56 protein-coding genes and 1 riboswitch (2 of these 57 running past the window's edge) are annotated in these 57671 nt (G+C 45.1%); of the genes, 22 read left to right on the top strand and 34 right to left on the bottom strand.

Going from position 1 to position 57671, the window contains the following annotated elements; translation table 11 throughout:
• A protein-coding gene (gap, locus tag ACZIX4_RS12835) for a type I glyceraldehyde-3-phosphate dehydrogenase (protein WP_463336040.1) crosses the window boundary here: on the top strand, window positions 1-445 show its end. Its footprint begins 551 nt before the window's first position; the window shows 445 of its 996 coding nt (coding positions 552-996); the start codon falls outside the window, past its left edge; its stop codon occupies window positions 443-445.
• 173 nt (window positions 446-618) lie between these two features.
• On the opposite strand, the gene ACZIX4_RS12830 is transcribed toward gap, so the two are convergent.
• Entirely contained in the window at window positions 619-1584 is a 966-nt protein-coding gene (locus tag ACZIX4_RS12830; RefSeq protein WP_463336039.1) for a GlxA family transcriptional regulator, read from the bottom strand.
• Between the two features lie 166 nt (window positions 1585-1750).
• Here ACZIX4_RS12830 and ACZIX4_RS12825 point away from each other — a divergent pair, with 166 nt between their 5' ends.
• From ACZIX4_RS12825 to ACZIX4_RS12805, 5 genes are all read left to right on the top strand, one after another.
• The gene (locus ACZIX4_RS12825; protein WP_463336038.1) at window positions 1751-2173 is read left to right on the top strand and encodes a DoxX family protein; all 423 of its coding nucleotides are present in this window, start codon (window positions 1751-1753) and stop codon (window positions 2171-2173) included.
• A 42-nt stretch (window positions 2174-2215) separates the two neighbouring features.
• Entirely contained in the window at window positions 2216-2749 is a 534-nt protein-coding gene (locus tag ACZIX4_RS12820; RefSeq protein WP_463336037.1) for an SRPBCC family protein, read from the top strand.
• Between the two features lies 1 nt (window position 2750).
• The gene (locus ACZIX4_RS12815) at window positions 2751-3215 is read left to right on the top strand and encodes an SRPBCC domain-containing protein (protein WP_463336036.1); all 465 of its coding nucleotides are present in this window, start codon (window positions 2751-2753) and stop codon (window positions 3213-3215) included.
• Window positions 3216-3241: 26 nt separating this feature from the next.
• Entirely contained in the window at window positions 3242-3700 is a 459-nt protein-coding gene (locus tag ACZIX4_RS12810) for a VOC family protein (RefSeq protein ID WP_463336035.1), read from the top strand.
• A 256-nt stretch (window positions 3701-3956) separates the two neighbouring features.
• A complete protein-coding gene (locus tag ACZIX4_RS12805) occupies window positions 3957-4457 on the top strand; it encodes a DinB family protein (protein ID WP_463336034.1) in 501 nt (166 codons plus the stop codon).
• A gap of 3 nt (window positions 4458-4460) precedes the next feature.
• Here the strand turns inward: ACZIX4_RS12805 and ACZIX4_RS12800 are convergent, their stop codons facing one another.
• The 3 genes from ACZIX4_RS12800 to ACZIX4_RS12790 all read right to left on the bottom strand — a co-directional run bounded on the left by ACZIX4_RS12800 (window position 4461) and on the right by ACZIX4_RS12790 (window position 7021).
• Window positions 4461-5291 carry a zinc-dependent peptidase gene (locus ACZIX4_RS12800; protein WP_463336033.1) on the bottom strand — a complete coding sequence of 277 codons (831 nt, stop codon included), beginning with the start codon at window positions 5289-5291 and terminating at the stop codon, window positions 4461-4463.
• A gap of 91 nt (window positions 5292-5382) precedes the next feature.
• The gene (locus ACZIX4_RS12795) at window positions 5383-6183 is read right to left on the bottom strand and encodes a zinc-dependent peptidase (RefSeq protein ID WP_463336032.1); all 801 of its coding nucleotides are present in this window, start codon (window positions 6181-6183) and stop codon (window positions 5383-5385) included.
• A gap of 1 nt (window position 6184) precedes the next feature.
• Entirely contained in the window at window positions 6185-7021 is an 837-nt protein-coding gene (locus tag ACZIX4_RS12790) for a zinc-dependent peptidase (protein WP_463336031.1), read from the bottom strand.
• 128 nt (window positions 7022-7149) lie between these two features.
• Between ACZIX4_RS12790 and ACZIX4_RS12785 the strand changes: the two genes are divergently transcribed.
• The gene (locus ACZIX4_RS12785) at window positions 7150-7878 is read left to right on the top strand and encodes a hypothetical protein (RefSeq protein ID WP_463336030.1); all 729 of its coding nucleotides are present in this window, start codon (window positions 7150-7152) and stop codon (window positions 7876-7878) included.
• Window positions 7879-7939: 61 nt separating this feature from the next.
• On the opposite strand, the gene kynU is transcribed toward ACZIX4_RS12785, so the two are convergent.
• The 10 genes from kynU to rsgA form a co-directional block, all read right to left on the bottom strand.
• Entirely contained in the window at window positions 7940-9223 is a 1284-nt protein-coding gene (kynU, locus tag ACZIX4_RS12780) for a kynureninase (protein ID WP_463336029.1), read from the bottom strand.
• Between the two features lie 149 nt (window positions 9224-9372).
• Entirely contained in the window at window positions 9373-12768 is a 3396-nt protein-coding gene (locus ACZIX4_RS12775; protein ID WP_463336028.1) for a T9SS sorting signal type C domain-containing protein, read from the bottom strand.
• Between the two features lie 274 nt (window positions 12769-13042).
• Entirely contained in the window at window positions 13043-14092 is a 1050-nt protein-coding gene (queA, locus tag ACZIX4_RS12770) for a tRNA preQ1(34) S-adenosylmethionine ribosyltransferase-isomerase QueA (protein WP_463336027.1), read from the bottom strand.
• Between the two features lie 118 nt (window positions 14093-14210).
• A complete protein-coding gene (locus ACZIX4_RS12765) occupies window positions 14211-14543 on the bottom strand; it encodes a hypothetical protein (protein WP_463336026.1) in 333 nt (110 codons plus the stop codon).
• Window positions 14544-14723: 180 nt separating this feature from the next.
• A complete protein-coding gene (locus tag ACZIX4_RS12760; RefSeq protein ID WP_463336025.1) occupies window positions 14724-16040 on the bottom strand; it encodes a 3-phosphoshikimate 1-carboxyvinyltransferase in 1317 nt (438 codons plus the stop codon).
• Window positions 16041-16045: 5 nt separating this feature from the next.
• Complete coding sequence (locus ACZIX4_RS12755) at window positions 16046-16255, bottom strand: hypothetical protein (protein ID WP_463336024.1); 210 nt, start codon at window positions 16253-16255, stop codon at window positions 16046-16048.
• Window positions 16255-16581, bottom strand: coding sequence for a nucleotide pyrophosphohydrolase (locus ACZIX4_RS12750; RefSeq protein WP_322622906.1), 327 nt, complete (start codon window positions 16579-16581; stop codon window positions 16255-16257). The genes ACZIX4_RS12755 and ACZIX4_RS12750 overlap by 1 nt, the downstream gene beginning before the upstream one ends.
• A 96-nt stretch (window positions 16582-16677) precedes the next feature.
• Window positions 16678-17160, bottom strand: coding sequence for a hypothetical protein (locus ACZIX4_RS12745; protein WP_463336023.1), 483 nt, complete (start codon window positions 17158-17160; stop codon window positions 16678-16680).
• A gap of 109 nt (window positions 17161-17269) precedes the next feature.
• Window positions 17270-17722, bottom strand: a complete 453-nt coding sequence (gene dtd / locus ACZIX4_RS12740; RefSeq protein WP_463336022.1) for a D-aminoacyl-tRNA deacylase — start codon at window positions 17720-17722, stop codon at window positions 17270-17272.
• Window positions 17722-18696 carry a ribosome small subunit-dependent GTPase A gene (gene rsgA / locus ACZIX4_RS12735; protein WP_463336021.1) on the bottom strand — a complete coding sequence of 325 codons (975 nt, stop codon included), beginning with the start codon at window positions 18694-18696 and terminating at the stop codon, window positions 17722-17724. Before rsgA ends, dtd begins: the two co-directional genes overlap by 1 nt.
• 264 nt (window positions 18697-18960) lie before the next feature.
• Here rsgA and ACZIX4_RS12730 point away from each other — a divergent pair, with 264 nt between their 5' ends.
• Window positions 18961-20283, top strand: a complete 1323-nt coding sequence (locus ACZIX4_RS12730; protein ID WP_463336020.1) for a phophatidylserine decarboxylase associated domain-containing protein — start codon at window positions 18961-18963, stop codon at window positions 20281-20283.
• A 186-nt stretch (window positions 20284-20469) separates the two neighbouring features.
• Here the strand turns inward: ACZIX4_RS12730 and ACZIX4_RS12725 are convergent, their stop codons facing one another.
• From ACZIX4_RS12725 to ACZIX4_RS12710, 4 genes are all read right to left on the bottom strand, one after another.
• A complete protein-coding gene (locus ACZIX4_RS12725; protein ID WP_463336019.1) occupies window positions 20470-21552 on the bottom strand; it encodes a chorismate mutase in 1083 nt (360 codons plus the stop codon).
• Window positions 21553-21722: 170 nt separating this feature from the next.
• Window positions 21723-22571, bottom strand: coding sequence for a prephenate dehydrogenase (locus tag ACZIX4_RS12720; RefSeq protein ID WP_463336018.1), 849 nt, complete (start codon window positions 22569-22571; stop codon window positions 21723-21725).
• A gap of 74 nt (window positions 22572-22645) precedes the next feature.
• Window positions 22646-23791 carry a pyridoxal phosphate-dependent aminotransferase gene (locus ACZIX4_RS12715; protein WP_463336017.1) on the bottom strand — a complete coding sequence of 382 codons (1146 nt, stop codon included), beginning with the start codon at window positions 23789-23791 and terminating at the stop codon, window positions 22646-22648.
• The gene (locus ACZIX4_RS12710) at window positions 23788-24648 is read right to left on the bottom strand and encodes a prephenate dehydratase (RefSeq protein ID WP_463336016.1); all 861 of its coding nucleotides are present in this window, start codon (window positions 24646-24648) and stop codon (window positions 23788-23790) included. Before ACZIX4_RS12710 ends, ACZIX4_RS12715 begins: the two co-directional genes overlap by 4 nt.
• A gap of 349 nt (window positions 24649-24997) precedes the next feature.
• Between ACZIX4_RS12710 and purU the strand changes: the two genes are divergently transcribed.
• The gene (gene purU, locus ACZIX4_RS12705) at window positions 24998-25825 is read left to right on the top strand and encodes a formyltetrahydrofolate deformylase (RefSeq protein ID WP_463336015.1); all 828 of its coding nucleotides are present in this window, start codon (window positions 24998-25000) and stop codon (window positions 25823-25825) included.
• Here purU and ACZIX4_RS12700 read toward each other — a convergent pair whose 3' ends face one another.
• The 8 genes from ACZIX4_RS12700 to metK form a co-directional block, all read right to left on the bottom strand.
• On the bottom strand, window positions 25826-26851 hold the full coding sequence (locus ACZIX4_RS12700; protein ID WP_463336014.1) for a hypothetical protein: 1026 nt from the start codon (window positions 26849-26851) through the stop codon (window positions 25826-25828). It abuts the gene before it with no gap.
• A complete protein-coding gene (locus ACZIX4_RS12695; RefSeq protein WP_463336013.1) occupies window positions 26829-28445 on the bottom strand; it encodes an FAD-dependent oxidoreductase in 1617 nt (538 codons plus the stop codon). Before ACZIX4_RS12695 ends, ACZIX4_RS12700 begins: the two co-directional genes overlap by 23 nt.
• Complete coding sequence (locus ACZIX4_RS12690) at window positions 28423-29943, bottom strand: polyamine aminopropyltransferase (protein WP_463336012.1); 1521 nt, start codon at window positions 29941-29943, stop codon at window positions 28423-28425. The genes ACZIX4_RS12695 and ACZIX4_RS12690 overlap by 23 nt, the downstream gene beginning before the upstream one ends.
• Window positions 29936-30148, bottom strand: coding sequence for a DUF350 domain-containing protein (locus ACZIX4_RS12685; RefSeq protein ID WP_463336011.1), 213 nt, complete (start codon window positions 30146-30148; stop codon window positions 29936-29938). The genes ACZIX4_RS12690 and ACZIX4_RS12685 overlap by 8 nt, the downstream gene beginning before the upstream one ends.
• Before the next feature lie 31 nt (window positions 30149-30179).
• Window positions 30180-30377: a hypothetical protein gene (locus ACZIX4_RS12680; RefSeq protein ID WP_463336010.1), complete on the bottom strand. Its 198-nt coding sequence runs from the start codon at window positions 30375-30377 to the stop codon at window positions 30180-30182.
• 3 nt (window positions 30378-30380) lie between these two features.
• On the bottom strand, window positions 30381-31613 hold the full coding sequence (locus tag ACZIX4_RS12675) for a DUF4178 domain-containing protein (RefSeq protein ID WP_463336009.1): 1233 nt from the start codon (window positions 31611-31613) through the stop codon (window positions 30381-30383).
• 3 nt (window positions 31614-31616) lie between these two features.
• Window positions 31617-31976, bottom strand: coding sequence for an S-adenosylmethionine decarboxylase family protein (locus ACZIX4_RS12670; RefSeq protein WP_463336008.1), 360 nt, complete (start codon window positions 31974-31976; stop codon window positions 31617-31619).
• Between the two features lie 138 nt (window positions 31977-32114).
• Window positions 32115-33365, bottom strand: a complete 1251-nt coding sequence (gene metK / locus ACZIX4_RS12665; RefSeq protein ID WP_463336007.1) for a methionine adenosyltransferase — start codon at window positions 33363-33365, stop codon at window positions 32115-32117.
• An 807-nt stretch (window positions 33366-34172) separates the two neighbouring features.
• On the opposite strand from metK, the gene ACZIX4_RS12660 reads away from it, so the two are divergent.
• From ACZIX4_RS12660 to ACZIX4_RS12640, 5 genes are all read left to right on the top strand, one after another.
• Window positions 34173-35465, top strand: a complete 1293-nt coding sequence (locus tag ACZIX4_RS12660; protein ID WP_463336006.1) for an O-acetylhomoserine aminocarboxypropyltransferase/cysteine synthase family protein — start codon at window positions 34173-34175, stop codon at window positions 35463-35465.
• Window positions 35466-35932: 467 nt separating this feature from the next.
• A complete protein-coding gene (locus ACZIX4_RS12655) occupies window positions 35933-36913 on the top strand; it encodes an alpha/beta fold hydrolase (RefSeq protein WP_463336005.1) in 981 nt (326 codons plus the stop codon).
• A gap of 600 nt (window positions 36914-37513) precedes the next feature.
• The gene (locus ACZIX4_RS12650; RefSeq protein WP_463336004.1) at window positions 37514-37948 is read left to right on the top strand and encodes an OsmC family protein; all 435 of its coding nucleotides are present in this window, start codon (window positions 37514-37516) and stop codon (window positions 37946-37948) included.
• A gap of 383 nt (window positions 37949-38331) precedes the next feature.
• Window positions 38332-38856 carry a hypothetical protein gene (locus tag ACZIX4_RS12645; RefSeq protein WP_463336003.1) on the top strand — a complete coding sequence of 175 codons (525 nt, stop codon included), beginning with the start codon at window positions 38332-38334 and terminating at the stop codon, window positions 38854-38856.
• A 47-nt stretch (window positions 38857-38903) separates the two neighbouring features.
• Window positions 38904-39323: a hypothetical protein gene (locus tag ACZIX4_RS12640; protein ID WP_463336002.1), complete on the top strand. Its 420-nt coding sequence runs from the start codon at window positions 38904-38906 to the stop codon at window positions 39321-39323.
• Between the two features lie 155 nt (window positions 39324-39478).
• Here the strand turns inward: ACZIX4_RS12640 and ACZIX4_RS12635 are convergent, their stop codons facing one another.
• On the bottom strand, window positions 39479-40444 hold the full coding sequence (locus ACZIX4_RS12635; RefSeq protein WP_463336001.1) for a DUF6602 domain-containing protein: 966 nt from the start codon (window positions 40442-40444) through the stop codon (window positions 39479-39481).
• A 203-nt stretch (window positions 40445-40647) separates the two neighbouring features.
• A riboswitch (SAM riboswitch) is annotated at window positions 40648-40753 on the top strand.
• Between the two features lie 99 nt (window positions 40754-40852).
• Here ACZIX4_RS12635 and ACZIX4_RS12630 point away from each other — a divergent pair.
• The 4 genes from ACZIX4_RS12630 to metF all read left to right on the top strand — a co-directional run bounded on the left by ACZIX4_RS12630 (window position 40853) and on the right by metF (window position 45969).
• Window positions 40853-41854 carry a homocysteine S-methyltransferase family protein gene (locus ACZIX4_RS12630; RefSeq protein ID WP_463336000.1) on the top strand — a complete coding sequence of 334 codons (1002 nt, stop codon included), beginning with the start codon at window positions 40853-40855 and terminating at the stop codon, window positions 41852-41854.
• Window positions 41855-41881: 27 nt separating this feature from the next.
• On the top strand, window positions 41882-42241 hold the full coding sequence (locus tag ACZIX4_RS12625) for a four helix bundle protein (RefSeq protein WP_463335999.1): 360 nt from the start codon (window positions 41882-41884) through the stop codon (window positions 42239-42241).
• Window positions 42238-44925 (top strand): methionine synthase, encoded by a 2688-nt coding sequence (gene metH, locus ACZIX4_RS12620; RefSeq protein WP_463335998.1) that lies wholly within the window; start codon window positions 42238-42240, stop codon window positions 44923-44925. Before ACZIX4_RS12625 ends, metH begins: the two co-directional genes overlap by 4 nt.
• An 87-nt stretch (window positions 44926-45012) precedes the next feature.
• Window positions 45013-45969, top strand: coding sequence for a methylenetetrahydrofolate reductase [NAD(P)H] (metF, locus tag ACZIX4_RS12615; protein ID WP_463335997.1), 957 nt, complete (start codon window positions 45013-45015; stop codon window positions 45967-45969).
• Between the two features lie 79 nt (window positions 45970-46048).
• Here the strand turns inward: metF and ACZIX4_RS12610 are convergent, their stop codons facing one another.
• Entirely contained in the window at window positions 46049-47077 is a 1029-nt protein-coding gene (locus tag ACZIX4_RS12610) for a hypothetical protein (RefSeq protein ID WP_463335996.1), read from the bottom strand.
• 135 nt (window positions 47078-47212) lie between these two features.
• Here ACZIX4_RS12610 and ACZIX4_RS12605 point away from each other — a divergent pair, with 135 nt between their 5' ends.
• The 4 genes from ACZIX4_RS12605 to ACZIX4_RS12590 all read left to right on the top strand — a co-directional run bounded on the left by ACZIX4_RS12605 (window position 47213) and on the right by ACZIX4_RS12590 (window position 51907).
• Window positions 47213-48064, top strand: coding sequence for a TlpA family protein disulfide reductase (locus ACZIX4_RS12605; protein ID WP_463335995.1), 852 nt, complete (start codon window positions 47213-47215; stop codon window positions 48062-48064).
• Between the two features lie 61 nt (window positions 48065-48125).
• Window positions 48126-49892, top strand: coding sequence for a T9SS type A sorting domain-containing protein (locus ACZIX4_RS12600; protein WP_463335994.1), 1767 nt, complete (start codon window positions 48126-48128; stop codon window positions 49890-49892).
• A gap of 91 nt (window positions 49893-49983) precedes the next feature.
• Window positions 49984-51135, top strand: a complete 1152-nt coding sequence (locus ACZIX4_RS12595; protein WP_463335993.1) for an acyloxyacyl hydrolase — start codon at window positions 49984-49986, stop codon at window positions 51133-51135.
• 4 nt (window positions 51136-51139) lie between these two features.
• Window positions 51140-51907, top strand: a complete 768-nt coding sequence (locus ACZIX4_RS12590; protein ID WP_463335992.1) for a head GIN domain-containing protein — start codon at window positions 51140-51142, stop codon at window positions 51905-51907.
• 88 nt (window positions 51908-51995) lie between these two features.
• Here ACZIX4_RS12590 and ACZIX4_RS12585 read toward each other — a convergent pair whose 3' ends face one another.
• From ACZIX4_RS12585 to ACZIX4_RS12560, 6 genes are all read right to left on the bottom strand, one after another.
• Window positions 51996-52298 carry a type II toxin-antitoxin system RelE/ParE family toxin gene (locus tag ACZIX4_RS12585; protein ID WP_463335991.1) on the bottom strand — a complete coding sequence of 101 codons (303 nt, stop codon included), beginning with the start codon at window positions 52296-52298 and terminating at the stop codon, window positions 51996-51998.
• Window positions 52282-52518, bottom strand: coding sequence for a hypothetical protein (locus tag ACZIX4_RS12580; RefSeq protein ID WP_463335990.1), 237 nt, complete (start codon window positions 52516-52518; stop codon window positions 52282-52284). The genes ACZIX4_RS12585 and ACZIX4_RS12580 overlap by 17 nt, the downstream gene beginning before the upstream one ends.
• Window positions 52519-52691: 173 nt before the next feature.
• A complete protein-coding gene (gene gldA / locus ACZIX4_RS12575; protein ID WP_463335989.1) occupies window positions 52692-53597 on the bottom strand; it encodes a gliding motility-associated ABC transporter ATP-binding subunit GldA in 906 nt (301 codons plus the stop codon).
• Between the two features lie 46 nt (window positions 53598-53643).
• Window positions 53644-56397: a TonB-dependent receptor gene (locus tag ACZIX4_RS12570; RefSeq protein WP_463335988.1), complete on the bottom strand. Its 2754-nt coding sequence runs from the start codon at window positions 56395-56397 to the stop codon at window positions 53644-53646.
• Window positions 56398-56440: 43 nt separating this feature from the next.
• Window positions 56441-57319 carry a GLPGLI family protein gene (locus ACZIX4_RS12565; RefSeq protein ID WP_463335987.1) on the bottom strand — a complete coding sequence of 293 codons (879 nt, stop codon included), beginning with the start codon at window positions 57317-57319 and terminating at the stop codon, window positions 56441-56443.
• 147 nt (window positions 57320-57466) lie between these two features.
• A protein-coding gene (locus tag ACZIX4_RS12560) for a hypothetical protein (protein ID WP_463335986.1) crosses the window boundary here: on the bottom strand, window positions 57467-57671 show its end. Its footprint extends 1031 nt past the window's final position; the window shows 205 of its 1236 coding nt (coding positions 1032-1236); the start codon falls outside the window, past its right edge; its stop codon occupies window positions 57467-57469.

Raw genomic sequence — 57671 nt, 5'->3', positions numbered from 1 at the left:
CCAGAGCCTGCACGACCAGCCGCATAAAGACCTGCGCCGTGCCCGTGGCGCTGCACAAAGCATAGTACCTACCACTACCGGTGCCGCTAAGGCACTGACCAAAATATTCCCGGAATTTATGGGCAAAATAGGCGGTGGCGGTATCCGTGTGCCGGTGCCGGACGGTTCACTTACCGACATTACCTGCTATGTACGTAAAGAAGTAAGCATAGACGAGATAAACAACGCGTTTAAAACCGCAGCGCAATACAACCTGAAAGACATACTGGCCTACACCGAAGACCCGATAGTATCGGTAGATGTGCTGGGCAATCGCAATTCGTGCCTGTTTGATGCGCAACTTACATCGGTAATTGGTAAAATGGTAAAGGTAGTAGGCTGGTACGATAACGAGATTGGCTACTCGTCGAGGATTATTGACCTGATTGGTTATATTTCTAAATAAAGCTACTGAGACGCTGAGCTTCTTAGCTGCTAAGCCGTTTAGAAGCTCAGTTTATTTATTATGCACCAGATACTCCTGACGTGATATATCTGAGCAACCTTCCCAACACCAAACCGACCGGAGTGGAACTATAAACCATGAACAACAAACCATGAACAACAAACCATGAACAGTTACACCACCTGCCCGCTAAACTTCTCGCGATACATGGTCGGAGTCATGCCCACAGTGCGCTTAAACAACGTACGGAACGTTTTCAGGTCGTTGTAGCCGCTTTCCAGCATCACTTCGGTTATGCTGTAGCGTGACTGTTCCAGCATTTGCTTGGCGGCTTCTATACGGGTTTTTTGCAGGTATTCTATAGGTGTTATACCCGTTACCAGCTTAAAACGGCGCACCAGGTTGCGTCGGCTCGCCGGTACTGCGGTTATAATTTCCTCTACCGTATTGGCACGGCTGAAATTTTTCTTTATCTCCTCCTGCGCTTTTTTTACCAGGTCATCGCCATGGCCTTCATAAGGCGTAAACGACCCAAAATACGTTTGTCGGTTACGGTCCAGGTCGATGCTGAACATTTTTGCTGCCCTTACCGCTACTTCCTTACTGCAATAAATTTCCAGCAACAGCATCAGCAAGTGGAAGGTATTGGTAGCGCCACCACTTGTAAATACCTTATCCTGTTCGGTTACCACGGCATCCGGCCTTAGCTGTACCTGTGGGAACAGTCGTGCAAAATTACCGCCCGCATTAACATGTGTGGTAGCCGGCCTGTTGTCCAGCAATCCGGCTGCGGCAAGTACAAACGCCCCAGTACAAAAGCTGGCTACGGCAGCACCTTTGGCATGCTGTGCCACCAACCACGGGAACCACTGCGCATTTGCCCTCAGGCCATCGGGCAGGGCATCGTTTTTAAAGGCGGGCACCATAAGCAGCCCATAAGTGTCGTCATGGGAAACATCTTTTATCGTATAACCTTCATAATCGTTTCCCTCATGCCCGGGCAGGCGTAGTAATGTAATGGAGAAAGGCTCGCTTTCACCTGCTTCACGGTAAAAGCTGTTTGCAGTTTCAAATACATCCATTAGTGCTGCTACACTCAGCAGCCGGTAGTCTTTTAGCAACAATATGCCTACTTTCATAAGGGGTACGTTAATCAGTTGATTTCAAAGGTACACGTTTTTTGTCCTGAATACCCCCTGCGATTGACTTTTTAGCACAGCAAGGGTTACAAATGGTATAGATACTTTTGTATCTGAGCCAAAAAATTAGTACTTTCATAATAATAACAACTTAAAACTGCTTCTTATGAAAAAACTATTAAGCCTGCCCCCTCTCGATACCGACCTCGGCGTACTGCTGCTGCGCCTGTTCTTCGGTGGTATGTTCGCCTATTACGGCTGGGGTAAAATTGAAAATTATGATGTGATACTGCCACAGTTTGGCGACATCATCGGCATTGGCCCAAAGCTGTCGTTTAACCTGGTAATCTTTGGCGAATTTGTATGCGGGCTGCTTATAGCCATTGGCCTGCTTACCCGTTTTTCGGTTATACCGAGCTTTATCACTATGGTGGTGGCCTTTTTTATAGCCCATGGCAAAGACCCGTTTGCCGATAAGATACCGGCATTTACGTACCTGATACTTTCGGTAATCATCTTTATAAACGGAAGCGGGAAATACTCTGTAGATGCGTTTATCTTTAAGAAAAAAGAAACTGATAGCCTATAACCCAACAGCACACTAAAACACACAAAACAAAAACATAACATCATGAAAATTTTAAAGAAAATCGGGATTGCTATACTTGTAATCATTGTATTGCTGCTGGTTATAGCGCTGATACTGCCAAAAGAATACAAAGTGGAGCGTGAAGTGGTGGTGAACAAACCCGTAGCCGAAGTGTTTGACTACGCCCGCCACCTGAAAAACGGCGACGAATACAGCGTTTGGAACATGGGCGACCTGAATAAAAAACAGACTTTTAGCGGTACCGACGGCGAAGTGGGCTTCATCAACGGCTGGAAAGGCAATGATAAAGTGGGCGAAGGCGAACAGGAAATAAAAGCCGTAGACGTAAACAAGCGTATGGATGTGGAAGTACGTTTTAAAAAGCCGTTTGAAAGCACCATGCAGGGCTATACCTTAACCGAAAGCATTGATCCGAATAAAACAAAACTGGTATGGGGCTGTACCGGCGAAAGCCCGTTCCCGTGGAACATCATGAATTTTATGATGGATGGTATGCTGGGTAAGGATATACAGCAGAACCTTGACAATATGAAAGCTAAAATTGAAGAACAATAATATGGAAGCTACCCTTTTGCCACAACCTGCGGAATGCATTATACTTAGCAGCCGTAGCTTTCCATTTGGGATTGATCCGGTGTACAAGGCATGGACAGAACCACAATGGCTTGCCCAATGGTGGGGGCCTGAAGGCTTTACCAACACCTTCCATGAATACGACCTGCGTGTGGGAGGCAAATGGGATTTTACCATGCACGGCCCTGACGGGAAGGACTATAAAAACCTGAGTGAGTTCGTTTTGATTGAACCGGGCAAACGACTGGTTTGGAACCATATTACACCGCCGGTATTCCAGATTGATGCTTCGTTTACCGAAACTGAACCGGGAAGTACGCTCGTTACCTTTAAAATGGTTTTTGAAACACCCGAAGCCGCCGGGAACCTGCGGAGCTTTTGTCTGGAAAAAAACGAGGAAAACTTCGACAGGCTACACACTGCATTGCTACATATAACAAACAATTAATATCAAACAAAAAAGAACAAACAGTTATGAAAGCACTTAACCCGTATTTGAACTTTAACGGCAACACCGAAGAAGCTTTTAACTTTTACAAAAGCGTGCTGGGCGGAGAATTTGCCATGCTGATGCGCTTTAAGGATGTCCCAGCCGATGTGCCTATGGACGGCTGCGTAGAAGGCGAGCCATCTAAAGACGAAAGCAACCTGATAATGCACGTGGCCCTGCCGATAGGCAACAACGTGCTTATGGGCAGCGACGTACCAAGCCACATGGCACAAGCCGTTACCGGAAGCAACACATCGCTGAGCATACATGTGGAAAGCCGTGAAGAAGCTGACCGTGTTTTTGCAGGACTTAGCGAAGGCGGAAGCATAGCCATGCCGTTGGGCGACATGTTTTGGGGCGATTATTTCGGGATGCTTACGGATAAGTTTGGCATCCAGTGGATGGTAAACCACAGCACAGGCCACCAGCCGCCAAGGGACTAACATCATTTATTAAAGGAGATAAAAGCCTGCTTCGACACGCTCAGCATGACTTTTACCTCCTTTTAATTTCAATGAAAATTTATTTGGATATACAGTCTGGCTTGTCGAAGACGACGGTATATACAAATAAATCAAGTTATTAAAGAATACATAAAACAAATAATTAGTAACCAGCAATTCAATCATCATTCAGAGTGGAAAGCCTCCTTTTGTAAAAAAGAGGGGGCTGTTTTTTTAAACCAAAAAAGATACTACCATGGAAAATTTAACCCAACAACTGGACGGCGCACTGAGCCAAACCATAAACCTGCTGAGCAGCATGAGTGAAGATGCCATAAACAAAGCGCCGTTTGCAGGCAGCTGGACAGCCGCGCAGGTAGCCAGGCATTTATACAAATCGCAAAAAGGTACCGATGCCATGATGTTGCAACCGGCAGGTGAGGCAGGCAGGGACCCGGGGGAACGTATTGAAAACTACAAGGAGATACTTACCAACTACGAGCACAAAATGGAGTCGCCTGATTTCCTTGTGCCTGAAGAGAAGGAGTATGATAAGGACAAGCTTATCAACGCGCTGGAAGAAGTGAAAGGTGAAATACTGCCCGTTATTGACACTGCCAACCTTAATGAGCTGGCTCCCATAGGCGACGAAACACCTCTAAAAGGCAGCACCAAACTGGAAATAGCACACTTTATACTGTACCATACTATACGGCACAACAGGCAGATAGAAAAGATTAAGGAACTGCTGAACTAAACGTTAGGCTGCTTTGCGGTAGTTTACCATAGTGGCTACCATACCATACAGCACAGGAAGTTTACGGCTGAATTCGTCAGGGGTTTCAAAGAAATATTCCAGCGTTACGGCCATAAACTCCTGTTCGTTTTTATAGGCATAATGCCTGAAATAGTTGGCATTCACTATTTCAATAAGGTTTTCTTCTACCAGTATATACTCCACAATTTTTCGGTACATATCGGCATACATATCACCGCCTGCCCCAAAATTCTTATTAAGCGAACCTGTATGTATTACGTGTGCAAACTCGTGCAGGCCCAGGTTTACACTATTGGCCGTAAAATCAAGCCCTGCCTCAAAATGCGGCCAGCTGAACACCACTGCCCCTGCCGGCTGGTTAAACTCGGCAAAATGGTAATTGCCCGCCATACGCGAACGGTACACATCAGGATAGAGTATAATCACATTAAACAGGTCGGTAATATAATGGCGCAGCCCAAAGGTAAGTATCACCCAGGTAGCGGCTATTTTCAATCTCATTTCATCGGTAACATCCAGCCCGTCGCGGCCTATGAACTTGTATTTCTTCATGAATGTGGAAACACGGTGCTGAAAGTACTGTTTGTGCTCATCAGAAAGTTCGCTGTAAAACCTAAATTCATTTTCAAGCACTATCTGTGCGTAAGGCGGAAGTTTCCTTTTTATGGGGTAAAAGTGTACCACGGCAGGCTTGCGGTATGCCAGTAAATAGGCCGATTCTGCAAACTTTGCAGACAAATAAAACACCAGCAGCCCCACCATAAGGGCTACAAAGACAAGGCCGATAATTTGTGAAGTAGCAATTGCAAGCACTGTACAAGATATTAATTTCTAAAGATAAACATTTTACCCGAATATGGGTTACAATTAATTAACGCATAGGGTGTTAATTTAGTATACTGCCTTATACCGGCTTGTAGTTTACCATTCGGGCAATATGCCTGTACAGCCCCGGCAGTGATTTTTTAAATTTTTCGGGGGTTTCAAAAAAATGTTCCAGTGCAATAGCCATAAATACTTCGTTACTGCTAAAGCCCTCATAGTCAAAATAACCCGATTCCGTAATCCTGGCACGGTGGCGGGGATTATCAAGATACACCTGAAGTTTGTCGTACAGGGTAGAATAAAGGGAAGCCGTAGCATCAGACTCATCTTCTACCCTATACCATAAATGCAGCACCCGGGCAAACTGGTACAGACCTATGTTTATATTGTCGTTATCATACTCCAACCCGGCATCAAACTCGGCCCAGGAAAACACCACAGCCCCCGCCCTTGGGTTAAATTCACTGTTCCGCCAGTCGCCGGTTGCGGTCTCAAAAGTATCCGGGTAAAGTATTACCGCCTCAAAATAATCGGTAAGGTAACTGCGCATCCCGAAGGTAAGCATCACCCATGTGGCGGCAACTTTTATCCTTACTTCCGTAGTAACTTCTACCCCACGCCCGGCTACGGTATACTTATCTGTAAACGACTTTACCCTGTGCCTGAAATAGGCTTTGTGCTTTTCATCAAGCCTTTGGTAAAATGAAAAATGCTTTTCAAGCACATCGCGTTCTTCAGCAGTAATATCGAGCTGTGTACGGTAATAATGTACAAAGGCAGGTTTTTTAAACACCATCATATAAGCCGAATCAGCAATACTGCCAATGAGGTAAAAAATAACACCGGCTACAAGTAAAACAACGATTACTACTACTATCATGCTACACGGGTTTATAGTTTATCATCCTGGAAATAATGGTATACAATTCGGGTAATTTTTCGCGAAATTCCTGCGGGGTTTCAAAGAAACTTTCAAGCGTTACAGCCATAAATTCGTGCTGGTTTGTAAAGGCATAATTACGCAGGTAGCCCAGTTGCGCCAGGTTGTGCAGTATATGGGGCTGGCTGATGTAGGTAATAACCTCATCAAACTTTGTAGCGTACAGCTCTCCCGAAGCACCGCCTTCATCAGTAGCAGTAGCACATACATGGAGCGCATGCGAAAACTCGTGCAGGCCCAGGTTCAGGTTGTCTGTACCGTATTTAATGCCTTCCTCAAAATGTTTCCAGCTGAACACTATGGCAGCAGCCGGATGGTTAAACTCGCCCTTATGGCGTAGCCCTGTAGCAGTACTTTCATATACATCAGGAAAGATAATGATGTGTTGGAATACATTCGGCAAATAATACCGCATGCCAAAAGTAAGCATCACCCAGGTGGCGGCTACCTTAGCTTTCATTTCGGGGGTTACTGCTATCCCATCGCGCCCGTGGAATTCGTACTTATCCATAAAGCCGTGTACCCTGTGGCGGAAATATTTCTTCTGTTTTTCGGGCAGGTTGCGGTAAAAAGAAAACTCTTCCTGCAACATTTGCTCCAAATCAGCAGGCAAACCTTTTTTCACTAAATAAAAATGCACATACACCGGCCTGCCAAACATACGTACCCACAGGGTTTCTAAAGTATCGCGCAACAGGTATGCAAACAAAAACAGTGCAAGCCCTATAAACATAAGGCACACAATGATAAGAAAAACAAGCGCGGTGGTGTCTCGCATACGGTGTTTGTTTTGGCATGGTAATGTAAGGAAAAACAGGGCTATTTCATTTTTGGCAGGTAAATTAATTTAGCCATATTTTCCTATTTTTGATGAAGTACAAATACAACCTTTATAACCAATACATCATGACTGATAATAAGCTGTTTGAGAATACAGAAGAAATTATGAACTGGACATATCCGGGCGCAACCTTATACTACAAAGATTGTGACATGGACGATACTGTACTAACTCAATTTAAAACAGGAAGTATACTGAGAAACGGCTATTTCCTTGATATGAGTTCTTTTGGCGGCGGCATGGTATTTAATACCCGTTTTTTAATTGCATCATCTAAAGCTGCAAAGCTCTATGAAGTGAATCCGGACAACACACGTTATGGTCATTGCTGTATTAATGTAGATGGCTACTTTAAGATACTTGATATATATGAACTGAAAGGAAAAACCCAGATATTTTTACTGCACATACCGGCTAAGGCTGTTCAGTATTTTAACCAGGTAACATCAAATATTGATGAAGATTTTATAAAAAAAGCCAGGCTAAGTTTCGATACAAAAATAGACATGGAGCCCATAAAAGAGCTATTGGAGCCATTTTGGGTTGAGAGGACAAATTTCCCTGTGGGAATGGACGGCTATAACAGGTTTTACCCATTAGATTCAGTTTCTAATCTTACAAAAGAATCACTGCCCCTTAATATCAGTATACGCAAGCTAACCGGCGATATCTCTGAGATTAACATACCTGAGCCTATAACAGTCAATACAAATGGTAATGTACACCTTGATATCAATATCACCAAAAAGGAGGAAAAAAAAGGTTTTTGGGATAGATTATTCGGTAGAAACTAAATGATATAATACGGCTATAAAAAACAAAATCCCCGAAAAATATTTTTCGGGGATTTCCATGTTACTTCTTATGCGATAAAATACCGGCTTTAAGCACCTGCCCAAACTCGTACATATCTTCAAACGAGCAGTACAATGGTACGGGTGCCAGGCGTATAACATTCGGTTCGCGCCAGTCTACAATAACACCTGCTTTCATAAGGTAGTCAAACAGCTGGCGGCCTTCGCCGTGCAGGAATACCGAAAGCTGGCAGGCACGTTCTTTAGGTTCTGCCGGGGTTATAATTTCGAAATGGCCGTTAACCTCGCGGTCTATTTCGTGCAGTATAAACTCAAGGTAAGCCGTTATGCGGTCGCGTTTATCTATAAGTGCAGGCATGCCCACCTCATCAAACATTTCTACCGATGCAAGGTACGGTGCCAGTGATATCACCGGGAGGTTACTTATTTGCCAACCCTCGGCACCACGAACCGGGTCAAACTGCGGCTCCATAAGGAAACGGCGCTGCTTGTTGTGACCCCACCATCCGGCAAAGCGCGGCAGGTCGGTATCGTTATGGTGCATTTCGTGTACAAATATACCCGATGCATTACCCGGGCCTGAGTTCATATATTTATAGCTGCACCATGCAGCAAAGTCTACGTTCCAGTTGTGCAGCTCCAGGTGTATGTTACCCGCAGCGTGTGCCAAATCCCAACCTACATATGCACCGGCATCCTGGGCAGCCTTGGTTATGGTTTTCATATCAAACACCTGACCGGTGTAGTAGTTAACACCACCTATAAGCAGCAGGGCAAGCTCATCGCCCACTTCGGCTATTTTAGCCAGTACATCCTCAAGGCGGATGTTGTGCTCTCCCGGCCTGCGCTTTATTTCCACTATGGCATCGGCAGGGTCGTACCCATGGAATTTCACCTGGCTTTGTATCATGTACTGGTCGCTCGGGAACGCTTTTTCCTCACAAAGGATTTTAAAACGCTTTGCCGTAGGCCTGTAAAACGACACCATAAGCAGGTGCAGGTTTACGGTAAGGGTGTTCATTACGGTAACCTCGCTTGGCAGTGCGCCTACAATTTTGCTCAATGGTTGTGCAAAACGTTCCTGGTAATCCCACCACGGCTTATTGGCATAGAAATGGCCTTCTACGGCAAGATTTGCCCAGTCTTCCATAATTTCATCTACGTAAGCCTTGGTGCGTTTTGGCTGCAGCCCCAGTGAGTTCCCGGTAAAGTAAATAACCTGTTTGCCGTTAACGTGCGGAAAGATAAACTCATCCCTGTATTTGGCCAGCTTATCCTGTGCGTCGAGTTGTTTTGCGTAGTCGCGTGTATTTTGAAAGTCCATTTTGTTGTGTTTGTGTACGGTGCAAAAATAGAGAAATAAATTATGATGCTGCTATAAAACCCTGTCTCCGCTTGCCAAATACAAAAAACTAAGAAACCCCTGTCCGTTTCCGGTACAGGGGTCTCCGTTTCTATAATAAGTAGTGTGTATTATTTAAGTATCACTTTCTTCTCAGAAGTTTTGCCGTTTTCAAGCATTACCTTAACGATAACTACCTGCTGGCTTGCTGTTACGCTTCCGTTGAAAGTAGTGCTGTTTACGTTAGCTTTGTTAAGCAGTTCCCTTCCAAGTATGTCATAAGCAGCTACTGATTTTATAGGCTCGTCAGATACTACTTTAAGCTGGCCGTCTGTACCGTATATGATTACGCTGTTTTGTGTAAGCTGAGGCGTATCTGTACCCAGTGCCTGTGCGCTGTATACCATTTTGAAACGCTCGTTGAAAACACCTTCTTCTGTTGTAAAAGTGTAAGCACCGTTTTTAAGGTTGAATACAAGGCCTTCTACAGTATCCCAAACATATATTGGCTGTTCGTTTCCGGCGAAGATACCATCGGCATCGGCAAGCGATATGGTGAATGCACCTGCAGTGTTTGCCTTAATACCCATAGGTACTATGTCAAGGTTTTCAAACTCAGGGCGTGCCTGTATAGCCAGGTTGTTTTCGCCTTGTACCGAGTAGATGTTGATGTTGTTATCTACAAACGATTTTCCGTCAAGTCCGTTGTCATAGTCAAGTGTCGCTTCGGCAGTGTAGCCTATTGCAGCCTGGGTAAACGCACCGTTAGTATCGGTTATGTTAAGGTAGTACTTAGAAGACTGTACAGTTTGTGCTGCCGACTTAAAGAACTGGTTACCGCTGTTACCGTGCCTCATGCTGTTAGTAAACACTACGTTTCCGCCGTTTTTAGCTTTTACTATAAAGCCCTGTCCTGTGTTAAGGTAACCGTTAGGGTTTACTGCAAAATCATTTTCACCACCCGGGGCAGAGTTTGCCACATAAGCAAACTTGGTAAGTATAGTGTAGGTGCTTTGTGTAGCGTCGTTCGTTTTCCTCCAGAACCAAAGTGTACCTTCTATGTTGTTTGCGTTAGCATCTATAAATGCACTTACACTTATTGGCGATGGGTAAGGGTTACCTATGGCGTTATAGTTTTTCCAGGTATCATCATAAGCCAGCGCTTTTGTAATGGTACCGTTGTGCGGTGTACCTGTAAATGTACCTTCAAACACGGTAGCTGTTGTAGCAGAGTGGTTGTTTGGTGTACGGATTAGGTAACCTTTAGCCAGTTCAAAGTTGTTTTGGCAAGATACCGGCTGGTAGTAACCGTTTGAAGTGTTGTACTCATAAAAACGGGTGGTTACCGTATTTGGTGAGAAAGCAAGCAGCTGCTGGTTGTCTACCGGCGAAGACCATAAGGTGTAATCCAGCCTTTTTAGCTTAGAGCTGTTACGGTGTACTACTATGTTACCTTCGTTAGCCACATCATCAGTTTGTATAAGGGCAGCTTTGTTTTGCAGTACCATTTGTGCAGTGGCATCTACTGTTACTTTACCTTTTACAGTAAGGTTTACATCAGTGTTTACCGTAAATACCGCTGTGTTTTTTACCTGGCAAGAACATACGTTAAGATCTGTTTCAAGGGTAAGGTCTGCTTGTACTTCAATTGCAGATTCTGCTGTTGGTGTGCTGCTCCAGCTACCGTTCCATACTACAGCAGCAGGTACGTTTAGTGCAAGTGCAGGTGTGTTAAGCTGGTTGCAGCTGCCGTTTTGTACTACAGCCCTAAAGTATTTAGTAGCAGTAAGCATACCTATTTCGGCCGGTGTAAGCACAGCGTTAGTGCTGGCTATGTTTGTTACGTTTTGTGTAAAGGCAGCATCGGTAGCCGATTGCCATTTTATGATGCTTCCGCTGTAGCCGCTTAGTGTTATGGCACCCGGAACGCTGTTTTTACATACTGTAGCGTTAGCTGTAGATAGTGTACCTGCTACAGTGTTTACAGCATTTAGCGTATAATAAGCCGCTGATGTATAGCTGTTGCAAAGTGTATTTTTTATACGTACCCAGTAAACTGTTGTAGCCTGTGGTGCTACAGATATTGAAGCTGTAGTAGCATTTGCTATAATGTTAGAGCCTGCACTGTTACCAGTACCCCACTCGTATACTGCGCCACCGCCAAGGGTACCGCCCTGTGTTGTAAGGGTAGCGCTGCCGCCACACTGTGTAGATGCAGGGCCTGTTATAGATGATGGTGCTACACTTGGGGTAGTAAGCTGTGTCATTACCAGGGTAGCCCAGCTGTCGCCGTTAGCTTCTTTAAGCCTGAATTCTATAGTAGATGTTGGCCCAAGTGTATAGGTACCTACCACTTCATTTACCTCATTAGCGCCGCTCCAGCCTGTTTTTTGCCATACTTTAGAACCGTCTATGTAAAGCTCAGCATCGTCATCCCAACGTGTAATGGTAAGTTTGTATGAACCGCAGTCAAACCCCTGGCGCTTGTATACCAGTAGGAAATTATCATTAGTCACTGTACAGCCTGAATAACCTGCTGCCGCTGATGGCGAAAGTGTTTTAGACCAGTTGTTAGTACCTGTAGTAGTATCAAAACCTAAAGTGTTTTGTGTATAGTAACCCATATAAGCCGCACCCGAAAGTGTAATATTGCTGCCTGTGTAAGCATAAGCATTCCATTTGTAGCTGCCGTAAGTAGTTGGGTCACCAGGCGAAGGGGTTACCTGTACTGTAGTGCTTACTGCATCGCTGTAAGTAGTACAGTTATTCATGTTGTTAAGCCTTACCCAGTATGTAGTAGTAGCTGTAGGGCTTACAGTAAGTGTAGAAGCAGTAGCACCTGAAATGATACCCTGGCCTACAACAGTACCTGTACCCCACTGGTACACGGTGTTTCCGGCTGCGTAGCCGCCTGCTGCGGTAAGCGTGGTAGAAGTTACGCCACAGCTAAGGTTAGTAACACCTGTTATAGATGTAGGCGCAGCTGTAGGGGTAAATTTAAGCGCACCATTAGCGCCACCGCCTGCCTCACGTACCCTTACCTCTACTTTAGAGTTTTCGTCAAGGTCGTAAGTACCTACTACGTCATTAGTAACGCCACCGCTCCAGCCGGTTTTGCTCCATACCTGGGTGCCGTTAACATATACTACTGCGTCGTCATCCCAACGGGTCATGGCAAGGGTATACCTTCCGCATGGGAAACCTTTACGCTTATATACAAAAGTAAAATTGTCATTGCTTATAGTACAGCCCTGCCAGTTAGATGCAGATGATGGAGAGTAATCGCTGCCCCATGCTGTAGTAGAGTCGAAAGTAAGGCCGCTCTGTGTGTAGTAGCCTTTGTAGGTAACGCCGCTAAGGTTAATGTTAGCGCCGCTGTAGCCGTATACGTTCCAGGTGTTGCTTCCGAACACCGACGGATCGCCTACTGCTGTACACTGTGCATTTGCATTAAAACCAAAAAGCATTGTAACAACAAAAAGGAATGCGAATAAATTTCCGTTTGTTTTGTTAGGTAGAAGTTTCATTATATAAGGTAATTTTTAGTGGACTATTTACACTGCGAAAGTACCCCGCCAATGCGCCTTTTGGGGAAATATTCGGCTAAGCAGGTATTGTGTGCCGACAAAACGACGGTAAATGTCGACGAACGGTAAATTAACCCGAATTATACTTACAAAATGAATATTTAATTACCGTTTAACAGCACATGAAATATCACAAAACACCAGTAAAACCAAAGAAAAAAGGCTGTTCCCCCATGTAGGAAACAGCCTTTTTGCTATTCGTCGATAAACGGTATTACAGTATCAGCATAGCATCGCCATACGTATAAAAACGGTAACCTTCTTTTACCGCTTCTTCGTACGCTTTTTTCATAAGGTCGTGACCCATGAATGCCGAAATCATCATCAGCAGGGTACTCTTAGGCGTGTGGAAGTTGGTAACCATACAATCGGCCACGCTAAAGTCATACGGAGGGAAGATGAACTTATTCGTCCAGCCCACATACGGGTTAAGCGTTTTAGACGATGAAACAGAGCTTTCCATAGCACGCATGGTAGTAGTACCTATGGCACATACTTTATGCTTGCTTACTTTGGCTTTGTTTACAATATCGCAGGCTTCCTGTGTAATGATAAGCTCTTCAGAGTCCATTTTGTGCTTACTAAGGTCTTCCACCTCTACCGGGTTAAAAGTACCAAGGCCTACGTGCAGGGTAATCTCGGCAAAATCAAGCCCCTTTATCTCCAGCCTCTTAAGCAGGTGCTTAGAGAAGTGAAGGCCGGCAGTAGGCGCCGCTACAGCACCTTCTTCCTTAGCGTAAATGGTTTGGTAACGCTCAGCATCCTCAGGTACCACCTCACGGTTAATGTACTTAGGTATCGGTGTTTCACCAAGCTCGGTAAGCTTGTTACGGAACTCCTCATAGCTACCATCGTAAAGGAAACGTAGTGTACGCCCACGGCTGGTGGTGTTGTCTATAACTTCTGCCACAAGGCTGTCGTCATCGCCAAAGTACAGTTTGTTACCTATACGTATTTTACGGGCCGGGTCTACCAGCACGTCCCAAAGGCGCTGCTCGCTGTTAAGTTCCCTAAGCAGGAAAACTTCAATACGGGCGCCGGTTTTTTCTTTATTACCGTAAAGGCGTGCAGGGAATACCTTGGTGTTGTTCAGCACCATAACATCGCCTTCGTCAAAATAATCAATAATATCTTTAAACAGGCGGTGCTCTATGGTACCCGTTTTGCGGTCTACCACCATAAGCCTTGATTCGTCCCTGTTTTCTACCGGAAATTCTGCCAAAAGTTCTTTCGGCAGGTTGAAATTGAAGTTAGATAATTTCATTTCTCTATTTTAAATTGCCTGCAAATATACTATCGTGAAACAGGCGTTGTCAAGTGTTTTGGGATTTATTTTTAGCGGTTAGCTTTTAGCGGACAGCTTTCAGCAATCAGCAGTCAGCTTAAAACTGAAGATATTTTTCTTTCCTGATACCGGCCTGCTCCAAATCCTTGACAATTTGCGTAATTTCATCATTACCCCAACCGTCAAAAGTCCTGCCTATAGGCATAAAAATCCGCTCGCCCCTGTAATATAAAGACAGCATACGTTCGGTTCCGGATTTCAGCCCTGTAGCATACGGATCGTTGTAATAAGACAAGGACTCTGCTTTATAAAACATGGCTTTCTTTTTAAAACTTTCCCAGTAGTAAAAAGTAATACCGTCTTCCTTAAAATAAATAGCCCTTAGTTTTTTAAGATAAAATTCCTGAGCCGAAACAAAGAATAATACCATTACTAAAAAGGGGGTAAAAATCCATTCTTTAGCAATAAAAGCTATAAAAATTAAAGGAAATGCAATAGCTACAGCAAACCTGTAATAAATGTAATTCCGTTTTCTTTTGTAAAGCATGTTTTTAGCAGTTAGTTATAGCGTTCAGCTAGCAACCCGTCACAATAGGCTAAAAGCTGAAAGCTAATGGCTGAAAGCTTTAACCTCAAACCCCAGCTTCTTCATATCTTCCCAAAACGTAGGGAACGACTTGCTCACTACCCCGGCATCCTTCACCACAAAAGGTACTTTCAGTGCCAGCGGTGCAAACGCCATAGCCATGCGGTGGTCGTTATAGGTGGCGATGGCAACGGCCTCCCCCATCCCCTCCAAAGGAGGGGTGCCGGCTTCACTCAAACCTTCTCTGTCTGTTGGATTTTGAGTGAAGCTCTCCCCCCTCTCCTTTGGAGAGGGGCCGGGGGTGAGGCTCAAACTGTCATTGGTAACCGTTACCTCAGCACCGAATTTACCCAGCTCGGTTTTAAGGGCTTCGAGCCTGTCGGTTTCTTTTATTTTAAGGGTATGCAACCCTGTTAAGTGGCAACCGATACCTAATGCAAAACAGGTCACTGCTATGGTCTGTGCAATGTCGGGTGTGTTGTTTAGTTCAAAGTTTAAAGTTCCAGGTTTAAAGTTTTGCTTACTCAGTGTAATTTCATTCCTCGAAAATTTAGTCTCAACTCCAAATTCCCTGTAAATTTCAGCCAAAGCACTATCGCCCTGCAAACTGTTTTCTTTATATGACGATAGCGTAATGCTTGTACCTATTTCACTTAACGCCACAATGCTGTAAAAATACGATGCCGAACTCCAGTCGCTTTCTACAACAATGGTTGCCGGTTGTTGGTTGTTGGTTGTTGGTTGTACCGTAATGGTATTACCATCAAACGTATTTTCTATACCCACTTCGTCCAGCAGGCCAAGGGTCATTTTTATATAGGGTATGGATGTAAGTTCACCTTCAAGGGTAAGTTCCAACCCGTTTTCGAGCTTGCCCGCTATAAGCAGCAATGCTGTAATGTATTGGCTACTTACATCGGCTTTTATGGCTGCCTTGCCACCGGCCAGCTTTTTACCGTTTATTTTTAACGGCGGATACCCCTCATTGCCTGCATATTCTATATCGGCGCCCAGGCTGCGCAGTGCATCTACCAGTACACCTATGGGGCGTTCCTGCATGCGCTGGCTGCCGGTAAGCAGTACGCTGCGGCCTTCGCTTTGCGCAAAATACGCTGTAAGGAAACGCATGGCCGTGCCCGCATGGTGTATGTCTACCACATCGGCTGTACTGGCCAGTGCGCCCTGCATGGCTATGCTGTCGTCGCTCTCTGATATGTTTTGTATGCTGATGCCCGGGTATAGTGCCTGTAACAGCAACAGCCTGTTGGTTTCGCTTTTACTGCCTGTTACTTTTACCGAAGATGATTGTACCGGCCCGGGGCAACTTATTTTTATATCCATGTCATTTACTTTTTTGAAGGGCTGTTTTCCTGCTTCTTTTTCCTTTTCATGAAAAACACCTGTGCGGCGGTTATTAATACGGTCCACAGTAAAATGAACCACCACCTGAAGCCCTTATCACCCGACGTTACCGCTTCTATAAGGCACCCTATACCAAAGTTGATAAGGGCTGCGGTAACCACGTTGGCTACTTTTATCTTTGAACAAGTTTCCATTACTTCAGTTTCTCGTTATTGTGGTGGCGGTCGTGGTCGCGTTTGGTTTTAAGATCCATTTTCTTGTCAAACGCCGCCTGAAGGTCTACACCGGTTTGGTTGGCCAGGCACAGCACTACAAACACCACATCTGCAAGCTCCTCACCCAGGTCTTTGTTTTTGTCGCTTTCCTTTTCGCTTTGCTCGCCATAGCGGCGGGCTATAATGCGGGCTACCTCCCCTACCTCTTCGGTAAGTTGGGCCATATTGGTTAGCTCGTTAAAATAGCGTACGCCGTGTTCTTTTATCCAGTTGTCAACGTCGAGTTGCGCGTTTTTTATATCCATTGCTGTTGTACTATTGAAAAGTTGTAAAGTTACAAAGTTAGGCGAACCTGCTTAAACTTTTATTCGATTGAAGTATTACTAAATGCGTCTACCAAATCAACCATATCCATTCACAACTAAATGTGTGTATGTACCTAAAGTCACATTCACTTCTACATGCCAGTAGCAAGACCCTCCGTCTGCAACCTGAATCAGGATTGTTTTCCACGCATCTAATATGGTTTTGCCGGTATCATCTTTAAATTCAAAGGTTTTACATAAGGCATTTATATAAATTATTCTTTCACCTTCTTCATTTATATAGCATACATATTGTTTGTAATACTTACTTATTTTTTCAAAATTACCGTCTTTAATAAAATAAAACTTGCCTTCAGCAACTGCTTTCTTAAGAATCTCATCAACTTTGTCCAAGTCCGTTTTATTTGGTTCCCAGCTATTAAATTTCTGACCATATAACCATTTGACGGATGTCGTATCGCGAATAATCGCAATACGGGAATCTGCAAGTTTCACCTGCCCAAAAACATCACATATTGATAGTAAAACAAAAAATCCGAGGAATAGTAATTGTCTCATATAACTTGGTATAAACAAAAAAGCAGGGCTTTTGCACCCCTGCTTAAATTTATGACTTTTTCAGTTTAATATTTCCTGTTTCTTTTTACGCTTTTTCAGAACTGAATTTTTATTCCCTGTTTTTGGTATCAATCAGTATCGTCACGGGGCCGTCATTCAGCAATTCAACTTTCATATCAGCACCAAAACGTCCGGTTTGTACCGGCTTGCCCAGTTCCGTTTCCATCTGCTTAATAAAAGCTTCATATAATGGTATGGCCACTTCTGGCCTTGCTGCTTTAATGTAGCTGGGACGGTTGCCCTTTTTGGTAAGGGCATGCAAGGTAAACTGGCTCACCACAATGACATCGCCACCGGCTTCCTGCACCGAAAGGTTCATTACACCGTCGGCATCGCCAAAAATACGCAGCTTTACAATCTTGGCCGCCAGCCAGTCGATATCTTCCTGCGTGTCGGCATCTTCAATACCCACCAAAACCAAAAGCCCGGTTTGTATATCGGCTGTCTTTTCGCCCTCTATGGTTACCGAGGCGCGGGTTACACGTTGTATTACGGCGCGCATTATTCTTCTGTATTGTCGTTATTTTTACCGTCGGCATAAATATCCTGGCGGTAATGCTCGTCGTCGCCTTCCAGCATTTTCAGGTAGTTCTGGTAACGGCTCCAGGCTATTTCGTCGTTTTCAAGCGCTTCTTTTACGGCACAGTGTGGCTCCTCCTTATGCAGGCAGTTGTTAAACTTACACTGGTCTTTCAGCGCAAAGAATTCCGGGAAATAATCGCCCAGCTCGTCCTTCTCCATATCTACGATACCGAAACCGCGTATGCCCGGCGTATCGATAATTTTTGCACCAAAATCAAGGTCGAACATCTCGGCAAAGGTAGTGGTATGCTGGCCCTGGCTGTGCTGTTCGCTTATGGCCTTGGTCTTCAGCTCAAGCCCCGGTTGCAATGCATTAACCAGTGTGCTTTTACCCACACCCGAATGCCCGCTGAACATGCTTACGCTGTCTTTCATTTCGGCCTTCAGTTCGTCTATGCCTTTCCCGCTCATGGCCGATACCCGCAGGCATTTGTAACCAATGCGGCTGTATATAAACTGAAGGTACAACTGCTCATCGAGCATGGCATCGTCAAAAGTATCTATTTTGTTGAACAGCAAAATGGCCTCTACCCCGTATGCTTCGGCAGTAACCAAAAAACGGTCGATGAAGCTGCTGGTGGTAGGCGGGTTGTTTATGGTAACGATAAGAAAGAGCTTATCGATGTTTGCTGCAATGATATGCACCTGCTTGCTCAGGTTTACCGACTTACGGATGATGTAGTTCTTACGCTCATGGATGTTGTGGATAAGCCCGGTAACGGTATCTGCGGTTTCGTCAAGTTCAAAATCCACCACGTCGCCTACCGACACGGGATTGGTACTCTTAATGCCCTTAATGCGGAACTTGCCCTTAATGCGGCATTCGTACACAGCGCCGTCTTCGGTTTTTACCGAATACCAGCTTCCCGTAGATTTATACACCAGTCCTGTCATGCCACAAAGATAGCAATACGCCCCTAAAAAATACCGTACCTACATGAAAGTTATCCTGAAACGGGTAAGGCTATATTTTACTTAATTATTTATTCCAAGGCAGTTTTACGTATACTCCCGCCACATCAAAACAGGTAATTCTACGCTCACATAAACCTTTTACGTTTGGTAGCTTTGTAAGAAACAACACCAAACCATCCACTAAAAGCGTATTCCCAGAACAGAAAATAAACGATTTTTAACCATTAATGACTAACTGACACTATGAAACACACGCGCTACAGGGTGGGCAAATGGTTGCCCTCAGACAGGGATTTCCTAAACAACTGGATTGCAAAAAAAGCCCGGCAGGCAAAGGACAAAAACGCAGCACTAAGCCCCACAGTTGCCGCACTGCGTGATGCCATTTATGCCGACCCCATTTTATACATGGGTTTCGCCGGTATGTACGACCAGATTCCGCAAGGATATAATGAGCAGGTGAAGAATTTTGAAACCATGCTTCAAATCATGGACCTGGTGCTTACCGAAGCACCTGCCTACAGCGTGATTGAAGACCAGATAGGCTTGGTAGGCTTCCCCATAAATGCCATACTGGACTGGGCCATGGGCACCACCGCAGGCTATATGACGTTCACTAACCCCATAGTAAACCAAAAACTGCGCAACATACTGAACGAATGGAAAAAATTCCTGCAATCTGAAGCTTCAAAATACGTGCTGGTAGACGGCCCCGTTTATCCCTGCAACCCGGATTATGACAACCCGATAGGTTGGTTTTCACCCGAAGCGCTGGAAGCCATTGCTGCTATGGATCCGCTGCGTGGGCAGGGCAATGACCCACAGGATGCATTGGCTAATTTTATCTATAACTACAAGTGCGATATTACCAAACCTAACCTGGGCTATACCAGCTGGGACAACTTTTTTACCCGCGAGTTTAAACCGGGCATAAGGGAAGTAGCTACTGAAGATAAGGACTGGAATGTGATAGTAAATGCCTGCGAATCGGCGCCGTATAATTGTGTGACCAATGCCAAAATGAAGGATAAGTTCTGGATGAAAGGGCAGCCCTATTCACTACAGGATATTATGGCAAACCACTACCTGGCAAATAAATTTGGCGATAACAGCACCGTTTACCAGGCGTTTCTTTGTGCCAAAACCTACCACAGATGGAACAGCCCTGTAGACGGCACTATCGTAGAAATACAAAACGTACCCGGCACCTATTACTCTGAAGCGCCCGTAGAGGGTTACGATCCGGCAGGACCAAACGACTCACAGGGGTACATAGCCGAAATAGCTGCACGTGCGCTTATATTTATAGAGAGCAGCAACCCGGCCATAGGTCTTATGTGCTTTGTAGCCATAGGCATGGCAGAGGTTTCCAGCTGCGAAATTACTGTAGAACCGGGCCAGTATGTAAAAAAAGGCGACCCGATAGGTACCTTCCATTTTGGTGGGTCTACGCACTGCCTTATTTTCAGGCCGGGTGTTAACCTCCAGTTTGATTTCCACGACCAGACACCGGGGCTAAACACCAGCAACATCCCCGTAAAAGCACGGATAGCAGTAGTAAAATAAATGTTTCTGTTCAATAAGGGTTATTGAAAAACGAGGGCGTATCAAAGGTTCCATTTCGACCGCAGCGAAGCGGAGTGGAGAAATCTCAAAATTCTAATTTAAAGAGATTTCTCCTATCGTCGAAATGGAACACCCGGTAGTAATTACTACTTTTGAGACGACCTCGTTTTGCTTTCAATTATTATACTATTTATTGATAACCTTTTCCTGGTGGCTGATACTTTCCTGGTGTATCGCCTTGAAAATATCTACAATAAAGTCTTCATTCAGGCCTTTCTCTTTACCCTGCGCAGTCATTTTTTCCAAAATCTCGCTCCAGCGCTTGTTTTGAAGTACGGCTACGTTAAACTCCTTCTTCAGCCCACCTATCTGCTCCGATACCTTCATACGCTTACCCAGCAGGTCGATGATTTTGTTGTCGTACTCGTCTATATTAATACGCAGTGCCGCCATTTTGCTGTCGTAGTCGGCATTGGCTTCGGTTTCCTTACGCACACGCAGGTCTTCAAAAATCTGCTTCAGCTTAGTAGGGGTTACCTGTTGGGCAGCATCGCTCCATGCGTTGTCCGGGTCTGTGTGCGTTTCTATGATAAGCCCGTCGTAGTTCAGGTCAAGTGCCTGCTGGCTTACCTCCTGAATCATATCGCGGCGGCCGGTAATGTGGCTTGGGTCGCAAATAAGCGGCAGGTCAGGAAACTTATTCTGTAGCTCAATAGCCAACTGCCACTCCGGTATGTTACGGTATTTTGTTTTTTCGTACGTAGAAAACCCACGGTGAATAACACCAAGTTTTTTAATCCCTGCATTGTACAAACGTTCAACCCCACCAAGCCACAGGGCAAGGTCCGGGTTTACCGGGTTTTTAACCAAAACGATTTTATCAGTCCCGGCAAGCGCATCGGCTATTTCCTGTACTGCAAAAGGGTTTACGGTAGTACGTGCGCCTATCCACAGCACATCAATATCATGCTCCAGAGCCAGTTTCACGTGGGTAGCATTCGCCACCTCGGTAGCCATAAGCAGTCCGGTTTCGGCTTTCGCTTTTTGCAGCCACTTCAGGCCGATGGCGCCTACGCCTTCAAATCCACCCGGGCGGGTACGCGGTTTCCAGATACCGGCACGGTATACGCTTACATCACTATCTTTAAGCTCATGGGCTATTTTTAAAACCTGTTCCTCAGTCTCGGCGCTGCACGGACCCGCAATAACCAGCGGGTGTGTTAGTTTAAAATCATCTAACCAGGTGCGTAGGGCGGTGCTATTTTCCATAACTCTTTATTTTATATTTTTTATTGTCTATTTTTTATTGACCACGGGCGTTGCCCGGGGCATTATTATCCACGGGCGTTGCCCGAGGCTATTGTACGCGACCCTTTCAGGGTCGGAAGGGGCGGTTTGCACAGGCAGAACTACAAACTATAAACCATGAACTACAAACCTTATTTAATCCCGTTCAATATATCCTTTATCCTGTTTGTATCTTCCATTTCCTGGAATATCCCTTCAAAATCCTCCTTTTCAAGCAGCTGCTGGAAGTTCTGTAAATTGGCGATGTACAGCCTCAACGCTTCGGCAACATTGCCTTTATTTTCTTTAAAGATGCTTGCCCAGGTGGTAGGCGAACTCTTGGCAAGCCTTACCGTACTGGCGAAACCACTACCCGCCATATCAAAGATGTCGCGCTCGTCTTTCTCTTTTTCGATAACCGTTTTACCCAGCATAAACGAACTGATGTGCGACAGGTGCGATACATAGGCGATGTGCGTATCATGCGACACCGGATCCATATAACGGATGCGCATACCTATTTTTTTAAACAATTCCAATGCTTTTTCCTGTAACTTAAAGGCTGTTTTTTCTACCTCGCAAATGATGTTCGTTTTACCGTTAAACAACCCATGAATCGCCGCCGACGGCCCACTGAACTCAGTACCCGCTATGGGGTGCGTGGCGATGTAATTGCGCCTCCTGGGGTGGTTTTCCACAGCTTTGCAAATTGCAGCTTTGGTAGATCCGGCATCAAACACTATGGTTTCATCCTTAATAGTATCCAACACCTCAGGCAAAAGCGTAGCTATGTAGTTTACCGGCGTGGCAAGGATAACCCAATCGGCTGTTTTAATATCCTCAAACGTACCTGCATGGCCTATAATCCCAAGCAATAACGCTTCTTCAGCATGCTTTTCATTGGCATCAATCCCCGTTATTTTACAATCCGGATAAGCCTGTTTAATATCTAAAGCTATTGAACCTCCTATCAGTCCAAGACCTATTATGGTTACATTCATTTTTTTTGGTTTAAAGTTTCAGGTTTAAAGTTTCAAGTTTTGGGCGTCCTAAACATTGAACTTTAAACTTTAAACTAAAATCGATTAATCGCTTCGCTTATCGTTTCTTCTGTTGCGCAAAGCGAAAACCTTACATATCCCTCGCCTGCACTGCCAAACACCGTACCCGGCGTCAGGAAAATGTGCTTATCGTACAAAATGCTGTCTACATAGGGTTCAGCTTTTTCTATGCCCTCGGGTAACTTTGCCCAAACGAACAAGCCAGCAGTATCACGATTATAGGTACAACCTAACTTATCCGCCAGGGTAAAAATGAGTTCGCGCCTTTTGCCGTATACTTCATTCAATTGTTCAAACCATTCGTTACTGCTGTTCAGTGCGGCAATGGCACCTTTTTGAATACCGTAAAACATACCACTGTCCATGTTGCTTTTCACTTTCAGTACGGCATCAATAAGTTCAGCGTTGCCCGAAACCATCCCCACGCGCCAGCCTGCCATATTAAAGGTCTTGCTCAACGAGTTCAGTTCCAATGCCACATCTTTCGCACCTTCCGCCTGGAATATTGACAATTGCTCGGTATTCAACACAAAACTGTATGGGTTGTCGTTTACCAATAGTATGCTGTGCTTTTTGGCAAAGTCGACCAACTTTTGCAGCATGGCTTTACTCCCTTTAGCTCCCGTAGGCATGTGCGGATAGTTGACCCACATTATTTTTACACCGGTCAAATCCAGCTGCTCCAACGCCTCAAAATCAGGCTCCCAATTGTTGGCTTCGCTCAGGTTGTAGTAAACAGGTTCGCCACCCACCAGCTTCGTTGCCGATGTATAGGTAGGATAGCCGGGATTAGGTATCAGTACCTTGTCGCCTTCATTAAGGAATGCCATACTGATGTGCATTATCCCTTCCTTGCTGCCCATAAGCGGCAGGATTTCATTATTCGGGTTAAGCAGCACTTCAAAATGCCCTAGATAAAACCCTGCCATTGCGGCCCGCAATTCGGGCAGGCCCTGATAACTTTGGTACTCGTGGGCTTTGGCATCATTAAACGAACCCGAAATCGCATCGAGTACCGCCTGAGAGGGTGGCAAATCAGGGCTACCAATCCCCATATTGATTACCTTTTTACCTTCCGATATCATCTGGCGCACTTCCCTCAGCTTCCCGCTGAAGTAGTATTCCTTTACCTCATCAAGCCTTTTGGCCGCTGTTATCATAGCTTTGCATTTTTATATTCGCCCAGTACCTTAAACTGGGTAGTCATCAGTTCTAAAATCGATTTTGCCTTTTGGTAGTGCTTGTATTTTTCAAACACCAGATCTACAAAAAAGGAATACTTAAAAGGCGTTTCGGCTATCGGCATGCTTTGTATTTTACTCAGGTTAAGCTTGCAGTTGTTCATAACATTCAGCACCGTAGCCAGGCTGCCGGGCGTATCTTCAAGCGTAAATTTTACCGATGCCTTGTTTATTTCTTCTGCCGGAAGAACATTGTTTTGGGTTTTTACAATCACAAAACGCGTCTGGTTGTTCTGTATATTATGGATGCCTCCCGCCAACACCTCCAACCCAAACAACTCTGCCGCAATGGGGCTGCCTATGGCTGCTATACCTTTTAAGTTTTTCTCAAAAATATAGCGTGCGCTTTCGGCAGTATCGGCGCTTTCAACTAACTTAATATGCGGGTACCTGCCCAAAAAATCCGTGCACTGCAGCAGCGCCATAGGGTGTGAGTGTACCTCGGCAATATCACTCAGGGTTTGCCCCGGCAGCGCCATCAGGTTCATGCTGATGTTCAGGTAATGCTCGCCGATGATGTGCAGGTTGTTGTTGTCAATCAGCGCATAATTCGGGATGATGCTCCCGGCTATGGAGTTTTCCAGCGCCATGATGCCCAGGCCTGACTCCTTAGTTACAAGGCTTTGCACCAACGCAGGGAACGACATGCACTCGGCAAGTGGCGCTTGGTTGCCAAACCACACCCCGGCTACCTGGTGGTGGAAACTCCCTTTAATACCCTGTATCGCAATTTTGGTGGCTACCCCCGTAGCAGCTGTTGTTTCTGTTGTATTCATTTTCAGGCAAAAAAAAATCCCGATTTGCATCGGGATTATATATCTGTTTGTATAATTTCTGTTTTTATTACACAGCCACATAACCCCTGTCCTCGTTCCAGAAGAAATAAAAATAGGTGTTATAAAAAATCGTGCTGTTCATATCTACTATGTGTATGGGGCTAATTTAGTAATTATTTTTATACACGCAAGCGGTTTTTAACTTTTTTGAGAAAAAGTGTTGTTTTTCATTAAGCCACGAATTTCACTAATCCACACAAATTATTTGTGAAAAGATTCGATTAGTGAAAATTCTTGAAATTCGTGGCTGAACCAAAAAATCTTTATATTGCCGAAAACTAACTCCATTATGGTTTTACTAATACAATGCACCGATCGCAAGGGCCTCGTAGCCACCATAGCCAATGTACTGGCCGAATATTCGCTGAACATAACCACCCTGCGCGAATTTGTAGACCAGGACAGCAACCAGTTCTTTGCCCGCTTTGTATGCGAAGGCAGTGCCGACTATACTTCGATTAAAACCGACCTTACCATAGCCCTGCCACAGGATGCGAGCATTACCATAAACCCAAACCCCGATAAAAAAGTAGCGGTACTGGTTACCAAAGAGTACCACTGCCTGAGCGATATACTGGTACGCAACCATTTTGGCACACTGGGTGCTTCGGTAGAGTGTGTTATAGGCAACCATCCGGATCTGGAGGATTTATGCAGCCGTTTTTCCATACCGTTCCATTTTGTCAGTCACGAAGGGAAAAACAAAGAAACCTTTGAGCAGGAAATCATCGGCACGCTGAACGGCTACACCTTTGATTACATTATCCTTGCGAAGTTTATGCGAATACTGTCGCCCGCGTTTGTAGCGGCCTATCCTATGCGTGTGATTAACATACACCATTCGTTTTTACCCGCATTCATCGGGGCGCACCCCTACCGAAAGGCTTTTGAACGCGGCGTAAAACTTATAGGCGCCACTGCCCACTTTGTAACCGACAGCCTTGATGAAGGCCCCATCATTTCGCAGGAAACCATTTCAGTAAACCACACTTTTACCCCTGCCGATATGGTTAAGGCCGGTAAGGAAATTGAGAAGTCGGTTTTGGCAAAGGCCGTACAGTTGGTATTGCAGGACAGGGTGTTTGTGTACGGAAACAAAACGGTGGTTTTTGAATAACTAACCTTTCTTGCTTTTCCAGATGAAGCCGTCTAAAATGTAGTGTGTAAACTGCGGTACGGTAAGCAATGGTACCAGCAGGAATTGCCAGCTTTGCATGGCACTGCCCAAGCCAACGTTAAAGTGGCCGTTCCACACAAAGATTTCCCAGAGGTATTCTTCCGAAAAAGCAAACAGCAGCAATACCGCCACATACGGGATAATGCCCCAATAACGTTTCAGGTAGCCGTAGGCGGTAGGCACAGGCTGCAATGGCTGCTGTATTTCCTTCAGGTAAATAAGCCCCATATAGGGTATACCATGCGAAATCACATTGAGAATTGTGAATACCAAATCGTTGTTATAGTATACAATACCGAAATACCACGACAAGACGGTACCGATTATGATGGCATTTTTAGGGATGTTAAAGTACTTTTGGCTAAAGCCAATGTAAGCCGTGCGCAGTACATAAAACGCGATTATACCATAGTACACCCACGTAAACACCTGTAGCACCTGCGGGTTTTGCCACGAGAAAAACTCATCCGGCATAAACCATGCGTATTGCCGTGGCGGGCTCATAAACCAGTACAACATAGGGTAGACTGTAGCCGCATAGATGGTGAGATTATCGGTATAGCGGTTGAGTTTCGTCTTGGGTTCCTTGCGGGCATACAGCCGCATAAAACCGTACTGCTGCCTGATGAAATGGAACACCGCCACATAGGCCATCGTCACCCAAAACACTTTACTGCCAAGCGAAAACAACACCAACCCGATTACAAAGCATATAACCGGCAATGCCAGCAACAGTCTTTTCCGTTCACGGAAAGCGGTGGGTACAAAATAGGTTTTAAACAGCGTGGCATACACGTGCGCCACATCAATAAATACCACAAAAAACAGCCAGGTATAAAACGAGTAATGGTTTTCCAGGCGGGTAAGCAGGGGCTGGCACAACAGCACTACCGCCAGCGTTACAAACGGCGGCGAAAGGATGAACAGGCTGTCGGTTTTGGCCTTATGTATCCACGGTTGTGCCATGCAGTAGCTGGTTTACGGCGTTAATGCCCTGATGGAACGCCTCTTCAAATACCGAAATACCCGAGAGGTCGCTATGGGCGTAAAATATTTTATTGTCAATCGGCATTGCGGCCTGCTGTTTTTCAGCCGAAGTTACAAAATCCGGTACAGGGCTTATCATGCCGTGGCCCAGGCGGTGGATTTGTATTTCATCGCAATAATCGCGCAGGCCGGGGTGTGCCTTTTCAAGGTCGGAAAATACAAAATCCTTCCAATACTCTGCATCACGGTTGTACAGTTCCTTACGCGATTTCTTTATATCAGCACCTGAAAAGCTGTAGTAATAGGTAATTACAATACGGTCGTTCAGCTGGTTTACGGTTTGCTGCTGGTCGTAGATATACCCTAACCCTTTACCCTTGTAAATCACGTTATCCCAACACAACGGGTACGAACCATCACTGGGCAAATCACGCAGGGTGAGCGTAGCCAGCAGCCAGGGCGCGTATGTAAATTTCTTTGTAAATGGTTTTCTATTGGCAAAAAGGTATTGGTTTACAAACTGCGGTGTAGCCATAATTACCTTATCGGCCTGTATGCGCACCGATTGTTTTTTACCGGCATCAAAAGCCAATACGGTCACACCTTTGTCATCCGTTTTTACGTCATATGCAAGGTAGTTCAGCAGCAGTTTATCTTTTACATATTCTTTTAAGTGTGACGCCAAACGGGCATTGCCTTCAGGCCAGGTAAGTACGCTGTCTTTGCTGTAGGCACTGTTTTTACGGGCGGCAAAATAGTGTACCCCAGCCCACGCCGATACGCCTGCAATGCCCAAACCATAGTCATCCCGGCAGCAATAGTCTACATATTCCTGAAGCGATTCATCGGTAAAATTATTATTGTCCAGCCATTGTTTCATGGTCAGGGTATCGAGTTGTTTTATTTCGGCATCTGATGAAGCATTACGGATTGGCAAATCAAACCAGTACTTGCCATCGGCTCCCCTGCCCTCACGGAAACGTTTCATTTCCGCGAAAAATTTGGAGAACTGCGCATCCTGTTCCTTTGTATTACCGTAGCGGGGAATCAGGTCTTCCTGCCAGGTATTGCGGTAGTACAGGCGTTCCTGCGGGTCGAAGCTCAGTTGTTCTTCATCAAACACGGGCAATCCTTTAGCATCAAAACCTGTAATGATTTTTGATTCCTGCAAAAAGCGAATCAGCTCGATATCGTGCGGATTGGGCAGCGGCAGGTAATGCGCCCCCATCGGATATTTAGAATACTTGTTTTCACCGTTAGACGAGTTGCCTCCGGCATGGTTTTCCATTTCCATGACCAGGAAATCGGTTATGCCTTTCTTTGTGAGTTGACGCGCAGCACTCAGCCCCGAAATCCCCCCGCCAATAATCAGGTAGGGAATAGTAAGTGTTTCGGTCGGTTTAGGGAAGTCTTTTGCCCACAGCCTGTGCCCCAATACATAACGCGTACCGGTAAGGCGCACCAGCATGGCAGCTACTTTTTGCCCACAAGCCTTGAGTATCGGCAGTGCCAATGCCCCAAGGGCTGCGAGCTTTATAAAGCCCCTGCGGTTATAGCCTGCCCCACTCTTCATCAAAATAGCGTACGAGGATTTGGTTATCAAGGCGGTTTACCTCAACATTGGCAGCCCGCATATCTTTTGTAAAGCCGTTAAGGCTGTTGAAGTTATAATCGTAAAAACGCAGCTTTTCATTAGCCTTACGCAGCGGTTTATTAAAGTTGGCAGTACCATTATTACCGGCAATGGTATAACCCCACTCGCCAAAGGATGGCACATACACGTGGTAGGCATCGGCTTTTGGCAATACCTGTGCTACGGTTTGGTTAATGCACCAAAATGATTTGGGCGCGAAATACGGTGAAGTCGTCTGGATAACTACCAACGCGTCGGGTGTTAAAACACGCTGCAATGCCCTATAAAAACTCAGCGAATACAGTTTACCCAGGCTGTAATTAGATGGGTCAGGAAAATCGATAATCACCACATCGTACTGCTTTTTGGTTTCCTTGGCCCAAATATAGGCATCGCTGTTTATTACGGTAACCTTAGGGTTGTTCAGCGAATTTTTATTGAAGCCCGTAAGTATGGTATTGGTCTTAAACAAATTGGTCATTCCCTCATCCAAATCGACAAGAGTTATGTTTTTCACCTCGGGATATTTCAATATTTCGCGTACCGCAAGGCCGTCGCCACCGCCCATAACCAATACATTTTCCACGCTTTTTGCAGCAGCCATAACGGGGTGTACCAAGGCTTCATGGTAGCGGTATTCGTCCATGGAACTGAACTGCAGGTTGTTGTTAAGGTACAGGCGGTAGTCGCTTTTGTTATGGGTAAGCACTATGCGCTGATAGGGTGTGGAATGGGTGTAAATGATGTTCTCCCCATACAGCTTACCCTCTGAATACGAAAGTATGTCTTCCGAAAAAATAAACACCGCCACCAGTATGGCAAAGCACAAAATGGCGCGGGCTTTAAGGAAGGCTACACGCTTCAGTTCCTTTTTCAGGGCAAAGCACAGCACCATGGCAATGCTTATATTTATCAAACCAAAGAACAGCGATGTACGGATGATACCGAGCTTTGGCACCAACACCAATGGGAATAATATAGATGCCAAAAGCGCCCCGATATAGTCGAACGTAAAGACATTTGACACCAGGTCGCGGAAACGCACACGGTCTTTAAGGATGTTCATAAGCAGTGGGATTTCCAGCCCTACAAGGCAACCGGTGGTGAATACCAAAAGGTACAATACCAACTGGAAATAGTCCACACTCTCAAACAGCACAAAAAGCAGTGCCGAGCTTAACCCGCCGATTAAGCCCACGAGCAACTCTATCTCTACAAAGGTGTTGAGCAGGTTACGGGTTATGAATTTAGAAAAATACGAGCCTATACCCATAGAAAACAGGTACACGCCTATGATGAATGAAAACTGCTTTACCGAATCGCCCAGCAGGTAACTGGCCAGCGTACCGGCCACAAGCTCGTATACCAGGCCGCAGGTGGCTATGGTAAATACAGCAAGGAGCAGCAGGATTTCAAAACTGAAAAACTTTTTACCCATGGATGGCCCCACTGATGATGATAGAAATGCCTATGATAAATGAGGCAAATACTATGGCCAGTGCCACGTTGTTGTTCTTTGAAATCTCGTGCCAGGTGTTTTCGGGCGTAAGTTTTTCAATGATGAAATACGCAATAAACAATATAATGATACCCAACACAGAGAATATCAGCGATGCGATTATTGGTTTATAAAATACTTCCATAAGCCTGTTTTATAGTTGTTTTTACAATGGTTTATTTATGATAAAATCCGTGCACACCACCGGCACGCGAATGCGTACGTGTAGGTTGGGATGCATATTTTTCGGTAGTCTCACAGTCGCAAATGCGCCCGCCGCTAAAGGCTGTGTACAGGTAGTACGCGTACACCAGCAGGGCAACGGACAGCGCTATAATGTTGGCCTTAAAAAAGCCTGAGTTCTTTATTTCCATACACTATTCATCAAAGGGTGAATAATCGCTGTCTTCCCAGCGCTTGCGTTCGTGGTAACCGGCCCATTTATAAATACCGAAAGCTGCCAATGCCATGAATATTACAGGGATAACCACATTGCGCTTACTGGGCGGGTTGCGCATTACACTTATATTTATAACAGTAGTTTTACCGTCCAGCACATCTTTTTGTGGGGTAAGTACCAGGTGGTAGCGCCCGGGGGCCACACCGCACAGGTTCATCTCTGCACTGTTATCACCTTCGCTCCAGTTTTCGCCGCCTTCATAGCCGTGGTAATATTCTATGTCTTTACCCGCATATTCCTCAGCACCGGTAGTTTCGTTTACAAGGCCCACGTCTACGTAAGCCCAACTGTTATCCACATCAGCGTTAAGGTTAACCCGCAGCGTACTGGCCGCCTCAGTTACCTCAAAAGGCTGGCTAACGTACGGCTTCTGGCTGTACGTACTGAAGGGCAGCCTGTCGGTAAGCAGGCTCTCCTGCACCTTATCTTTGTAAATATAAATATGGCTGAAGATGAGCAATAATGCGGTTATGGCAAAAATCAGCACCGTGTTTATAAAGTTTACCATACCGGGCTGTACCACGCCTACACCGCCCCTGTCGGGCATCCAGCTTACGTTAAAAGCTTTCTGCACCGTGCGCCACGGAATGTGTTTCCCCACAAAAAGGGTTTGCCCCTCTTCATCACGCTCAAACGAAATGATGTACGGAGGGTTGATGTATTCTACCATAGTTTGGTAGTTGAGCGGCAGGGCATAATCAAAAACACCTTCGGCATAGGCCAGTGTGGTTTTCTCATCGCCGTACAGCTTAAAGATACTCCCCTGATAATTTACTTTATCGGGGATATCCGAAATATCCAGTTCGGTTTGTTCTTCCAGCAGAAAAATCCAGTGGCCGTTGGTTTCGCTTAAATACGCCCTTTTGCCATTGGCTCCGTCCAGTATAAATTCCTTCCAGTGGTAGGTGCCCGCCACACGCTTTATCAGCATGCCCGTTACGGTATACTGCACCCCAAAAAGTTCTCCCGACTGTCCTACGTTAAGGCCAATCTTCTTGTCATAACCATAATCAAAATGCTTTATGATTTCGCCATTGGGGTTCTTTTTATACGAACTGTATGTGCTACAGTTAGGGCATGCAAAGTCTACCAGTGTAAGCTCCACCGGCAAAACCGTTACATGCTTGCATTTTATACAGGTAACTTCCATGGCTTAGCGGTGTATTTCGGTATCGTTAATAATAGCGCCGCCAAAGTAATCGGTATAGGCTTTTGCCACCGTACGTACCTTATCGCTGTTATCGGCCAGGTAATTGCACAGGTACACGTCAAGCGTAAGTTGGCTAAACTCGGGCCAGGTATGTATGCAGATGTGCGATTCCATAAGGCATACCGCAGCGGTAAAGCTACCGTTATCAAACACGTGGCTGGAGTACCCCACTTCTATAAGCCCATAGGCACGCAGCACGGCCAGGGTAAGCATCCTGAAGCCTTCCGGGTCGGTAAGTTTATCGGTAGTATCGGTTTTAAGGGTCAGCAGTTTGTGCAGGCCCGCCGAGTATTGATGTTGCATTATTGGTTAAGCGGATTTTTTCCAAAGATATTTTTTATCGGCAAAATAACAATGGAAGTGCAAAAATATTCACCGCATAAAACCAAAACAGCCCCGTTTTCACGGAGCTGTCTATATAAACTAAGATAAATATTCAAATTAAAGCGCAAAGGCCTCTTTAACTTTCTCTACGTAGTCAAGCTTTTCCCAGGTAAACAGCTCTACCTCTACCGTTTTTACCTCACCACCCGGCGAAGTAAAGGTTTTGGTAACCACCTCAGGCTTGCGGCCCATGTGTCCGTAAGCAGCGGTTTCGCTGTAAATAGGGTTACGCAGCTTAAGGCGCTGTTCTATAAAGTAAGGGCGCATATCAAAAATAGCTTCTACCTTTTTGGCTATTTCGCCATCGGTAAGGCTAACGTTTGATGTACCGTAGGTATTCACGTAAATGTTGGTAGGCTTAGCCACACCTATAGCGTATGATACCTGCACAAGGATTTCGCTGGCAACACCCGCAGCCACAAGGTTTTTGGCTATGTGACGCGTAGCATAAGCCGCGCTGCGGTCTACCTTGCTTGGGTCTTTACCGCTAAATGCACCACCACCGTGGGCACCCTTGCCACCGTAAGTATCTACAATGATTTTACGGCCTGTAAGACCGGTATCGCCGTGTGGGCCACCGATTACAAACTTACCCGTAGGGTTTATGTGGTAGGTAATATTATCGTTGAAAAGATACGCATACTGAGGGTTTTTCTCAATAATCCTCGGGATAAGGATGTTTAGTACATCCTCCTTGATTTTGGCAAGCATTGTAGGCTCATCGGCAAAATCATCGTGCTGTGTAGAAACCACAACAGCGTCTATGCGCACGGGCTTGTTGTTATCGTCATACTCCAGTGTTACCTGGCTTTTCGCATCGGGGCGAAGATAGGTAATCTGGTCGTTTTCGCGCCTAAGGGCAGCCAGTTCCTGAAGCAATTTGTGGCTCAGGTTAAGCGCCAGCGGCATGTAATCTTCGGTTTCGTTTGTAGCATAGCCAAACATCATACCCTGGTCGCCTGCACCCTGCTCCTCTTTGGTAGCACGGTCTACGCCCTGGTTAATATCCTGGCTCTGTTCGTGTATGGCGCTAAGCACACCGCACGAGTTGGCCTCAAACATATATTCGCTCTTGGTATAGCCTATTTTCTTGATTACATCACGTGCTATCTGCTGCACGTCAAGGTAGGTTTTGCTTTTTACCTCACCGGCCAGGATTACCTGCCCTGTGGTTACAAGCGTTTCGCAGGCCACTTTAGATTCCGGGTCGAAAGCAAGGAAGTTATCAATAAGTGCGTCCGAAATCTGGTCAGCTACTTTGTCAGGATGCCCTTCGCTCACTGACTCTGACGTAAATAAATATGCCATAGTATCGTCTACAATTTGGGACAGGATACGCTGCCTGCAACACGGCTAAAGGGAGGAGATTTCCTGCTTTAGCATTTTTTTGTGAGGTTGCAATCAGTCAAATCTGTCCTCATGAATTATTCGGCTGCAAAGGTATAAAGGTAAAACGAATAAAAAAAACATCAGGTTAATTTTTAGTTACGAAATATTTTATTAGTCTACTTAAATACTATAGTATTTAAAGCTTTCAAAATGAACCCTGTAAATGTTAAAATTTGATTTTTTGTTTGGCAGATTGAAAAATACTCCCGAAGTTTGCTGAAGAACAAAACGAAAAAAGAAGATGAAATTTACAATGTGCAATAGCTGCTGTATGATGTGGAAAGTTTCCGCGGAAAGCACCGTTGCATAATTTTAAAGCTCATTTTAAAAATATACACAAAGCCTTCCGCAACCCGGGAGGCTTTTTTTATTGGCCTGCATTTGGAAAAAGGCAAAAAGTACAAAACAAGAAAAATAGTACGAAAGAAGATTTAACTAACTCAATTTAACTGCCCTGCTCCCCTTAACCACTGAGGGGAGGTAACAGGGAAACTAAAAAAGAAAAAAATGACAAAGTCAGTTCAAAATATGGTAATGTGTTGTTGTATGATGTGCATGTGCACACCACCCCGCTATTACCATAAGCGAACGAGCCAGCCTGCATAAAAAACGCAGGTATATACAACTCAGAAGCCCCTTTGGTAACAGCACCAAAGGGGCTTTTTTATTTCCTAAATAATCTTAGTTCAGTTCAAATTCTATAAAAACATTAAAATTTCAAAAATCATGAGCACTCAAAAATTTTCTACAGCAGCACTACACGCCGGACACGATGTAACCAAAAACGGAGGAACACGCGCCGTGCCCATTTACCAGACCACTTCATACGTTTTTAACAACGCAGACCACGCCGCGAACCTGTTCGGCCTTGCCGAACCCGGCTTTATATACACCCGCCTTAATAACCCTACAAACGATGTACTGGAACAACGCCTTGCAGCCCTTGAAGGCGGTATAGGCGCAGTTGTTACCGCATCAGGCACCTCGGCACTTACCACTGCACTGCTGGTACTGCTAAGGACAGGCGACCATATTGTAGCCAGCAACAGCCTGTACGGCGGCACCTACAACCTGCTGAGTGTTACCCTGCCAAGGCTAGGCATTACCACCACCTTTGTAGACCCGGCCGACCCGAAAAACTTTACGGCGGCCGCCAAAGAAAACACCCGTGTGTTCTTTGCCGAATCACTGGGCAACCCTAAGCTTGATGTCCTCGACCTGAAAGCCATAGCCGATGAGGCACATGCGTTTAAGGTGCCGTTTATTGTAGACAATACCGTACCTACCCCCTACCTGCTGAACCCTATAGCACACGGGGCCGACATTGTTATCCATTCACTTACAAAATACATCACCGGAAACGGCACATCACTGGGCGGCGCCATTGTAGATGCGGGTAAGTTTGACTGGAGCAGTGGCAAGTTCCCGGAGTTTACAGAGCCTTCTGCAGGTTACCACGGGCTGGTATACCACGAAGCACTGGGCCCGGCAGCATTTATAGCCAAAGTACGTATTGAGGGGTTAAGGGATTTCGGGGCAGCACTAAGCCCGTTTAACGCGTTCCAGACCATACAGGGGCTTGAAACACTACAGGTACGTATAGAGAAACACAGCAAAAATGCACTGGCACTGGCCAAATGGCTGCAAACCCGCAGCGAAGTGGCGTGGGTGAACTACCCCGGCCTGGAAGACAGCAAGTACAATACATTGGCACAACAATACCTGCCGGAAGGCCAAAGCGGGTTGGTAACCTTCGGGCTGAAAGGCGGCTACGAAGCTGCCAAAAAAGTAGCCGATGAAACCAAGCTTTTCTCGCTACTGGCGAACATAGGCGATACCAAGTCGCTCATCATCCACCCGGCAAGCACCACGCACCAGCAGCTAAGCCCTGAGCAACAGGAAACTACCGGTGTTACACCCGACTTAATCCGACTTTCGGTAGGACTTGAGGATATTGAAGACCTGAAAGCCGATTTGCAAGCGGTGCTTGAGAAGATAGGCGCCCCGGTGAATGTGTAAGAAGAATAACGCAGAGATACACAGAGCAAGCACAGAGGTGCACAGAGTTAAAAAAATAAGCACTCTATTGCTCGCTTCTTCTCCGTGAATCTCCATACCTCTGTGTATCTCCGTGTAATAACTTCAAAAAGAAAAAATACTTCATAAATGTTTGTTACTGGTTTGTGGTAAAACCTCCCCCGCCTGTGCTCCTTATGGCGGGGTGGTTTTATATCAAAAACAACATCTGTGATAATAATATAACCACCCCGCCCTACGGGCACCCCTCCAAAGGAGGGGAATAGCTGCAAAGAACAGCAGAGTGGCATTCCCCTACTTTGGAGGGGTGGCTGAAAGCCGGGGTGGTTTTAAAAACCTGATAAAACACCTACAAGGTCTTAAAGACCTTGCAGGAGCCACACACAGCTCCTGACCTGCAAGGTTTGGAAACCTTGTAGGTCTTAAAATTCCCTTTAAAAAAAGAAAAAATGCCCGAGCTTAAAAACATAATTATCACCGAATGGCAACTGGTTAACGGCATCAGCCTGCAACTGGTAGCGCTGAGTTACCAAACCTTCGGGCCAAAAATAGGCACTGCACCCGTTATTGTGGTGAACCATGCCCTTACCGGAAACAGCAATGTTACCGGGCTTAACGGCTGGTGGAATGACCTTATAGGCCCCGCCCGCCCCATAGATACGCGCCACTACACGGTTATTGCCTTTAACATCCCCGGGAACGGGTACGACGGCATGCCGCAAAACCTGATTCACGATTATAAGAACATCAGCGCCCATGATATTGCCGCATTGTTTTGGCATGGGTTGAGCGAAATCGGCGTGCATTACCTGTACGCGCTCATTGGCGGAAGCCTGGGTGGCGGCATTGCCTGGCACATGGCGGCACAGAAACCGGGTGCTATAGCGCACCTTATCCCCGTGGCAACGGACTGGAAGGCGACGGATTGGGTGATAGCCAACACGCTGATACAGGACAGGATTTTAAACAACTCCAGCAACCCCATAGCCGATGCGCGCCTGCATGCCATGCTGCTGTACCGTACGCCGCAAAGCCTGCAACAGCGCTTTAACCGCGAGCATCTGCAAAGCACTTTTGAGATAGAGCTTTGGCTGGAACGCCACGGTAAAAAGCTGGAAAACCGTTTCACCCTGCCGTCGTACAAGCTGATGAACCACCTGCTGCGTACGGTAGACATAACCCAGGGTGGCAACTTTTTGGCTGTAGCCAAAAAAATAAAAGCCAGGGTGCACCTTGTAGCGGTAGACACCGACCTGCTGTTTACGCATGACGAAGCCCAGCTTACCTATGTATCGCTTAAAGCAGCAGGCGTTAAGGTGAGTTACCACGAAATACGGTCGGTACACGGGCACGATGCTTTCCTTATAGAATATGCGCAGCTGGCCAAAATACTGAAACCGGTGTTTGTGCAGGAGAGGGAATTAGTATAAGCTTCAAGGCATAAGGGATAAGGCAAAAGCCGATAGCCCACAGACTTATGCCTTTTGCCTTATCCCTCTTGCCTTTTTTAACACCAACAAATATTCACACTTATACTGATTTACAAATAAAATTCAAAACAAAAATGTTAAAGTTTAAAAAATAATTTTGTAAATTGAAAAATAGTTTAGATATTTGAAAATATAAAAATCAGGGTAAAAAGTTTATGAAACATACCATTTGCAATATTTCGGTTCAGGTGATGTGGAAACAATCCACTCTCAGGGGCTTTTTGTATACGGTTTAAATTTCATAACCATAAATAATACAAAGCCCCTGTACAATAAATACAGGGGCTTTTTTGTTAAGGATAATAAGACAATACTATAAAGAGATATGAACACGACAGTCAAACATATTAATTGCATGCAGCAGCTCATTTGCTCCCCATCGTGGCAGATGCAGGCGAAATATATGCAGTTACCAGAGGATTGGCCGTCGGTATAAACTTAGTTTATAATTCAGGTGCAAAGGCTCTTTTGGTAACATATTTCCGAAAGAGCCTTTTGTTTTTAACAGTAAATCCGGTTATCCATTTTAAATATAAGCCTATGAAAACTCAATCTGTAAACGTACTGGGCTACACCGGCCAAAACAGCCAGTTTGTAGTAAAAACATCTAATACCGACCTGCGTATAAGCCAAAGCGCTACGCAGTATGTACCGCAAACCCCAAACCCGTATGAGTATATACTGGCGGGCTTTGCAGGCTGCATCAACGCACTGGGCCAGACAGTTGCCAAGGAACTGGGTATTGTACTGAAGTCGTTACAGGTAGAAATTACAGGCAGCATGAGCGCCCTGCCCTCAGAGCGCCCCGGCTTCGACAAGATAGAGATAACCCTTAGGCCGGCTGCTGCGGCACCCCTTGCCACCCTGCAACGCTGGATGGACGAAGTACAGTTCCGCAGCCCGGTTTATGATACCCTGGTAAGCAACACCCCGGTAAGCCTTAACCTGTTTAAGGAATACACAGCGGTGAATTAACGTATATAAACTGCGGTTCTTCCATGTCGACCGGAACGCAGTGGAGCGGAGACATCTCGTATGACACAGAAATTTGAAAAGCAAGAGATTTCTCCATTACGCTTCGCTTCAGTCGAAATGGAAGAGAAAGCAGTTACGACTCATAAGTTTGTTTTAAGTTGTTTTTTGTTTGTTTGTTTGAGACCTGCCTTTGGGTCGGCACCAAAGGCAGTTTCTTTTTTAAGTGAACATAAAACTTTGCGGCTTAGCGTCTTTGCGAGGGATTTTTACCACAAGGAACACTAAGTTTTTTCACAGGGTTCACAAAGCAATGATGATTACCCAAAATACTATTAAAGAACACAAAGGCTTTCCTTCGGAAAGAAAAAATACACACTTATACTATGCCAAATACAATAAACATAGTGCTCTTCGGTATCGGAAACGCCGGGAGCGCCCTCATAAATAAAGTATTAAAAGGACGCGAGGATATTACCACACCCGCGCCCGATATCCGTTTTCCGGTGATTACTAACAGCAGTGTGGCCTTTTTTGAGAAAGACGCCGACGGCTATGCATGGGAAGCCAACTTTATACGTTTTGCCATTCCGTTTAAGATAGACGATGTGGTAGAGTATGTATTGGAGCACGACCTGCATAACGTAATTTTTGTAGATGCCACGCCAAGTGCCGAACTGCCTGCCGAGTACCCTACGCTGGTACGCACGGGCTTCAGCATTGTATCGATTAACGAAACGGTGCAGTACCTGCCTGAGAATTTCGAAAAGGGCATTAAGTTCCTTACCGAAACCCGCGGGTTGGGCTACCGTTTTATACCATCGGTACCGGGCGATGCCACTGCCGCAGGCGATGCGCTGTATGATGCCGTACTGCAAATTGCCGGAAAAACTAAGGAAGCAGCCGCATAGGCTGCTTTTCTGTTTTATATCTTTACCATACCAAACACTAACCCTCTATGCGTATACTATTTGCTGCACTACTGTTACTAACCTGCGCAGGGTGCGGTATGGGCAAATTGCTCCCCATAAACAAGGCATGCTATACCCGCGAAGAAATAGTACAACTATACCTGCAGGAAGCTAAGCGTATAGAAAAAGGCTACCCGTTTACACAAGATGAGGAGGTGTTTATCATTAAACTTAACAACATTACCCTTACGCACTTCAGGCCGGAAAACGCAACCGAAAAGAAGGCTTTAGGTAATTTCTTCAGTGCATTCCGCACTATTGAACACAAGCTTTTTGAGAAATATAATTTCGAATATATTTACCCCAGTTATGGTTCGCCATCGTATTCTAAGGAACTGGATTTAATGCTGAACCTGCCCGTACAACCCAGGGGAGAAAAAGACATTATTGTTATCTGTAAAGAATAGGGAGAATAATCAATCATATCATCAGGCACCTGCAACATACGAACTGGCAGTTGAGGAAGCAAAAACAGCTTAGGGCTGGTTTTGGAATTTATTACCCCTACTAAACACATAATGCTGAAAATTATACAGAAAAACTTTATTCAAATAGTAAAGATTTAAATATCTCTCTTTTCAATTCTGTCATAAATCTGCCCGAAATTCATTTTATCCTTAACTGAAGGTATTCCTTCTAAATAATTAATTAAATCAATAAAAAATCTTGTAAAGCTATTATGAGACCACATTAATTGCACTGCTATATTATCCTTAATTATACATGGAGCATACATTTTTGTAACAGAAAGTGTATTTTCCGAAGTTACATGCAAAGACGCACCTACAAATTGCTCAGTTATTTGTAGATTACCTAATTTATCAACATATATATTCAAGTCATCCAAAGGTTTACATAAAGCGCTGTCTAGGTTTTTTTTGTCATTATCATCAGAATTAAATAAATTAATTTGCCCTGAAGCATCTTCATCCACACTATTCCTTAAAACCAAACTACTTTTGTATCCTACAACTCCCGTTGCTTTGACAAACTCCTCTAAAATTATAGTATTATTTTGTAAGTCATTACCAATTTCTGCAAAAATTGAATAGCAACTAAAACTCTCAGGAAGATATCCATAAAACTCATTAAGCTCTTGTAATTTTTCTATTGAACTTATAATGCTTTTTTTGGTAAAAGAAGCTTTGACCTCAATAACCGCTTTAACATATTTTGCTGGAATTGCTTTTTTTGATCCATTTGGAGAATTATCACTATTATCTTCCAACCAAAGCACTGGAGCTTCTAACTGGTTATAAATTATAATATCGAAATGCCTTAACATATACGAACCCACAACAATATCTGGTATGATATAACCCGATGTAACACCATATTTTTTGGGTAAAAAACTTCCTAACCATTCACGTATTTTAGCCTCAAGCGCTACACCATGAGATGTTCGAACAGGATTATTTACATTCAATTTCTTTAAACGATCATATTCATTTAAAATTCCTGTTCTATTTTCCCAAAACTGACGCCAACCAAATGTTCCAAAACATTTTTCATTAATATCTTTTTTCATATGTTCCAATTTTAAAAATATAAGCCCTAAGACACATTCTATTACAAACCTGACAATATCTTAATTACATCTTAAAGACTAAAACGATTGTTTTAATCTTTTTATAAATTTAACAAAAACATGCAAACTAACATCCAAAACTAATATTTGCTTTCTACAAATCTATATATTACTTTTGCAGTGTTCTTTAACACAATTGCAACATGTTATCACGAAAGGTGGAGGGATTAGACCCGATGAAACCTTAGCAACCCTTTCCCTGTAAAGAAGGTGCTACATTCTACCAAGTAAAACGCGGATAGATAACAGAAACGGAATTTACCCTCCCTTCTACCCCACCTGATGACATAATTTTTAGAAACAAATTTTAAGTGCCAATGGCAACTTGAAACTTTAAACCTGAAACTAATGTTACCTATACACGACGCGCTGGCTAAACGCATTTTGATACTTGACGGAGCCATGGGAACCATGCTGCAGCGCCATAGTTTTACCGAGGAAGATTTTCGCGGCGAACGCTTTAAGGATTTCCCGCACCCGCTTAAGGGCAATAACGACCTGCTGACCCTCACCCAGCCCGAGGCCATTAAAGACGTGCACCGCCAGTACTTTGCTGCCGGAGCCGACATTGTGGAAACCAATACCTTTAGTGGCACCACCATAGGCATGGCCGATTACCACATGGAAGACCTTGTGTATGAGCTGAACTATGAGTCGGCACGCCTCGCGAGGGAAGTTGCCGATGAATTTACCGCTGCCAACCCCGACAGGCCACGTTTTGTAGCCGGTTCTATAGGTCCTACCAACCGTACCGCCAGCATGAGTCCCGATGTGAACGACCCGGGCTACCGCGCCGTAACCTTTGACGACCTTCGCATCGCCTACAAAGAGCAGGTAAAGGCGTTGATTGATGGCGGCTCAGACATACTTTTGGTGGAAACCATTTTTGATACGCTTAACGCAAAGGCAGCGCTTTTTGCCATAGAGGAAGTTAAGGATGAACTGGGCCTTGACATTCCCATTATGGTGAGCGGAACTATTACTGATGCTTCGGGGCGTACCCTGAGCGGACAAACGGTAGAAGCATTCCTGATTTCGATTTCGCATATACCGTTATTAAGTGTTGGGTTTAACTGCGCTTTGGGCGCCGACCAGCTGAAACCTTACCTGAAACGTTTGGCGCACAATACACAGTTCAGCGTTTCGGCACACCCGAATGCCGGATTGCCAAACGCCTTTGGGCAATACGACCAGACTCCCGAAGAAATGCAGGTACTCATCAGGGAATACCTTGACGACAACCTTATTAATATAATTGGCGGCTGTTGTGGCACCACGCCGGATCACATCCGTTTGATTGCTGAAGTAGCGTCTGAATATGAACCCAGAAAGTTGTTGGTTGTTGGTTGATAGTTGTTGGACAGAACGTGAACTTATATGGTATATACGAACTTAGATGTTTGGGTTGAGGCAAGAAAACTGACCAATGTCCTTTACACAATAACAAAACAATTTCCGAAGGAAGAAATATACGGGCTAACAAACCAAATGAGGAGGTGTGCTGTATCAGTACCTTCAAATATAGCTGAAGGATGTGGTAGGCAAACCACCAAAGAAACGATACATTTCCTCCATATTGCCAGAGGATCTTTATTTGAACTTGAAACACAATGTTATTTGGCTTTAGACCAAAAATATTTAAATGAAAAAGAATTTGAAGAGCTTATTGGATTAATTCAATCATGCAAAAGGCTTTTAAATGGTTTTATTAATTATTACAAGAAGATGCAGGCATGAGTGAAGTTACCAATAACCAACAACCAACAACCAACAACCGTTATTTACGCTTGTCTGGTTTAGAACCCCTTATCGTTACCCCCGAAAGTAACTTTATAAACGTGGGCGAACGTACTAATGTTACGGGTTCGCGTAAATTCCTACGTTTAATCAAAGAAGAAAAATACGAAGAAGCACTCGATATTGCCCGTGCGCAGGTTGAAGGCGGCGCGCAGATTATCGACGTGAATATGGACGAGGGAATGCTGGATGGCGTGTATGCCATGACCAAGTTCCTGAATCTGATAGCCAGTGAGCCGGACATAGCCCGTGTACCGCTGATGATAGACAGCTCTAAATGGGAAATCATTGAGGCAGGGCTTAAAGTGGCACAGGGCAAGAGCGTGGTGAACTCCATCAGCCTTAAAGAGGGTGAGGAATTGTTTATAGACCACGCTAAAAAGATAAAACGCTACGGTGCGGCGGCCATTATCATGGCATTTGATGAAACCGGCCAGGCCGACACCTACGAACGTCGTATAGAAATTTGCAAGCGCAGTTACGATATATTGGTCGACAAAGTGGGCTTCCCGCCGGAAGACATTATTTTCGACCCGAATATTTTCCCCGTAGCTACGGGTATGGAAGAACACCGCCGCAATGCGATTGACTTCTTTCTGGCTACCAAATGGATACGTACCAACCTTCCACACGCCCACGTAAGCGGCGGGGTGAGTAACGTATCGTTCTCCTTTAGGGGTAACGACAGGGTTCGCGAGGCCATGCACTCGGCATTCCTGTACCACGCCATACAGCACGGTATGGACATGGGTATTGTAAACCCCGAGATGATTGAGGTATACGACAACGTAGATAAAGACCTCATGGAGCATGTAGAAGACGTGCTTTTGGATCGTCGCGATGATGCTACCGAACGCCTTTTGGCTTTCGCCGAAAATGTAAAGGGCGATGTAAAAACTACCGAAAAACAGGCACAGGAATGGCGCGCGCTGCCGGTACAGGAGCGACTTACCCACGCGTTGGTTAAGGGTATCGATGAGTTTATTGAAACCGATGTGGAAGAAGCACGCCTTGCTGCCGCCAAACCAATTGAGGTAATTGAAATCAACCTTATGGCGGGCATGAACGTGGTGGGCGACCTGTTTGGTTCGGGTAAAATGTTCCTGCCGCAGGTGGTGAAGTCGGCACGTGTAATGAAAAAGGCGGTGGCGTATCTTTTACCTTTCATCGAAGAAGAAAAAGATGGCAAATCATCAAGCGCCGGTAAGGTGCTTATGGCAACTGTAAAAGGCGACGTGCACGACATCGGAAAGAACATCGTATCGGTAGTACTGGCCTGTAATAACTTTGAAATCATAGACCTGGGTGTAATGGTTCCGCCCGAAAAAATTATAGAAACCGCCGTTAAGGAACAGGTAGACATTATAGGATTGAGTGGGCTGATAACGCCTTCGCTTGACGAAATGGTGTACCTGGCTAAGGAGCTTGAACGCCTTAACATCAACATACCGGTAATGATAGGTGGCGCTACTACCAGCCGCGCCCACACCGCCGTGAAAATTGCCCCTGAATATGGCGACACCGTGGTACACGTTAACGATGCCAGCCGCGCCGTTACTGTTGCCGGAAGCCTGATTAGCACTACCGTAAAAGCTGATTATGCCAAATCCATCCGCGAAGAATATGACAAGTTGCGCGAGGGTTACCTGAACCGTACCCGCGAAAAAGACTTTTTAAGCATAGCCGACGCGCGTGCGAATAAATACAAAATTGATTGGGAAGCTTTTACGCCATTTGAGCCGAAACAATTAGGTGTGCAAACCATTTACCCTAAGCTGGAGGAACTGGAACCCTATATTGACTGGACACCGTTTTTCCAGACGTGGGATTTGCACGGCAAGTACCCTGCGATACTAACCGATGATGTAGTGGGCGAACAGGCACAATCATTATTTGCCGATGCACAAAAAATGCTGAAACAAATCGTAGACGAAAACTGGTTTGAGGCCAAGGGTATTTTTGGGGTTTTCAAAGCGAATACGGTGAATGATGATGATATACAGTTAAGCCCTGAGGGCCTTTTCCTAACGCTTCGCCAACAATCACAAAAAACCAAAGGTGCTCCAAACATCGCATTAGCAGATTTTGTTGCCCCGGTTGAAAGCGGCAAGCAGGATTATATGGGTGCGTTTTGCGTTACTACCGGTTTTGGGGTAGACGAAAAAGCTGCCGAATTTGAAAAGGAACACGACGATTACAATTCAATTATGGCTAAGGCGCTGGGCGACCGTTTCGCGGAAGCCTTTGCCGAATACCTGCACGAACGTGTACGTAAGGAGTTTTGGGGTTATGCTAACGAAGAGCACCTAAGCAATGCCGAACTGATTAAGGAACAGTACGAAGGCATACGCCCGGCACCGGGTTACCCTGCATGCCCCGACCATTTGGAGAAAAACACCATTTGGGAGGTGCTGGATGTAGAAAAACAAATAGGTGTGAAACTTACCGAGAGCCTTGCCATGTGGCCGGCCGCATCGGTATCGGGGTATTATTTTGCGAACCCGCAGAGTAAATACTTTGGACTTGGAAAGATAAAAGCCGACCAGGTGGAAGACTACGCCAAACGAAGAAATGTAAGTATAGAAACAGCTAATAAATGGCTGAATCCTAATATAGCAGATTAAAAAGTATTCAGTTTTCAGTGGCAGTAGGCAGTTCCTCCCAGAACTGTGAAACCAACTTGAAACCTGAAACTTTAAACTAAAACAATAATGAAAGTAACCGAACATATAGAGAACGCGCAGGGCAAAACCCAGTTTTCATTTGAGATACTGCCACCGCTTAAGGGGCAAAACATACAGTCTATTTTTGATGGCATAGACCCGCTTATGGAGTTTAACCCACCATTTATAGACGTTACCTACCACCGTGAGGAGTACGATTACAAGGAGCTACCGAGCGGCCTGCTGGAACGCCGCGTGGTGAAGAAACGCCCCGGCACTGTGGGTATCTGTTCGGCAATACAAAATAAGTACCAGGTAGATGCCATTCCGCACATACTGTGCGGCGGGTTTTCTAAGGAAGATACCGAGAACTTTCTTATCGACCTTGACTTCCTGGGCATACAAAACGTGGTAGCACTACGTGGCGATGCCGTGAAAAACGAAACCTACTTCCGTCCCGAAAAAGACGGGCATAACTATGCCACCGAACTGGTTTCGCAGATCGTGAACCTTAACAACGGCGTGTACCTTGACGATGAGTTACAAAACTCGGCAGCGACAAACTTTTGCATCGGAGTGGCGGGTTACCCCGAAAAGCACATGGAGGCCCCAAGCCTGGACAGCGACATCCATTACCTGAAGCAAAAAATACGAAACGGCGCCCAGTACATTGTTACCCAGCTATTCTTTGACAACCAGAAGTTTTTCGACTTTGTAGCCAAATGCCGCAAGGAGGGTATTACGGTACCTATCATCCCGGGGTTGAAGCCCATTGCCACCAAAAAACACCTTAATACCATTCCGCACCGCTTTAGCGTTGACCTTCCGGACGAGCTGATTATGGAGGTGGTTAAGGCCAAAGACAATGCCGCCGTAAAACAGGTGGGCATAGAATGGTGCATTGCACAAAGCAAGGAGCTGGTTAAGGCCGGTATACCGGTGCTGCACTATTACAGCATGGGTAAAGCAGAAAACATCAAAGCGATAGCTAAGGAGATTTTTTAGATTATTGGATTGTTAGACATTTGGATTGTTAGATTGTTGGATTGGTTCGATGGTCTGACACAATATTATAAACCGGGCACTAATTAGTGTCCGGTTTATAATTTAGTATTGCTGCTTTTTGTGGTTCGGAAAGGCTTTCCCACCATTCGCTTAAAATTTTTCCGGCTGTTTTAAGAGTGTAAAAATATAGCTTACCGTTTTTATAGCCATATGCTACTTTCGCACCCAGGCTACTATAATTAACAGTATTGCGCGGAGCAATCCTCATATCCCTTAAAAATTTACTAATCTCCACCGTTCGCGCACCTTCAGTAACATTGTGTTTTGACAATTCCTGCTTAAATAGTTCGTTTTCAACAACTATTTGCCCGGGGAATGTATGTTGAAACAGCATCAAAAATTTCTTCCTATAATCGTCAAATTTCTTAGTGCCCGGGTCAGTAGTTTCATCAATTGTAACCGTTAATCCTCCTATATCTTTGGGAATCTGATTATTTATTGGCACTCCTGGAATTTCGTACCGCTTCATTGCATTAACCATTGCCCAAAGAATATCTTTATTTTTCTGTTTTGAAAGCGCCTTAAAAAGAAAAGGAAGATCAGACTGCCAAGGATCACGCATCAGCAGTTCCATCACATCAACGGCATAATCCTTATCTTGTAGTAACCCTAACAGAGCTATCCGCGCGTTCGGATTCACAAATTTTTCATAGAACCTCCCTGCAATTTCTCTGTTTATTCCAATAAGATGTAGTGTATATATTGCGCCTATTTTACCATTTTCGGTTTTCGCCGACTTAAAAAGTTTTATCAGTTCAGGTATTGCATCATCATTGTATGAGGCAATAGAAAACATATCTTGCGTGTAACCAATCCAATAGGCTTTACCGGTTTCTTCAAACTCCCACTTACCATCCAGCCGGTTTATCAATGTTTGGACAGGAGTTATAGTATCAGGGGTAATTAATATCCCCCCTCCTTCAACAGCTAAAACATTTTGGCGACCGCTTGGTGCCCTGTCTACTACCTGAGCATTGAGCAAATTACCCGTAAATAACAAAAGTAAAATAAAAACAGGATGAATTATTCTTTTGAAGATTGAGCGCATAGCTTTCTGTAGGTTTTGGTTAGGAAATTAAAATAATAACGCTAAAAGCAATAATTTTATTTGCCAGTAGTTAAAGGCATAATAAACCGTGTACTTTTCTGTTTTTACAGCATACCCTAAACCAATTATTACACCATGAAAAAACTATCCCTATTGCTGCTGTTATTTAGCAGTACAGCACTTTTTGCTCAAAATTTTTCTTTTTTACCGGCTTCTGCCAGAAAAGAAAAAAAACATGAGTTTACAGAATACCTCAACAATTTCCCCCAAAGCAAACACGACAGCATTTACTACACCATAAAACGCCTGAAAGATGACGGTACGCCTTATACACGCCCTTATGCCGATTCTATTTTTAAGGCAAAAACCAAAGATGCCTCGTATTACACCATAAAATCGTTCCGTGATACCATAACCAACGATTTCTACGAAATACTGCACAAACGCAGCGATGAGGAGGTAAAAGCCGATAACAAGTATTGGAACAAATACTTTAAAGATGACGACAAGAACCGGAAACAACTAAGGCGCTCCTCTGTAAACAACCTTGTTATGACCGACATACAGGGTAACCAATATACTTCTGAAAGCCTGCAAGGGAAGATAATTATACTCGATTTTTGGTTTACAACCTGTGCACCCTGCATACAGGAAATGCCCGAACTGAATAAAATCCGTGAGGAATTTGGCACCGATGAAGTAGCTTATTTCGGGGTTACGTTTAGTGAAAAAGAAAAAGTGGAAAAATTCCTGAAAAGTGTAAAATACGATTACACCATTGTAGCCGACAGTAAAGAAATGTGCGATAAATTCAGCATCAAGTTTTACCCTACAACACTTGTCATTGACAAAAAAGGAAAAATAGTGTACACCGGTGAGTTAATGGGCATGAAAGACAAACCGAAAGACATACGTAAACTGCTGAAGAAACTTACCTCGGGTAAAAAAACAAAAATTACCGCAGGCCCTATAGAAAAGCAGGAGTAACTATATGCTGTTTTACCTAATAAAGCTTTACATTGCGGTGCAAACCTTTTAACCGCTTAGCATGAAGAAAATTACAACCTGCTTACTTGCACTACTGGGCATTTCGTTTACCAATGCCCAAATTGCCGACTGGAGTAACGCCACCGGCAATGAAGATTTAACCAGCGCCTCGAAACTACGCACAGACAGCCAGGGCAACACCTACATTGCCGGTCCCTTTAGGGGTACGGTACAGTTTGACCCCAATTCAAATGACTATACCACCACCGGTGCACAATATGGCGATGTTTATCTTGAAAAATTTGACCCGGACGGCAACTTCCTGTGGGCACGTTTCTGGAAAAGCCCATTAGATCAGGAACTGCCGTTCCTGGAAATTGATTCGCAGGACAACCTGTACTTTGCTTCCACTTTTAAGGAGTCTATAGACCTGGATCCCGGCGATGCCACACAGATTGTAAACGGGGGGCCGAACCAGCCCACTACCTACATTGTAAAACTAAACGCAGATGGCGAATACATAAGCGGCAAAGCCTATGAAGTAGCTACAGATAATTATATAGAGCTCTACTCTATGACCATAGACAGCAGTGACAATATTGTTATTGCAGGCCGCTTTTACGGTAACCTGGATTTCGATTTTTCTGAAGAAGGCAGCAATGTGCTTTCTGTAAACTGGGAAAACTATTTTATGAGCAAATATGATTCCGGCCTGGGCCTTGTTTGGGCTAAGAATTTTAACGTACCGCTGGGCAGCATGCTCATATGCAACGTTATGAAAGCCGATAGCAATAATAACATCTACGTTGGCGCCGGATTTGCAGGGCCGCTTGACTTGGATCCGGGTACGGCAGTGGCACAGTTTGAAAGTTCAGACCTTAACGATTTTGACCTTGCCCTTATAAAATTTGACCCGGACGGTAATTACCTGTGGGGACGCACCGCCATAGATGAAGAAGACAACACCTCTATAGGCGGGCCAAACGAGGGTATAGCATCTATTGCCATAGACAGCAATAATGAGGTTTACTTTACCGGATTATTTAAAAATACCATAAACCTTGAACCTGAAGCAGGCAGCGAAGGGCTAACCCTTACAGGCGATTCTGTGATACCTGAAAACTATGGGTATACCCACAACATGGTGTGCAAAATAACTGCCGACGGGCAGATGGTATGGGCGCGCGTAGCCGGTGGGGCAAACTACAGTAGTATAGGCGGGGTATTGTACTTTAACAGTGACAACCTGCTTACATTTAACGACAATGACGAATTGTTTTACGGGCTTGGATTTTTCGGTACGTACAGCTTTAGCATTGGCGAAGAAACGCAATCGTATACTACAGAGGGAAACGCTTTTTCCCTGCAACAGTTAGACCCGCAAAACGGCAATGTAATAACATCGCAGTTTTATAGCATCAATGGTGGCTCTACACAGATAGGCGACCTTCAGGCTGCAAACGGCACGCTGTATGCTTGCGGAGGTTTTTTAGGCACCTTTACTATAGATACCGAAAATGTGCTAACATCAAGTAGCTTCTCGGGTACCGGCTGGACCGTTAAGTTTAACGCAGGCACCACACTTTCTGCCACCGCACCGCAAAAAGACACATCGTTCATATACCCTAACCCTGCCACTGATTATGTAATCCTTGAAAATGGTGCAAAAAACTACACCATAACCGACCTTACCGGCAAGGTTATAAAAAAAGGAGATAATTTAATCCCGGGAGAGCGGATAAACCTTAACGGCATAAGCGCCGGCTTGTACATGGTACAGGTTTACGGCAACGGCAGTGCCACAGCACACAAGCTTATCATTAAATAACATTTAAACCATATTAAGAATCAAGCCCGGATGAATATTCCGGGCTTGTTATTTTCATTTAACCCTGATTTAAGCAAATATTTACCGCAAGATGGACAGGCAGAAAATCATTTCTGCTATATTTGGCGCATTAACCAATGAAATGAGGCGGATACATTTGTTTTTGCTGTTTTTTTCGTGCCTAATGGCTGCCCAGGAACAACCTGAAGGCGGCTACAGCGTGGACGCAAACTACTTTTACGGCAATATAGTACCGCACCGCAAAAGCATACAGCACCTTATTACCGCCCACCCGGAGGGCATGGTCATCAGCCTGAATAAAAAAACGTTTGGCAACCACGAATGGGAATCGGCCTATAACTTCCCCGACGTTGGTATATCGTTCCACTACCAGGACATGAAGAACGAGGCGCTGGGCGAAATGTATGGCCTGTACGGGCATTATAGCTTTTATTTTCTTAACCGCAACCTTATGTTCCGCATCGGGCAGGGTGCAGCTTATAATACCAATCCTTACGATAAGGAAACCAACTACCGCAACTACGCGTATGGTGCCCACCTGATGCCGTCTACCTACTTTATGCTGAACTACAAAAAGGAGGATATTGTGCAAAACGTCGGGCTGCAGGCGGGGCTTATCTTTATACACCACAGCAATGCCAGTATGAAGTCGCCCAACACCAGCACCAATACTTTTGCGGTGAATGTAGGGCTTAATTATACCTTCGACAAACAAGACGGGAATGTACGTAGGACAATGGCATATGACACCATCATAAACTACAAGCAGCCCGTACATTTCAACTTTGTGTTCCGTGGCGGGATTAACCAAAGCGATGTCATTGGCAGCAAGCAATACCCTTACTATGCCTTTAGCGCCTATGCAGACAAACGCATCAGCCGTAAAAGCGGGTTCCAGTTTGGAGCGGAGTTTTTCATCCCGAAATACCTGAAAGAGTACATCCACTATATGTCCGTTGCCTACCCTGAAACGCCTACCAACCCAAATACTGACTACCACAAAGTAGGGTTGTTCGGCGGGTACGAATTGTACATCAACCGCATGTCGCTCGAAGGCCAAGTTGGGTATTATGTATACGAACCGTATAAAAGCACGGGCAGCCTGTACCAGCGCCTGAGCGCAAAATACTATTTCTGCAAGAACATCTTTGGCGGCATTGGCCTGAAAACACACGGTGCCAAGGCAGAGGTAATGGAGTTTAGTGTGGGGTATAGAATTTAGAATTATGAATTGGAAATTACGAATTACGAATTATACCTTTAGCATAATAGCCTGCCTGTTCATAGGCATAGTGGTGTCGTGCAACAGCGATGGTGCGCAGGAGTGTTTCAGGAGTATGGACGATACGGTGAGTTATACCATTGCTGTGCCGGAGTTCAGCAGTATTAATGTATCGCCGGGGATAGAGCTGGTCATTGCCGAAGGCGATACACAAAGCGTAAGCGTGCAAACCGGGGCCAACCTGAAAGAATACATAACCGCTGAAGTGATTGATGGCAAATTATACCTTACCAATGCTAACAACTGTAATTGGGTACGTAAGTACAACAGCACTACCATAACGGTTACTACACCAAACCTCAACCAGATATACACTGCCACGCAGTTTACCATACGTTCGGCAGGTACACTGCATTTCCCTGATCTCTCGGTACAGTCGGGTATTTTTAGCGAAACGGCTTCGGGGTTGGTTAGCCTTGATTTGGATTGCCAGAATTTTACCGTAGAAGACAACCAGAACCTGGATTGTTTTATCACCGGAAACGTAGAAAACCTCAACGTTAACTTCTATGCCGGCGATGCCCGTTTTGACGGTAGCGGGCTTGATGCCACTAACGTAAAGGTATTCCATCGTAGCAGCAACGATATTAGGGTACAGGCCAGCCAGCAGGTTACCGGCACACTCTACTCTACCGGGAATTTAGTATTGCTGAACCATCCTCCTGTAGTAGACGTTGATAGGAAGTATACTGGGAAAGTGGTATATGAATAGGGTTATTCGGTGATGCGGTGATTTGGTTATTCGTGATGTAGCGGAGTTTTCCATTCCGAATGCAGCGTAGCGAAATTGAGGAATATACTTAAATGCTTTTCTTTTTGGGATTTTGCCTGTTAGAAAAAAATGAAAGAATAGAAACAACTTCTCCCTCTAACCTATAGTATAAGGTATTGTATTTTTTGACAATTGCACGATGCACATTTTTATTCGTCTCAGAAACAGGGAACAAGTCAGGATTCGCAGCAATTAATACTAATGTATGTTCAATAGCTATAGCAAGGTTTTTAATTTCTTTTTCTGTCCAATGCTGTTCCATGTAATGAATTGTATCCTGCAATTCCGAAAGGGCATGGTCAGTCCATGAAATCTTATAACCACTTTTCATATAGTTTCCTTACTTCACTGTGTGGAGTTAACCTTCCCGCATCTGCATCTTCAATGCCTTTTTCAATAGATTTTTTTTCTTCTTCAGAAATAGCATCCCACCAATCGCCTTGATTTTTACGCAAATCTGCAATCTTATTTATAAGATCCATATCTTCCAATGTAGAAAGCCATTGTATAAGCTCAAGCTTCTTTCTTTCAATCTGCATTTCAACTGCCATAACCTTATACTTTAGTTAGTCTTCCAAATATACAAAATTTGCACCAGAATTATATTAGCTTAGCACTTCTCATCCTCCCCTTTTTCGGGAACGGAAATTTCGGGGCTTTCGCCTTTATCCTTGTCTTTTTCTATTTCTTCAACCCACCAGGGCAACGGTACGCCGCACATGGGTTACTTCTTTTTGGTCATTTCGCGGAAAACGCTTTCCAGGTTCTTATTCTTCAGGCTCAGCTGTAGTGTTTTCAGGCTGTTATCGTGTGCAAAGTCAAACACCACAGGGCGCATATCGTCACCTGAACTAAAGGTAAGTTCCCAAAGGTTGCCTTTAGTGTTTTTTACATTGGCGATATTCGGCAGGGCTTGGAGCAGGGCAGCATCTACAGCGGTGTCAAACTCTACCTCTATCACTTGCTCTACGCTGGTTTCCTTAACCAGGTTCTTCAGTTTCTTATCGGTTACAATCTTGCCGTGGTTAATGATGATTACGCGGTCGCATATCGCCTCTACCTCCTGCATGATATGCGTACTCAGGAATACGGTTTTATCTTTACCAATGTTCTTAATCAGGTCGCGTATCTCCACAAGCTGGTTCGGGTCGAGGCCTGTTGTCGGCTCGTCTAAAATAAGTACTTCAGGGTCGTGCAGCAGTGCACAGGCAAGACCCACACGCTGGCGGTACCCTTTACTAAGCGCACCTATTTTTTTATGTGCTTCAGGCGTAAGGCCGGTAAGCTGTATTACTTCCTCTATGCGGTTTTTGTTTACGTGGTATACATCGGCATTAAAGGCAAGGTATTCGCGTACGTAAAGGTCCAGGTACAGCGGGTTGTGCTCGGGCAGGTAACCTACCGATTTCTGCACCGCTTTTTGCTGGGCAGCCACATCGCTTCCGTTTACGCTGGCCTCGCCGCTATCGGCAGCAAGGTAGGTGGTAAGTATCTTCATCAGGGTACTTTTACCGGCGCCGTTTGGCCCCAGGAAACCCACAATCTCACCTTTGTTTACCGAAAACGAAACCGCATCGAGCGCCTTCTGCTCGCCGTAGCTTTTTGTTATCCCTTTTACCTCAATAGACATAGTAACCGAATGTTTTGCACAAAAATACTAATAAAACCCGGTTATGCTATATGATATTGTATTTAACCGTAAATAACAGATAACGTGGTTGTACCCTGTACCTGGAAATACGGGTACTGAACTGGTTAAAGCTGTCATCGTTAAGCGAAGTAGTATTAAGCAGGTTGGTACCGCTTACCTTAAATTCCCATATCTTGTTCCTTGTAAGGTACATGGCACCGGCATTAAGGAAATCGTACTCGTTATCGCTGGTACGGGTGTTGTTATAGTAGTGGTTGTACGTATAATCTGCCGTAAGGGTTATGTTATTCAGCAGCAGGTAGTCCATACGGGCATACGGGCTGTGGGTATAGGTTTTGTTACCGGTGTAGCTGTTTATGGCTACGGTGTACCCCAGTTCCAGGTTTGGCCATTCCTTAAATATGGTGCCCAGGCTGCCGGTGTAGCTTTGTGTAAACTGCTCGGTTACCTGGCGTAGTGCGTTGTCCATGGTTACCTCATCTTCTACGGAGCTATCTGCCCTGAAGTTGTTGTAACGGTTCCAACTCAAATTGGCGTTTACCGATGCCTTGTAGAAACGCTCGAACGTACGGTTGTAACCCGCCATACCGCTTACTATTTCATCGGCAAAGTTAGAATTCTCTACCGTGCTTACCTGGTTGATACCGCTATAGGCTGCAAGGGTTTTAATATCGTTTACCCTTTTGCTATAGCTTAGGTTGGCAAAAATCTGCGTAAAGTTGAACATCACGTACCTGAAGTAGTTCAGGTTGTGCGTTTGGTAGGTAGCGCTTTCCAGGTTGCGGCTACCGCGGAACAGCGAACTGTAATTGTTCAGCACCAGGCCACGGGCAAATTTAGAGATGTCGCTAAACTCGTTTGTCATAGTATAGGTATACAACAGGCGCTCTGAGTTTTTTATCTGGTACATTGCGTACACATCGGGCAATACCCTGTAAAAATTATTGCTTACCGAAGTACCCAGCTGGTCGTTATTCATGGTAAAGCTGTGCACGCTTACACCGGGGTTAAAGGTAAACTTACCGGTTATAAACTTGTAGTGCAGCCCCAGGAACACATCGTTAAAGGCGTAACGTACATTGTTCTTGCTGTTGTTGTCAAGATTATCCATCTCTCCCGAATCCAGTATCTGGAACAGGTTACTGTTAAACTGCTGGTACGAATACGTATCGCCCAACGTAAGGTTAATGTTGGCCTTTGGCGTAAGCAGGTAATACCAGTCGGCCTTGGCATCGGTTTTATTGGTAATTACAAGCTGCCTCTGGTTCAGGTTGTACAGGCTGGCATCGGCAAGGTTCAGGTTAAGCGTCTGGTCGCCGGTTTCACTGCCGGGGAACGGATTGTATTCCAGCACCGCTTTATAAAACGGGTCTTCTTCCTGGTACAGGTGCTGCCCCTCAAAAGAGAACACATTCTTATCGTCTGCCGTGTAGTACAGGTTCAGGTTTTGGTTAAACGAAAAAGGCGTCTGGTCCTTAGCCGTACTGATGTCCTGGCTCTGGTCGGTTTGCGGGCTTACCGTACTCATCAGCTGTGTATCCTCGCCCTGCTTTGATATTTTAAAGAACCCGTCGTAATCAAACTGGAAACGCGTACTCGGCTTATAGCTCGAACTAAGCTTTACCAGGCTGAAATCGCTGCGCTGCAATGTGCGCTCTTTGGTTTCCTGCACGGTCTGGGTTTCCAGTGTCACCGGGTCAAGGATGGTGTTACGGCTTTCGGTCTGTAATTCGTTCCTGCCGGAATTGATTATGGCAAAACCACTCAGGCTCCACGCCTTAGTAGGGTTATAGCTGAAGTTGGCTGCCCCGAACTTGGTTTCTATATTCTTGGCCCTGTTATTGCGCAGCAGCGAAATACCCAGGTTGTTAGAACTCACGTTAAAATTGGTACCGCCCTTTTTCATGAAGTTGCGGAAACCACCCGTCATCTTAAAGTAATCCTGCATGGTAAGCGGCAGCTCACCAGTGTTGTTGAAGTTACTGATGAGGTTAACGCTGTACAGCGGGCTGTAGTAAAACAGTTTCGGGTTCAGTATATAGCGTCCACCATCGCCGTAGCCGCCACCTGCGGTAAGGTCGCCAAACCAGAAATTCTTTTTGCCGTCCTTCAGCTTGATGTTCATGGCCACGTTTTCCTCGTTGTTTACCAGGCCTTTCATCTGGCCCACTTCATTGTAGTTGCGCAGTACCTCAACTTTATCCAGTGCATCAGCGGGGATGTTCTTTACGCCAAGCTTGGTATCGCCGTCAAAGAAATCCTTGCCCTCCACCATAAGCTTGGTTACGGTTTTGCCTTCCACCTTTACGTTACCGTCGCTGTCTACCTCTACGCCGGGCAGTTTTTTCAGCACGTCTTCCAGCTTGCGTTCGGTGCCGTTTGTAAACGAATCAGAGTTGTATACCAGCGTATCGCCTTTAACTGATACCGGCATTTCGTGTACAATTTCCAGTTCCTTAAGCTGCACGCCTGCTGTCAGGGTAACGTTCTTTACGATGTTGGCAGATTCGGTAGTTACCGTTTCCTCAAAAGTGTTGTAGCCTATAAAGCTGGCTTTAATACCGTAGGTGGTATTGGGCTTCAGGTTCAGCACAAAACGGCCTTTTTCGTCGGTAATGGCGTAAGAATCCATGGCATTGGTAGCCTTATTTACCGCCATAATGTTGGCCATTTCCAGCGCGGTACCGGTAGAGTCTTTTATGGTACCTTCAAATTTTACGGTTTGCGAATGGGCCGCTGCACACAATAGCAGTACCAGCCCAAAGAATAACTTCTTCATGCGATAGTGGTTGAAAAGAAATAATAAGGTGTTTTTAAACAGGTTACATACGTGGAGGCCTGCCACCACCAGGGCCACCCGGGCCACCCATCTGGCGCATTTCTTCCATTTTCTTGGTTACAACCTCTTCGTATTGTGCCTGTGTAACCTTACTGCCTGTGGTAGGCTTCTTTATAACAGCTTTCTCTTTGGGGTTCAGTACAATCTTACTGCACAGTACAGTCGTTTTGCCGTCGCTCACTTCAAGTATAAGGCCCGGCAGCCCCCAGTAGTTAGATGGCCCTGTGCTTACAGGAATGTCAGGCGTGTACCATGCGGTAATGGCAACTTCCTTGGGCATTTCCATGCTGTCCATAAAGTTAGTGGTCTTGTTTTCTGTTTTAGCCGGTTCGCTGCCTTCGGCCTTTTTGGCTGCTTCCTTTTTAGGACGCATGTTACGGAAATCAGATTTATCGGTAGGTACCATAGCCGTAGCCTTGTAGCAGGTGTAGTCGCCTATTTTTTTGGTTTCGGCTTCCAGCACCCATTTTATTTTCGGCAGTGTATCGTCTATAAGGAACTCCTTGCCCATGATTTCTTTTTCCATGGCAAAGCGCTTTTCCTTAATGTTCTTGTAGTGCTTGCCGCCACCGCCCATAAAACTCGCCATCATGCGCATGCCGCCGTTATCGCCGGGTGCATCCAGTTTTTCTTCTTCCAGGTAGGTGCTTTCAGAACGGTTAAAGGTAAGGATGAATGTTTTTTCGAGCGCTTTCTTCATACGCTCTTTTATCTGCTTCTCCATTTCGGGAGTAATGTTCCTGTCTCCTTTCGGGAAGTCCGGCGCCGTGGTTTTCGACTCGTACGTCGCCACACCCTGGAAATCCTGGGCCGATGCCGCCATGGCAAAAAGGCTTATAATAAAGGCACTTATTTTTTTCATTACTGTTGCTTTTGCTGTTAGATTACAAAACCCGTGTTTTGTTACACAGTTTGCTTATATTTTTTCAAAAGTAGCCAAAATTACGCTTTAAGGGCGGGCAAAGTAGGTGAACAGGGCAAATACGGCTGCGAACGTACGTCGCCTTTTTTACTCGTACTTACGCCTCAGGAACCAAAGGTCTTCCAGGCTGATATTCACGGTAAAAGCATGGTAGTTTTCCTGCAGCAGCCGCGACGACACCAACCCACGCTGCCCGTAGCTGTATGATATATTAAGGAACGACTTTCGCCCGCCCAGCGGCACCCCTACCCCTGTGGTAAGGGCCATGTTTTGCACACGGGTACCGTCTACC

The sequence above is a fragment of the Flavobacterium niveum genome, from assembly GCF_055231775.1.
This window is presented reverse-complemented; position numbering and strand designations above follow the sequence as displayed.

What these genes read in the sequence shown, in the direction of transcription:
- ACZIX4_RS12830 (WP_463336039.1), bottom strand. Translation starts at nt 1,584, where the DNA reads ATGAAAGTAGGCATATTGTTGCTAAAAGACTACCGGCTGCTGAGTGTA.
- ACZIX4_RS12825 (WP_463336038.1), top strand. Translation starts at nt 1,751, where the DNA reads ATGAAAAAACTATTAAGCCTGCCCCCTCTCGATACCGACCTCGGCGTA.
- ACZIX4_RS12820 (WP_463336037.1), top strand. Translation starts at nt 2,216, where the DNA reads ATGAAAATTTTAAAGAAAATCGGGATTGCTATACTTGTAATCATTGTA.
- ACZIX4_RS12815 (WP_463336036.1), top strand. Translation starts at nt 2,751, where the DNA reads ATGGAAGCTACCCTTTTGCCACAACCTGCGGAATGCATTATACTTAGC.
- ACZIX4_RS12810 (WP_463336035.1), top strand. Translation starts at nt 3,242, where the DNA reads ATGAAAGCACTTAACCCGTATTTGAACTTTAACGGCAACACCGAAGAA.
- ACZIX4_RS12805 (WP_463336034.1), top strand. Translation starts at nt 3,957, where the DNA reads ATGGAAAATTTAACCCAACAACTGGACGGCGCACTGAGCCAAACCATA.
- ACZIX4_RS12795 (WP_463336032.1), bottom strand. Translation starts at nt 6,183, where the DNA reads ATGATAGTAGTAGTAATCGTTGTTTTACTTGTAGCCGGTGTTATTTTT.
- ACZIX4_RS12790 (WP_463336031.1), bottom strand. Translation starts at nt 7,021, where the DNA reads ATGCGAGACACCACCGCGCTTGTTTTTCTTATCATTGTGTGCCTTATG.
- ACZIX4_RS12785 (WP_463336030.1), top strand. Translation starts at nt 7,150, where the DNA reads ATGACTGATAATAAGCTGTTTGAGAATACAGAAGAAATTATGAACTGG.
- kynU (WP_463336029.1), bottom strand. Translation starts at nt 9,223, where the DNA reads ATGGACTTTCAAAATACACGCGACTACGCAAAACAACTCGACGCACAG.
- ACZIX4_RS12775 (WP_463336028.1), bottom strand. Translation starts at nt 12,768, where the DNA reads ATGAAACTTCTACCTAACAAAACAAACGGAAATTTATTCGCATTCCTT.
- queA (WP_463336027.1), bottom strand. Translation starts at nt 14,092, where the DNA reads ATGAAATTATCTAACTTCAATTTCAACCTGCCGAAAGAACTTTTGGCA.
- ACZIX4_RS12765 (WP_463336026.1), bottom strand. Translation starts at nt 14,543, where the DNA reads ATGGTATTATTCTTTGTTTCGGCTCAGGAATTTTATCTTAAAAAACTA.
- ACZIX4_RS12760 (WP_463336025.1), bottom strand. Translation starts at nt 16,040, where the DNA reads ATGGATATAAAAATAAGTTGCCCCGGGCCGGTACAATCATCTTCGGTA.
- ACZIX4_RS12755 (WP_463336024.1), bottom strand. Translation starts at nt 16,255, where the DNA reads ATGGAAACTTGTTCAAAGATAAAAGTAGCCAACGTGGTTACCGCAGCC.
- ACZIX4_RS12750 (WP_322622906.1), bottom strand. Translation starts at nt 16,581, where the DNA reads ATGGATATAAAAAACGCGCAACTCGACGTTGACAACTGGATAAAAGAA.
- ACZIX4_RS12745 (WP_463336023.1), bottom strand. Translation starts at nt 17,160, where the DNA reads ATGAGACAATTACTATTCCTCGGATTTTTTGTTTTACTATCAATATGT.
- dtd (WP_463336022.1), bottom strand. Translation starts at nt 17,722, where the DNA reads ATGCGCGCCGTAATACAACGTGTAACCCGCGCCTCGGTAACCATAGAG.
- rsgA (WP_463336021.1), bottom strand. Translation starts at nt 18,696, where the DNA reads ATGACAGGACTGGTGTATAAATCTACGGGAAGCTGGTATTCGGTAAAA.
- ACZIX4_RS12730 (WP_463336020.1), top strand. Translation starts at nt 18,961, where the DNA reads ATGAAACACACGCGCTACAGGGTGGGCAAATGGTTGCCCTCAGACAGG.
- ACZIX4_RS12725 (WP_463336019.1), bottom strand. Translation starts at nt 21,552, where the DNA reads ATGGAAAATAGCACCGCCCTACGCACCTGGTTAGATGATTTTAAACTA.
- ACZIX4_RS12720 (WP_463336018.1), bottom strand. Translation starts at nt 22,571, where the DNA reads ATGAATGTAACCATAATAGGTCTTGGACTGATAGGAGGTTCAATAGCT.
- ACZIX4_RS12715 (WP_463336017.1), bottom strand. Translation starts at nt 23,791, where the DNA reads ATGATAACAGCGGCCAAAAGGCTTGATGAGGTAAAGGAATACTACTTC.
- ACZIX4_RS12710 (WP_463336016.1), bottom strand. Translation starts at nt 24,648, where the DNA reads ATGAATACAACAGAAACAACAGCTGCTACGGGGGTAGCCACCAAAATT.
- purU (WP_463336015.1), top strand. Translation starts at nt 24,998, where the DNA reads ATGGTTTTACTAATACAATGCACCGATCGCAAGGGCCTCGTAGCCACC.
- ACZIX4_RS12700 (WP_463336014.1), bottom strand. Translation starts at nt 26,851, where the DNA reads ATGGCACAACCGTGGATACATAAGGCCAAAACCGACAGCCTGTTCATC.
- ACZIX4_RS12695 (WP_463336013.1), bottom strand. Translation starts at nt 28,445, where the DNA reads ATGAAGAGTGGGGCAGGCTATAACCGCAGGGGCTTTATAAAGCTCGCA.
- ACZIX4_RS12690 (WP_463336012.1), bottom strand. Translation starts at nt 29,943, where the DNA reads ATGGGTAAAAAGTTTTTCAGTTTTGAAATCCTGCTGCTCCTTGCTGTA.
- ACZIX4_RS12685 (WP_463336011.1), bottom strand. Translation starts at nt 30,148, where the DNA reads ATGGAAGTATTTTATAAACCAATAATCGCATCGCTGATATTCTCTGTG.
- ACZIX4_RS12680 (WP_463336010.1), bottom strand. Translation starts at nt 30,377, where the DNA reads ATGGAAATAAAGAACTCAGGCTTTTTTAAGGCCAACATTATAGCGCTG.
- ACZIX4_RS12675 (WP_463336009.1), bottom strand. Translation starts at nt 31,613, where the DNA reads ATGGAAGTTACCTGTATAAAATGCAAGCATGTAACGGTTTTGCCGGTG.
- ACZIX4_RS12670 (WP_463336008.1), bottom strand. Translation starts at nt 31,976, where the DNA reads ATGCAACATCAATACTCGGCGGGCCTGCACAAACTGCTGACCCTTAAA.
- metK (WP_463336007.1), bottom strand. Translation starts at nt 33,365, where the DNA reads ATGGCATATTTATTTACGTCAGAGTCAGTGAGCGAAGGGCATCCTGAC.
- ACZIX4_RS12660 (WP_463336006.1), top strand. Translation starts at nt 34,173, where the DNA reads ATGAGCACTCAAAAATTTTCTACAGCAGCACTACACGCCGGACACGAT.
- ACZIX4_RS12655 (WP_463336005.1), top strand. Translation starts at nt 35,933, where the DNA reads ATGCCCGAGCTTAAAAACATAATTATCACCGAATGGCAACTGGTTAAC.
- ACZIX4_RS12650 (WP_463336004.1), top strand. Translation starts at nt 37,514, where the DNA reads ATGAAAACTCAATCTGTAAACGTACTGGGCTACACCGGCCAAAACAGC.
- ACZIX4_RS12645 (WP_463336003.1), top strand. Translation starts at nt 38,332, where the DNA reads ATGCCAAATACAATAAACATAGTGCTCTTCGGTATCGGAAACGCCGGG.
- ACZIX4_RS12640 (WP_463336002.1), top strand. Translation starts at nt 38,904, where the DNA reads ATGCGTATACTATTTGCTGCACTACTGTTACTAACCTGCGCAGGGTGC.
- ACZIX4_RS12635 (WP_463336001.1), bottom strand. Translation starts at nt 40,444, where the DNA reads ATGAAAAAAGATATTAATGAAAAATGTTTTGGAACATTTGGTTGGCGT.
- ACZIX4_RS12630 (WP_463336000.1), top strand. Translation starts at nt 40,853, where the DNA reads ATGTTACCTATACACGACGCGCTGGCTAAACGCATTTTGATACTTGAC.
- ACZIX4_RS12625 (WP_463335999.1), top strand. Translation starts at nt 41,882, where the DNA reads ATGGTATATACGAACTTAGATGTTTGGGTTGAGGCAAGAAAACTGACC.
- metH (WP_463335998.1), top strand. Translation starts at nt 42,238, where the DNA reads ATGAGTGAAGTTACCAATAACCAACAACCAACAACCAACAACCGTTAT.
- metF (WP_463335997.1), top strand. Translation starts at nt 45,013, where the DNA reads ATGAAAGTAACCGAACATATAGAGAACGCGCAGGGCAAAACCCAGTTT.
- ACZIX4_RS12610 (WP_463335996.1), bottom strand. Translation starts at nt 47,077, where the DNA reads ATGCGCTCAATCTTCAAAAGAATAATTCATCCTGTTTTTATTTTACTT.
- ACZIX4_RS12605 (WP_463335995.1), top strand. Translation starts at nt 47,213, where the DNA reads ATGAAAAAACTATCCCTATTGCTGCTGTTATTTAGCAGTACAGCACTT.
- ACZIX4_RS12600 (WP_463335994.1), top strand. Translation starts at nt 48,126, where the DNA reads ATGAAGAAAATTACAACCTGCTTACTTGCACTACTGGGCATTTCGTTT.
- ACZIX4_RS12595 (WP_463335993.1), top strand. Translation starts at nt 49,984, where the DNA reads ATGGACAGGCAGAAAATCATTTCTGCTATATTTGGCGCATTAACCAAT.
- ACZIX4_RS12590 (WP_463335992.1), top strand. Translation starts at nt 51,140, where the DNA reads ATGAATTGGAAATTACGAATTACGAATTATACCTTTAGCATAATAGCC.
- ACZIX4_RS12585 (WP_463335991.1), bottom strand. Translation starts at nt 52,298, where the DNA reads ATGAAAAGTGGTTATAAGATTTCATGGACTGACCATGCCCTTTCGGAA.
- ACZIX4_RS12580 (WP_463335990.1), bottom strand. Translation starts at nt 52,518, where the DNA reads ATGGCAGTTGAAATGCAGATTGAAAGAAAGAAGCTTGAGCTTATACAA.
- gldA (WP_463335989.1), bottom strand. Translation starts at nt 53,597, where the DNA reads ATGTCTATTGAGGTAAAAGGGATAACAAAAAGCTACGGCGAGCAGAAG.
- ACZIX4_RS12570 (WP_463335988.1), bottom strand. Translation starts at nt 56,397, where the DNA reads ATGAAGAAGTTATTCTTTGGGCTGGTACTGCTATTGTGTGCAGCGGCC.
- ACZIX4_RS12565 (WP_463335987.1), bottom strand. Translation starts at nt 57,319, where the DNA reads ATGAAAAAAATAAGTGCCTTTATTATAAGCCTTTTTGCCATGGCGGCA.